The following is a 57,671-nucleotide window of genomic DNA, read 5'->3' on the forward strand; positions in this document are numbered from 1 at the left end:
GGCCACTTCGCGCACCATCTGGGCGCCCATGTTCTCGAACTTGTCGGCGAGCTCGATCTCCTTGGCGACGGTGACGCCGTCCTTGGTGATGCGCGGGGCGCCGAAGCTCTTCTCGATCACGACGTTGCGGCCCTTCGGACCCAGCGTCACCTTCACCGCGTCGGCGAGGATGTCGACGCCGCGCAGCATCTTATCGCGGGCGTCGGCGGAGAAACGAACGTCTTTCGCTGCCATGGTTTGCCTCTTGTGGTTGGGTTGAACCCCAAGGCCTCAGACGGCCTCAAAGGGCTGGAACAGAAGAACCGATCAGAGGGCGACGACGCCCATGATGTCGGATTCCTTCATGATCAGGAGGTCCTGACCGTCGATCTTGACCTCGGTGCCGGACCACTTGCCGAACAGGACGCGGTCGCCGGCCTTGACGTCGAGCGCGTTGACGCGGCCCTGCTCGTCGCGTGCGCCGGGCCCGACGGCGACGATCTCGCCCTCCTGCGGCTTCTCCTTGGCGGTATCCGGAATGATGATGCCGCCCTTGGTCTTCTCCTCGCTCTCGATGCGACGGACGACCACGCGGTCGTGCAGCGGACGGAACTTCATGAGCTGCCCTCTTGCTTCAAGTCTGCAGTTGGCGTTGATGCGGCCGGCAAGGCCGCGTCGCAGCCGGACTGTTAGCACTCTGTCTTGGCGAGTGCCAATGACGGCGGCGAGATAGCCCTCGCGCGGTTTCGAGTCAATGCTGTCGCACCCTCGCGCGACGGTCCGATGACCTGAAAACGACCTCCCTTCCCCATGGATGATGCGCTCTCATGCTGAGCCTGCACGGACCCGAGGGCGCGGTGACGCTCGACCCGGAGGGTCCGATTCCACGCAACGCCGTCTGGCTCGACCTCAACGATCCGACCTCCGAGGAGGCTGCTGCCGTCGAAGCGGCCACCGGTCTGCGCGTGCCGTCCCGGGCTGCCCTGTCGGAAGTCGAATCCTCCAGCCGGCTGCGGCGCGTCAAGGGTGGGCTTTCGCTCTCGACGCCGATGATCACCTTCGAGAGCAGCGAATCGCAGCTGAAGCCACTCGGCTTTCTTTTGTCGAAGGACCACCTCGTCACCATCCGGTTTCACAACCTGCGGGCCGTGGATTCCGCAGAGAAGCGTGTCGCTGACGGCGATGGTAGCGTGACGCCGAGCGAGATCTTTCTGGTGATCCTGGAGGAGCTCGTCGACAGCCTCGCCGACGCCCTGGAGGACATGGCCTCCGAACTTGACCAGCTCTCGACGCGGATCTTCGACTTCGACGTGCGCGGCGCCAATCGCCGGCGGCTGGAAAGCCCTCCGCCGCGCCGGCGCGACCTGGCGCTACGTCGCATCCTGCGGGGCATCAGCAACCGCGGAAAGGTGCTGGGTAAGATCCGCGCCAGCCTGCTTGGCCTGGAACGGATCGTCCCCTTCGTTTCAGCCGCCTGCGATGGGTTGGGCCTGCCCGAGGACGGCCGCTTCGAAACGATCCGGCGGGACATCGAATCGCTCGACGAATTCGAAACCCGGCTTGCGGAAAACGTGCAATTCCTCTTGGACGCAACCCTCGGCCTGATCAACATCGAGCAGAACAACGTCTTCCGCGTGCTCACCGTCGTGTCGGTGGTGGGCGTACCGCCCACGCTGATCGCCTCGATGTACGGCATGAACTTCAAGCACATGCCGGAGCTGGACTGGGCCTACGGCTATCCCTATGCCCTCGGTCTGATCCTATTCAGCGCGTTAGCACCAATTGTCTACTTCCGGATACGCGGATGGTTCTGATATTCGACCCCAAGCCGAATAGTGATCAGCCATGCCGCGACTTTTGGAAAGGCGCGTATCCATCGAATGATACGCCACGCGGAAAAAGTTCCGGTCTGTGAGCGTTCTGTTTCTGGGTTCCATTTGAAACCCCCGAAATTAGATAAAATTTAACGCAATACGGGTTACGTGCTCACCCAAGAAGCGCGAGCACTGACATGTTCAAGAAATCTGCTTACAGCGATTCACAAGCCAAGCTGGACGCTTTAAACCGGTCGCTGGCCATCATCGAATTTTCCATGGACGGCCAAGTTCTTGACGCCAATCAGAATTTTCTGAATTTGATGAATTACACTCTGGCGGACGTCCAGAACAAGCATCATCGCATGTTCGTCGATAAGGCGTATGCCGGCAGTGCAGAATATGCCGAATTCTGGACGAGGCTGAAGGATGGCCAGTACGTCACCGGAGAGTTCTTGCGCCTCGGCAAGGATGGTGCGGAGGTCTGGCTGGAGGCGACCTACAATCCCGTCCTCGACGCACGCGGCCGGCCTGTAAAGGTCGTCAAGTTCGCCGCTGATATTTCCATCAAGAAGAACCAGATCGATCGCCTGATGTCGATGATCGACAACATGCCGGTCGCCGTGATGACCGCCGATCCGCGCAATGAATTCAAGATCAACTATTTGAATGCCACATCGCGCAAGACCCTTGGGCCGCTGGAACAATACCTGCCGATCAAGGTCGACGAGATGCTCGACCATTCGTTCGACGTGTTCCACAAGAACCCGCATCATCAGCGCAACATGTTGGCGGATTCGAGCCGGTTGCCGCATCGGACCAAGATCAGGGTGGGTCCGGAAACGCTCGACCTGCAGGTCACGGCTGTCAACGACCGGAAGGGCAACTACATCGGGCCGATGCTCACTTGGGCCGTGGTCTCTGCCCAGGTCAACATGGCGACCGACGTGAGCCGTGTGGTCGATGCGGTCGGATCGGCGATCCGAGAGATGCAGCACTCGGCCGAGGGGCTGACTCAATCGGCTGATGCCGCCCGGCACAAGGCGTCGTCGGTCGCGGTGAATTCGGAGCAAATGAATAGCGCTATCCAGGAGATCTCCGGCCAGGTCGGGCGGGTCTCGGAGCGCGCCCGGCAGATCGCGATCCAGGCAGAGACCACGGATGCCACCATGCGCCGACTGGCCGAAAACGCGCGCGAGGTCGACGCGGTCGTTGGCATGATCAAGTCGATTGCCGGGCAGACCAACCTCCTCGCGCTTAATGCCACGATCGAGGCGGCCCGGGCCGGTGCCGCCGGACGAGGCTTCGCGGTCGTCGCCAGCGAGGTCAAAGCCTTGGCCGAGCAGACCGCCAAGGCGACCGGCGACATCACCCAGCAGGTCGCGGCGATCCAGAGCGCGACCGGCGAGGCGGTGGGAGCGATCGAGATGATCACCGCCGCCGTCGCCGAACTCTCGAATCTGACCCTGGCGATGGCCAGCGCCGTCGAGGAGCAGGCGGTCTCGACCCACGAGATGTCGGGCAATATCGGCGGGGTCTCACAGGCCGCCAATGCCACCGGTCAACTGGCCGAAGCCGTTCTGGGAGTCGCCGAGAGCCTGGCCGTCCACTCGTCGGATCTGTCCGAGAGCGTCACGCGGTTCATGAAGTCAGCCTGATCCGGATCAGGGGAGAACCGCAGCGTGAAACCGGCATGCGGTTTCCCCCGTATGGGGGGTTGAACCCATCCGGATGGAGCTGAACCGATCCCTTACGTCCTGAACAGAGCCTGGAAGGCTTTCCTCGTGGCGCTTGCGGGGTCGACCCCGGCTTTCGCCATCGCCGAACCAGCACGGCTAGCCCCACCGCCCGGAAGCCTGCCGATCGTGACCCTCGCCGCGCGCGGCGTACAAATCTATGCCTGCATCGCCGGGGAGGGCGGGCCAGTCTGGAGTTCGGCCAAACCCGACGCCGAACTCGTTCAGGCGGACGGGCGCACGATCGGGCGCCACTTCGAGGGTCCGACCTGGGAGGCACAGGACGGCTCGCGGGTGGTCGGAACGGTCATCGGTCAGGCGCAGGCGCCACAAGCCCACGCTGTTGCCTGGTTGCTGCTTGCCGGCCGGGCAACGGGATCCGGCCTGCTCGCCGGGACACGCTATGTGCTGCGCAGCGATACGGCCGCCGGGGAGAAGCCACCGGGCGACTGCGCGATGGGTCAAACGGTGCGCGTGCCCTACCGCGCGACCTACACCTTCTATCGCTGAACGACGTCGCGCGTCAGGCGCAACGCAGCGCCCGCGCGCAACGACGATATCCAGCCACTCGGTACGCGTCGCCGTCAGTCCCGAGCGAGCTGTGCTCGACCGATGGTAAAGACCCGTCCATCCCCGAGCAGGTGGGCCGTGAACCCGTTCGGGAACAGGCCCTCGATCGCCCGATTGCGGACGTTGAGGCCGCCCGCATAGGCGCCGAAGGCCGGCATCACCAGGCGGCTGCCGTCGGTGACGAAACAGCGCCGGCGCACCGCCCGGCCGCGCATCGCGACCTTGCCGCAGGGATGGAGATGGCCGGCGATCTCGCCGGAAACCGGTTCGGCGCTGGGCTCGTGGCGCAGGATCAGGCCGCCGAGGGTCAGCGCGTCGGCGTAGCGACCACCGACGCCCTCGCTTACCGCCGCATCGTGGTTGCCGGCGATCCAGACCCAGTCCCGGCCCTCCTGCAAGGCCGCCACCATGGCCCGATCGCCCGGCTCCATCCGCTCCGGTCCACGGGCGTCATGGAAGGAATCGCCCAGCGCGACCACTCGCGCCGGATCATGGCGGGTCACGGCCTCGTGCAGGCAGGCCAGGGTCTCGCGGGTATCATAGGGCGGCAGGAACTGGCCGGTGCGGACGGCGTAGGACGAGCCCTTCTCCAGGTGAAGATCGGAGACGATCAGCGTTCGATGCTCCGGCAGCCACACGCCGCCGCAGAGATCGAGCATCAGGGTCTCGCCTCCGAGCTGCAGGGTCGGGTGCTTGTGAGTCTTCTCGAGTCGCAGGCCGGCCGCCAAGATCGCATCCTCGGTCTCAATGGGGGAGGGCGGATCGCCGGTCAGGACAGAGCTTCCTGAAGAAGCTCGGCCTCTGCCTCGGCCAGGATTTCGTCGGCACCTTCGCCGTAGACCCGCTCGCGCCCGATTTCGAGCATGACGGATACGGAGAGCGGCGAGACCCGATCGAGAGCCTTGTGAATGATTCGCCCCTGGATCCGCTCTAGCATCATGCCAAGCCGCCTCACGTCGAGGAGTCCGGTTGCCGCATCCTGCCGCGCGGCCCTGAGCAGAAGGTGGTCCGGTTGGTGCTTGCGCAGCACGTCGTAGATCAGATCGGTCGAGATGGTGACCTGCCGGCCCGACTTCTTCAGGCCCGGATGATGCCGCTCGATCAAGCCGGCGATCACCGCGCATTGCCGGAAGGTGCGCTTCATCATCGCCGACTCATCGAGCCAGGCTTCGAGGTCGTCGCCCAGCATGTCGACGGCGAACAGGTCGCCGATGAAGTCAGGGTCCAGCGCGGCTCGCTCCGAAACGTCGCGGGTGGTCCAGATCGCGATCCCGTAATCGTTCGCCGCGAAGCCGAGGGGGCGCAGCCCGTCGCGCTCCAACCGGCGGGTGAGCAGCATGCCGAGCGTCTGGTGGGCGAGTCGACCCTCGAACGGGAAGGCCGTCAGATAGTGGCGCTTACCCCGCGGGAAGGTTTCGACAAGCAAATCGCGTTCGCCCGGCAGGACCGAGCGGCGGCGCTGCTGCTGCAGGTACTCGCCGATCTGCGTCGGCAGGCGATCCCATTCGAACGGGTCGGCGATGATCGCCCGGACCCGTTCGGCCAGAAACGTCGAGAGGGGAAATTTAGCGCCCGCATAGGAGGGGATTGCCGGATCGGTGCCGAGCGGCGCGCGTGTCACGAGGGCCTCGTCCTCGGCCAAACCCTCGAACCGAAGAGTCTCTCCGGCGAACAGGAAGGTGTCCCCGACGGTCAACGTGTCGGCGAACTCGTCCTCGATCTCGCCGAGCACCCGGCCGCCCTTCGGTAGGACTGTGCCGGGCTTGCTGCGCAGCGTCCGGCCGAGCCGCACCCGCACCCGCGCCGCCTCGACGATCGTACCGACATTCATCCGGTAGGCCTGAGCCGTGCGGGCATCGCGGACCCGCCACAACCCGTCGGGACCACGCAGAATCTTGGCGAAGCGCTCGTAGGCGCGCAGAGCGTAGCCGCCGGTCGCTACGTAATCGACGACCTGTTCGAACGACTCCCAGGTTAGCCCTGCATAAGGCGAGGCGGAAATGATCTCCTCGTAGAGGCTGAGCGGATCGAAGGCGTCGGCGCAGGCCATGCCGAGCACGTGCTGAGCCAGCACATCGAGCGCGCCGAGCCTTGCGTCGGGGGTATCCTGCGCGGCCTCCTCGACGGCGTCGAGCGCAGCTTGGCACTCCAGCATCTCGAAGCGGTTGCCGGGTACCAGATAGGCCTTCGACGGCTCGTCCATGCGGTGGTTGGCGCGGCCGATCCGCTGCATGATCCGGCTCGCGCCCTTGGGCGCCCCGACATTGACCACGAGATCGACATCGCCCCAGTCGATGCCGAGATCGAGCGTGGCGGTGCAGACGATCGCCCGCAGCTGGCCCTCCGCCATGGCGGCCTCGACCCGCCGGCGCTGCTGCGCGTCAAGCGAGCCGTGATGTATCGCGATCGGCAGCGCATCGTCGTTGAGCTGCCACAGCTCTTGGAATGTGTACTCGGCTTGCAGCCTCGTGTTGACGAAGACCAGCGTCGTGCGGTGTTCGCGGATCAGGTCGTAGATCGCCGGCATCGAGTGCCAAGCGGTGTGCCCCGAGATCGGCAGCGACCGCCCGAGATCGAGCATACGCAGATCGGCCCTGGCCCCGCCCTGAACGGTGACGAGGTCGGCCATGGCGGGAGCGGGAGCCTGCACCTGTGGCACCAGATACTTCCGTAGCTCGTCCGGCTCGCGCACGGTGGCAGACAGGCCGATCGCCGCCAGGTCCGGGCTCAGGCGGTGCAGCCGAGCGAGCGCGAGGGACAGCAGATCGCCCCGCTTCGAAGTGACGAGGGCGTGCAGTTCGTCGAGGATGACGCAGCGCAGTCCGGAGAAAAACTCGGCAGCGTCGCGATGAGCAATCAGCAGAGCCAGCTGCTCGGGCGTCGTCAGCAGGATGTCGGGCGGGCGGCTGATCTGGCGGGTGCGTTTGTGCGCGGGGGTGTCGCCTGTCCGGGTCTCGACCCGCACGGGGAGCGCCATCTGGGCGATCGGCGCATCGAGGTTGCGGGCGATATCGACCGCGAGGGCCTTCAGCGGCGAGACATAGAGGGTGTGCAGCCCCTTCGTCGTTTTTGGCGACGCCTTCGAGGCTGCCCGCTCCGACAGCGAGATCAGGCTTGGCAGGAACCCTGCCAGCGTCTTGCCGGCTCCCGTCGGTGCAACCAACAGGGCGGACTGACCGGCGTTTACGATCCGCAGCAGGTCGAGCTGGTGCGACCGGGGTGTCCAGCCACGCGCTGCGAACCATGCCTGAAAGGCCGCCGGCAGGAGTTCTGACGGTTTGCTCAGGCCAAAGCCATCAGGAAGCGGTCAATCAGTTCCAGGGCACGCTCACTCATCGGGCTCGGATAGCGGGCGAACACATGGCAGCCGCCGGGATAGATCGCCGTGTGGCCGCCATTGCCGGCCGCCGCCCAGCGCGCGGACATATAGAGCGTGTCATCCAGCAACGGATCGGCGGTGCCGATGGTGAAGAGAGCCGGTGGCAGACCCTTCAGCTCGGCATAGATCGGCGACACGTCGGGACGGCGGCGGTCGATTCCCTCGCGGACGTAGCCGTCGGCAAACTTCGTGAGGTCGCGGGTATTCACGACGAGGCGCTCGTCGCCCCAGTTGCGGACCGAGGGCGTCAAGCCCAGGTCGTAGAAGCCGGCGTTGAGGTTGGCGCCCCGAAACGCCCGCGGCTGGTTGTGCCGGTCTCGGAGGCGTAACAGCACCATCACGGCGAGGTGGGCCCCGACCGATTCACCGCCGATCGTCAGGGCGTGGATGCCGAACTCGGTCCGGCCCTGTCCGGCGAGCCAGAGTGCTGCAGCCTCGCAGTCCATGAGGGCGGCGGGGTAGGGATGCTCGGGGGCGAGCCGATACTCCACCGACAGCACCACGAAACCGCAGGCATCGGCGATGCGCTCGAGCCACGGATCCTGCTCGTCGGCCGCGCCCCAGACCCAGCCACCGCGGTGGATGTGCAGATAAGCGCCACGGAGCTTCGCGGCGGCCTTGGGGCGGACCACCCGGAGCTTCAGCGGGCCGCCGGGGCCCTCGATCGTCAGCCATTCGGCCCTAGCGCTGTGAGGCATCGCCGGCGCGGCCTTGGTCCCGGCGCGGCGGCGGGCACGCACCTCCTCGATCGGCAGCGACCAGGGATCGGGCAGAGCGGCGTGCGCCGCGACGATCTCGGCATTGAGCCGAAGCGTCTCGGGATCGATCGTCGCCGGGTCGAACAAGGCGTGGTCGATCATGCTGGGTCTCGTCCCCGTCGGCGCTGTCCCGCGGCCATTCCCGGCATCTTGGCGGGACGGGTCTCGCTTGCCATCTCGGGTCCGTGGGTGAAACCCGCTAACGTTTGATCCGGGATCCGGTTTCGGCGCGGTGTGGTGCTCCGGCCACGGTTCTGCCCGTTTCATCGCCGATCGGGACACCCTCTGGTTTCATGAGGACGCGATGCTCGTCGATCACGACCGGCGCCGGCACGGCGCCCCACCGCCGAATGGCGCCTACGGTGCGGAGGCCTACCCACCACGCGCCTCGGCGCTGCGCCGATTCTTGGGCGGCTCGCCCGCCGGCGTGTTCCTGCGTCTGCTGTTCCTGTCCGTCCTGGTCGGCGCCTTCATGTCGATGCTCGGCCTCACACCGGGCCGGCTGTTCTGGCACATCTATGATTCCGCTCGCGCACTCCTGGAGATCGGCCTCGCTTCGCTGCACGATTTCGGCGGCTGGATCGTCGCGGGTGCGGTCGTGGTCATCCCGCTCTGGCTGATCTCGCGCCTGTTCGCCGCCTCACGCTGAGCGAGGAAGGCTGCGGCATGACGCATCCGCCTGCCGCCGCCCCGGTCCTGCCGACGCATCGCCGCGTGCTGGCCTTGGCCCTCCCGATGACGTTGGCCAACGTCACGACGCCCATGCTCGGCTTCGTCGGCGCGGCGGTAATCGGCCGGCTCGGCGACGCGGCCCTGCTCGGCGCGGTGGCGCTGGGGGCTGTGATCTTCGACGCGATCTTCTGGTCCTTCGGGGCGCTCCGGATGGCAACCGCCGGCATGACCGCTCAGGCGGTCGGGGCCCGAGATGCGGCGGAGGTCGACCGCGTGCTGGCCCGGGCCCTGGCAGCGGGCGCCGTGATCGGCCTGAGCCTCGTTGCGCTGCAAGAGCCGATCGCTCAGCTCGCCTTCGCGGTGAGCGGCGCCAGCGCGGCGGTGATCGCAGGCATTGCGACCTATTTCCATATCCGTATCCTGTCCGCCCCGTTCGTGCTGGCGAGCTACGGCGTGCTCGGCTCGGTTCTGGGCCGCGGACGGACCGATCTCGGCCTGCTGCTGCAGGTGGCGATCAATCTGGTCAACATCGGCCTGACATTGGCCTTCGTGCTCGGCCTCGGCCTGGGGCTCGCCGGGGCGGCGCTGGCCGCGCTCTGCGCGGAAGCGGCCGGGCTCGGCCTCGGTTTGCTCGTGCTGGCGCGGCTCGACGCGCGTCCGTTCCGGGTGCCCCTGCGGGAGTTGCGGGATGCCGCGGCTCTGCGCCGGACGGTCAGCGTCAATGTCGACGTCGTCCTGCGCACCCTCGCCCTGATCACCGCCATCGTGCTGTTCTCCGCGCTGGGCGCCCGGCAGGGTGACGTGGTGCTGGCGGCCAATTCCATCCTGTGGAATCTGTTCCTGATCGGCGGGTTCTTCCTCGACGGCTTCGCCACAGCTGCGGAAACACTGTGCGGACAGGCGGTTGGCGCCCGCGACGCGGAGGCGTTCCGACGGGCATCGACTCTGAGTCTGCTCTGGTGCCTCGGTTTCGGGATCGGCGTCAGCCTGCTGGCCTTGGGCGGTGGAGCCGCCTTCATCGATGGCGTCACCACCAGCGCGGCGGTGCGGGAGACCGCAAGAGCCTATCTGCCGCTCGCCGCCCTCGCGCCGCTCGTTGCGGCGGCACCGTTTGCCTATGACGGGATCTATATCGGCGCCACTTGGACCCGGGCGATGCGCAACCTGATGCTGGGCGCGCTGACCATCTACGGCGTCGTCCTGGCGGTGGTGCAGAGCCTGAACCTCGGCAATACCGGGCTGTGGCTGGCCTTCGTGGCCTTCCTGGGGGCGCGGGGCCTGTTCCAGGCCTTCGCATTTCCGGGCCTGGCCCGCGCGACGTTCGGGACCTCTTCGGCGAAACCGATCCGGAAAACGGCGTCCGACTTCGCATAGCCTTCGCAGGCTGCAGGTTTGCACGGCCCCGCTGCCAATTCTTCGACGCGCGAAGACCTACATCCTAGGTTGCGCGGCGATGCGATCAGCGCGGGTCCTTCCAGGCCGTGGCGGCCGGCGGTGCGGTTCGGGCGACGGCCCCGGTGGCGCGCGGCAGATCGGCCTCGGCCCGGCGTTGTGGCGCCCGGCGGAGGCTGCTGGTATGCCGGCGCCGGCGGACATGACGGCGCCCGCGCTCCGTCGAGTTGCCGACGAACCCGCCGACAACGGCGCCCGCCACCGCCCCGATCGGGCCGGCTACCAGGGCGCCCGCCACCGCACCGGAGCCGACCCCCAGCGTCGTCCGGCTCTGGGCCCGGGCGAATTCAGGGGATCCGGCCAGGATTAGGCCGGCCAGGACGAAGACGGACGAGAATGAGCGCTTGGTATCGGATCCCGGAATCCAGGGATTGGACGTGACGGCCTTTAGCCGTTCGAAGATGACCAAAGCGGGGCCGGAGACTGCACAGCCGCGGCCGGTATCAAACGTCGCACGGACTCACCGATCTCATTCCCGCAGGTGTGGCCAGGCCGATCCCGTGCTTTAGGGTGCGGCGCAACGAAGACCGGCCGCGATGCGGCTCTGTGAGGGAGATGCCCATGGCCACGACGACCGACCTGCGCCTGCGCCGGAGCGTGCTCTACATGCCCGGCTCGAACCAGCGGGCGCTCGACAAGGCCAAGACCCTGCCGGTGGACAGCATCATCCTCGACCTGGAGGATGCGGTCGGCCCGGAAGAGAAGGAGATCGCCCGGGAGCAGGTCTGCGCCGCGGTCAAGAGCGGTGCCTATGGCAGCCGCGAGCTGGTGATCCGGGTCAACGCCCCCCAGACCCCCTGGGGCGAGGCCGATCTCCACGCCGCGATCGAGGCCAAGCCCGACGCGATCCTGATGCCCAAGGTGTCGTCCTCGGCGGTGCTGGAGAGCATCGCCGACCGGCTTGAATCCCTCGACGCCCCGGAGGGCATCGCCGTCTGGGCGATGATCGAGACCCCGGCCTCGATCCTCAACATCCAGGAGATCGCCCGGGCCAAGCGCGACCCGCGCAAACGCCTGACCTGCCTGGTGCTCGGCACCAACGACCTGGCCAAGGACACCTGGGCCAAGATCGTGCCCGGCCGGGTGCCGATGCTGCCCTGGATGATGATGGCGCTCGCCGCCGCCCGGGCCGAGGGCCTGGCGATCCTCGACGGCGTCTACAACGACATCGCCGATACGGAGGGCTGCCGCGATGAATGCCGCCAGGCGCGCGACCTGGGCTTCGACGGCAAGACCCTGATCCATCCGACCCAGCTGGAGCCGGCCAACGCCTCTTTCGCGCCCACCGAGGAGGAGGTGCGCCGGGCCAAGCTGGTGATCGAAGCGTTCGAGCGCCCGGAATACGCCAAGCGCGGCGCGATCAAGCTCGAAGGCCGCCTCTACGAGCGCCAGCACCTCGGCGTGAACCGCCGCGCCGTGACCTGGTCCGAAGCGATCAAGGCGAAGGGGTTCTGAGGGGTTCTCCAAGCACGGGGGCCGAATAAGCGAAGGCATGCCGTCGTGCCCGCAGGAAGGAGGCTTCGGCAAATCTCTCCGGAAGACGTGCGGTGCGGTCAGCCGTCCGTCTGGATTTCCCGACTTCATGCCGCGGGATGCCTGGCAATCAGGGGAGATCTCGCGCGACCGCGCTTCTTGAGCGGTCGCGCGAACCGGCGCCGATACGATCTCCAGGCCGATCGTCGTCGGGCTTTCCAGTCGTTGCGAGCGATCTGACCCAACACAAGAAATCGGCGCCGTTTACAACCAGGTGGGATAGGATTGGCTTCGCGGCAAACAGTCCACCGCGGACGCAACTTCCATCGCGCTCATGTCGACCATTTCTATGTGCCATCAAAACAGCCGGAGGAGCAGCCTTCGGCGACAGGGCAATTCTTTGTGTGCATGCTGTCGCTAGACTCTTTCAGTCTTAAAAATAATATTTCAAATGACAAAATATTTCGTTTCTATAACTACAAGCCTCACTGCAAAAACATTTCCAATGTCAAGATTTGACGAGATTATAGGAATTAGAGCTGAAAAAGAATTAAAATTTGTTGCCCCGTTATGTTGACACGAGCCAGTGGCAAAAATATGCATGGCGTAACAGCAGCAAAATCTATAGATAATGACCGATAAAAATTGCCTCACATCGGCAACTGCATTGCAGGAATTTAACAAAGATCTGATCATGAGCTTGCAGCGCTACCAAGATAGCCTGCATATCGCGAATCAGATGGCCAAAACGGCGGCTGAAGACCGTGATCGCGCCGTAAGCGACGCGTCAGCGCGTCTGGAGGCTATGCAGTCGGTGATCACCGCACTGATCATGAGCTTGCGACCCTACGGCCTTGATCGCAAAAAATTCACCGCCTCAATTCGCTCGATCGCCCAACGGACGCCGACGGAGGGTCCGAAGGCTGTCCAGCATACCGTGCTGTACTCGGAAAGCATGCGGGTCCTGAAGCCCGGCATGCGCACGTGAGGAACAGCACCAAACATTTCGGAATGCTTGAGGGCGGGGCGAAACGTGGACGCTGAGATCTTAACGGTTTTCAATTCCTTCATCCATCTGCGAGAACGTCTTCATACGCGACCGCATCTCTACGCTGAAGAACTCGAATTCATGTCGTTTGCGGCGAAAAGGTGCCCGATTTCGTGCTTACAGATCCTGCAGGACATTTGGGTCCTCTATGAATTGAACGAGAAACGCGGTGGATATTTTGTCGAATTCGGCGCGTGCGACGGGGTCACGTTAAGCAACACCTTGTTGCTGGAAAAGACTTTTGGCTGGCAGGGAGCTGTCGCCGAGCCGGCCCGCACCTGCGAAGCTGCCCTTCGCACCAATCGAAGCTGCTATATTTCGAACAAATGCGTTTATCGCACCGATGGTGCCAAGATCCAGTTCCGTGAGACCGATCTTCGTGAACTCTCAACCCTTGAGGAACTCAAGGATCTCGATTTCCATGCGCCTGCCCGCGAAGGCGGATCGCAATATGAGGTCGAAACAATTTCCCTGACAAATTTTCTGAAAGAGGCGCGCGCGCCAAAAGATATCGATTATCTCAGCATAGACGTCGAAGGCGCCGAACTCGATATTTTAAAATCTTTCGATTTTGACGATTACAACATCAAGCTGATTACAGTGGAACACAATTTCACCGAGCAGCAGCAGGAGATTTGCAACGTTTTGGGGAAATTCGGCTATCGCCGAAAATTTGCTCAGCTCTCGATGTTCGATGATTGGTACATTCGGCACGATCTCGTCCCTGGATGCAGGTGAGGTTGAACCATGTCAGCCGAGCGCGCTATCGAGATCCTCGACTCAGCCCATGTGCTGATTGGGCAGATGTCTCAAGGAAACGCATTAGGTCTCCACTTGAAGGAGATAGCGAGGTGCATGTGCCCTTGTGGTGAGCGAGTTGCCACGACCGGACAACGTGGCGGGGGTCGTCAACAAGCTGCGGTCCGCCGCCGCCTGGTACGCCGTCCGGTACGAGCGCAATCCGGTCTCGGATGCGGCGCGATCTGGCAACCAAGCCCGGTTGGATACGCTGATATCCGCATATCAAGAGCTGCGGGCGCACCTGAGTTTACAGATTGGCGTAAAACTGGTCGACGGAGCGGCACCACGTCGAGGTCGCTTTTGATGAGTGTATCGTATGAACCCGACGAATTCATCAATTCAGACATATGAAACAATCGCTCGAAGACACATTCGCGGCTATTTATCTATCTGAAAAATATGATTTCTAGAAGTACTTTTGCAGCTAGCCTACCGCTATGATTTGGTCCTGGGCTGAATTTGGGAATTTGCCTTCGAATATTGAAACAGCGCTGATCTCGAGCTGACTGGGCATTGTACGAGGCCGCGGAGCAGCGGAGGGGATTATGCTCATCGGCGGACGCTTCTGCGGTGCTGTCCGCTACGAGGCCCGGACCGAGCTATTCCGCGAGACGAATCGCCCACAAGCCGATTGTCGGCGGCACGCGAGCCGCGCGGTTCTCGGTGTCTCGGTCAGTATGCTTGCTGGTGGCCAGGACGCCCACCGCGTTCCGCTCCAACCCGGGCGGTACCGCCCTGACCTCCAAGGCCGATGCCGCCCCGGACGCAATTGACGTGACCATCGCACGCCTGGACGAACTGGGTCGGGTTTTGCCGAAGGGCCGCGCCCGCACGGGCAGCATGCTGGCAGCCTCGGAAACCGGCGCATGCAGCCAACGCGCGCCGCGCTAAATTGCTTCACAGCACTCGCGATCGCACCGTAGCACCCAGCGCTCCACGGGTGGCTTGGACACCGCGCATCCAGCGAGGAAGCCGTGCGGCCGGCGGGGGGAACGGTCGGCGATGATCACCGGCACTTCCGGATGGCTCAATCAACGCCGGCGGACGCGCAACCCAGTCCAGACTGAACTTCGCAAATCCGGCCCAACCTTCATACCAGGTCGAGACGAATGCGCCTGCATCTCCAGCAAGTCCGACGTCCGCACATCCCGCAAAACAGGCGCATATTTCAATATTCACGGCCATCTCGACCGATCGATCCTCCGATGTCACACTATTGGATCGGCGGCGCCGGTTGATTCCTAAAACCGCGGCGCAAGACCGCAATCGGGGAACGCCAGAATGAGCAGCGGAAATCCTGAGATGCCGGTTCCGGCCCCGGTGAAGGGCGGGCTCGTGGCCTACCTGACGGTGGACGGCGCCCTGAAAGCCGCCGAGTTCTACGTCCGTGCCTTCGGCGCCGAGATCGTCACAGCCATGCCGCCCGACGAACACGGGCGGACCATGCATGTGCATCTCTACGTGAACGGCTCGTCGCTGATGCTGAGCGACGCTTTCCCGGAACACGGCCATCCGCTGCTTGCGCCCCAGGGCTTCACCTTGATGCTGATGGTCGAGGGCATTGACGCCCGCTACGTCCAGGCCGTCGCGGCGGGGGCCACCGCCCTGATGGAGCCGGCCGAGATGTTCTGGGGCGACCGCTACGGCCAGCTGCGCGATCCATTCGGGATCGTCTGGGCGATGAACCAGGGCAGGCGCTAAGGGCTGCCACGCTCGCGGCGGCTTGCGATGCCGCAGATGACCGGGCCCGGACCGGGAGGGGACGTCCTCGAACGGAGCGCCGCGCCGATCAGCGCGCCGCCGCTTCGTAGCGCGTCCGCTGCGTGCGTGCATCGCGCGCGGTCACCGTGACGTGGCCCGCCTCCTCCAACGCCGAGAGCGCACGCAGTACCAGGGCGTGCTCCACCCCGAAGCTGCGGGCGAAGGCGCGGCTGTCGCCGGGCAGGCCGAGGTCAAGGGCCGCCAGCAGTCCCGCCTCCAGTGGATCGATACCGGGACGGGCCGCGGTGATACAATCGAGGGCGGCGACGAACGCCGCCTCGTTGAGCTCGCGATCCATGCGGCCTACGCCGCCGCCCGAGCTTCCAGGGTCACGAGCACCGATTTGGAGGTTGGCGTGTCGCTCTTCTCGCCGAAGGTTGAGAGCGGCACCAGCACGTTCAGCTCCGGGTAATAGCCGGCGACCGCGCCCCGGGGCATGTCGAAGGGCACCAGCCGGAAATCCTCGGCCCGCCTTGTCACGCCGTCGGCATGGAGGCCGACGATGTCGACCCGCTCACCGAGCCGGTCGCGGATCGCCACCAGGTCGTCCGGATGGGCGAACAGCACCTTCCGCTCGCCGTAGACGCCGCGGTAGCGATCGTCGAGGCCGTAGATCGTGGTGTTGTACTGGTCGTGGCTGCGGAAGGTCTGCAGCACGTAGGTGTCCCGGGATTTCGTGGCGATCTGGTGCTCGGTCTCGACCGGAAGCGGGTCCGCCGAGAAGTTGGCCAGACCGGTCGCGGTCTCGAACACGCGCTCGGCGGCGAGGTTGCGCAGCATGAAGCCGCGGGGCTTGCGCACCCGGGTGTTGTACTCGGAGAAGCCCGGGATCGTGGCGGCGATGGCGTCGCGGATCCGGTCGTAATCGGCCGAGAGCCCGGCCCAATCGATGGCGGCCGAGCCGACGGTGGCCTGGGCGATGCCGGCGATGATCGCGATCTCGGAGCGCAGTTCCTTCGAGGCCGGCTTGTTGATGCCCCCCGAGCCGTGGACCATGCTCATCGAATCCTCGACGGTCACGATCTGGGTCTTGCCGGCCGCGTTCCGGTCGATCTCGGTGCGGCCCATGCAAGGCAGCAGGTAGCCGATGGCGCCCGGCACGAGGTGGGCGTGGTTGAGCTTGGTCGCGATGTGGACCGTCAGGCGGCAGGAGGCCAGGGCCTGCGCCACCACCGGGGTATCCGGCGTCGCACGCAGGAAGTTGCCGCCCAGGCCGATGAAGGCCTTCGACGTGCCGTCGCGCATGGCCCGGATCGCCGCCAGGACGTTGTGGCCGTGCCGGCGGGGCATGGCGATGCCGAAATGTCGCTCCAGCGATTCGAGGAAGGCCACGGACGGGCGCTCGTTGATGCCGACCGTGCGGTCGCCCTGCACGTTGGAATGGCCCCGCACCGGGCACAGGCCCGCGCCCGGCCGGCCGATATGGCCGCGCAGGAACAGCAGGTTGGCGATCTCCCGCACGGTCGCCACCGAATGGCGGTGCTGGGTCACGCCCATGGCCCAGGTGGCGATCACCCGCTGGGCGCCGAGATAGACACCCGCCATGGCGGAGATGTCGTCGAAGGTCAGGCCCGACTGGTCGAGGATCGCGTCCCAGCTCGTCGCGTCAACGGCGGCCCGGTAGGCGTCGAGCCCGGCGGTGTGGTGCTCGAGGAAGGCCCGGTCGAGGAGCGAAGGCCGGCCGGAGGCGAGCGCCTCGGCATCGCGGGCGAACACGATCTTGGCGATGCCCCGGAAGGCTGCCATGTCGCCGCCGGAGCGCGGCTGGAGATAGTGGCTCGCGATGGCGCCGCTGGCGCCGCGCAGCATCTCCACGGTGTTCTGCGGGTCGGCGAAGCGCTCGAGACCGCGCTCGCGCACGGGGTTCAGCACCACGACCTTGGCGCCACGCTCGGCCGCCCGGCGCAGGTCGCCGAGCATGCGCGGATGGTTGGTGCCGGGATTCTGGCCGACGCAGAAGATCGCGTCCGCCTTCTCAAAATCCTCCAGCAGGACCGTGCCCTTGCCGATGCCGATGGCGTCGATCAGCGCGACGCCGCTGGCCTCGTGGCACATGTTCGAGCAGTCGGGGAAGTTGTTGGTCCCGTAGGCGCGGGCGAACAGCTGGTAGAGGTACGCGGCCTCGTTCGAGGCCCGGCCGGAGGTGTAGAACTCGGCCTGGTCGGGATGGTCGAGGCCGCGGAGCGTCGCGCCGATCTCGGCGAAGGCCTCGTCCCAGCTCACCGGCAGGTAGCGGTCACTCGCCGAATCGTAGCGCATCGGGTGCGTCAGGCGGCCCTCGCCCTCCAGGGCGTAGTCGCTCCAGCCCCGCAGCTCGGTGAGCGTGTGGCGGGCGAAGAAGGACGGCGGCGTGCGCTTGTCGGTGGCCTCCCAGGAGACCGCCTTCACGCCGTTCTCGCAGAACTCGAAGGACGAGCCATGCTCCGGGTCGCCCCAGGCGCAGCCCGGGCAGTCGAACCCGTCCGGCTGGTTCGCCTTCAGCAGGGCGCGGGCGCCCGACAGCGGGGCGCGCGAGCCGAGCAGGTGCTTGCCGCAACTCTTCAGAGCGCCCCAGCCGCCGGCGGCGGATGAGCGCTTGGGAGCCCCGTCAGGCTGGGCCATGGATTGTCCTAGATGTTCTCGGGAGGCGAGCCGAACTCGCCCATTCGCTACCGCGAGATAAGCGGCTTGGGACACCGCTCACAATGGCAGGCGCGCGCAGGCCCCTCATGCACGGGACACAGGCTAAGTCCCCGCTTGGCAAAGCCTTTCTAAACTGGCGGGTCGGACGCTCTGCGGCCGGTCGATCCCGCTCCGTCATGACGCGCGCAGCGAAGCAATGCAGGGCAGCGCGCGAGCCCCGGTTGGGAAACGGGATCGAACGGCGCTCACGCCGCGCGGGCCAGTTCCTCCGCGCCCCGGCCGACGACCCGACTCAGCACGGTGACGCCCTCCGCCGCCATGCGCTCCAGCAGGCCGGTCTTGATGCGATCCACCAGCCCCGGCCCGTCATAGATCAGCGCCGAATAGAGCTGGATGAGGCTCGCCCCGGCCCGAATCTTCGTCCAGGCGGCCTCGGCGGAATCGACGCCGCCGACGCCGATGAGCGGCAGCCGATCCCCGACCCGGAGCCGGGTCTGGGCCAGCATCCGGGTCGCCGGTCCGAACAGCGGGCGGCCGGAAAGGCCACCGGTCTCGCGGGCGAGGTTTTTCTCCTGAAGGCTCTCGGGCCGAGCCACCGTGGTGTTCGAGACCACCAGCGCCTGGACGCCGCGCTTCAGCGCCGTAGCGCAGATCGCGTCGAGGGCGTCCAGCGCCATGTCGGGGGCGATCTTCAGAAGCACCGCCGCCCTGGCGCCGGCCGTATCCCGGGCCTCGACCGTCCGGGCGAGCAGCTCGTCGAGGAAGGCCTCGCCCTGAAGGTCGCGCAGGCCCGGCGTGTTGGGCGACGAGACGTTGACGGTGACAAAATCGACCAGCGGGGCGAGGGTCGCGGTGCAGGCGGCGTAATCGGCCAGGCGGTCTGTGGATTCCTTGTTGGCGCCGATATTGACCCCGACGATGCCCGGACGGCCGGCCCGGGCCCGGAGCCGCCCGGCCACCACGTCCAGCCCCTCGCTGTTGAGGCCGTAGCGGTTGATCACCGCCCGGTCGGCGGGAAGGCGAAAGGCCCGCGGCTGCGGGTTGCCGGGCTGCGGCCGCGGCACCACGCCGCCGACCTCCACGAAGCCGAAGCCGAGGCCGAGCATCGCGTCCGGCACCCGGGCGCCCTTGTCGAAGCCGGCGGCGAGGCCGACCGGATTGGCGAACCGGCGCCCCAGCAGGTCCACGGCCAGCCGCGGGTCGTCCGCGGCCGGCTTCCCAGGCGGTAGCAGCGACAGGGCGCGGAGGGTCAGATCATGCGCGCGCTCGGCGTCGAGCCGGTGCAGCAGCGGGCGGATCAGCGGGAAGGCGGCGGCGATCATGCGCGCGGGATTCCCGCCGGCAGGGCATGCTGCCCGTCCTCGCCAAGCGGCAACTCCGCCACAGACACGACCGCGGAGAGCGGCAGGTCGCCGTAGAGGTGCGGGAACAAGGCTCCGCCGCGCGACGGCTCGTAGACCAGGGCCGCGCCCAGGCTCTCGGCCTCGACGGCGATCAGCAGCAGGTCGGCTTGGCCGGCGAAGTGGCGGGACGCCGTCTCGGCGGTCTGCTCGGCGGTCGAGAAATGAATGAAGCCATCCGCCTGATCGACGGGGGCACCGGTGAACCGGCCCGCCGCCTCGGCCTCGCGCCAGAGCGCGCGCGGACAAATCTTGTAGATGAGCGGCATCGGCATTCCCTGGGCGTCGGAGGGTCCATAGCTCATCACTCCGGGCATCGGAACCGTGGCCGACCGACGGGGGGGGACGGCGATCGGGCCGACGGTCTAGGTTCCCAGCAGCAGCCGGAAGCACCGATCCCCCCGTCATCCTCAGGTGGCGGAGCAAGCGCCCTCCTCGACGACGCTATCGCCGCATCGCTGAGGTTTCCGGAGTTCGCCTCTTGAGCGGCTTCGCAATACCTCAGGATGAAAGAACTGGGTGGAGGGGCCTCGATCTGAGCGACGCCCAATGAGCAAGGCCGTCGATCGGCAACGTCGGGAAACCAAATCGATTCCCAGGGCGATTGCATTCTGCAGGTTGTAGTTCTACTTTCCTATGACTAGGCTGAGCGTCACAGACCCGCGCCTGAAACGGGAGACGCGGGCCGGCTCGTGACGGTCTTCAGTATTCCGCGCATCTCCGGCGGGTTCGGTCCGCATCCTCCGGGGAAACTGCCGCCGTGCCCCCGAGGCAGCCGGGTGCCGGCTGGCGAGACGGGGGCGCCGACCCGCCGAGCTTGAGCCGCCGAGCCCGACATGCTGTCTCACGAGCAGATCTGGAACGCCATCGACCGCCTGGCGGAGCGTCACGGCTATTCCGCGTCCGGGCTCGCCCGGCGTGCGGGCCTCGATGCGACCAGCTTCAACCGTTCCAAACGCATCGGCGCCGACGGTCGCAAGCGCTGGCCCTCGACGGAATCCGTCTCGAAGGTCCTGGCCGCCACCGGCGCCAGCCTGGACGAGTTCCTGCGGCTGATCGAGGCCCGGGAGATCCCCGCCCGCACCATGGTCCCGCTGATCGGCCTCACCCAGGCCGGGGCCGGGCGCCTGTTCACCGACGAGGGCATGCCCACCGGCGGCGCCGGCTGGGAGGAGATCGAGTTCCCCGATCTCGGCGAGGAGCGCGCCTTCGCGCTGGAGATCCAGGGCGATTCCATGCAGCCGCTGTTCCGCGACGGCGATGTGCTGATCGTCTCGCCGACCGCCAGCGTCCGCAAGGGCGACCGCGTCGTGGTGCGCCTCCACGGCGGCGAGGTCCTCGCCAAGGAATTGAAGCGGCGCACCGCCCGGACCGTGGAGCTGGTCTCGCTCAACCCGGAACACGAGGACCGCGTCCTCAATATCGGCGAGGTTGCCTGGATGGCCCGGGTAATGTGGGTCCGGCAATAGCCCGCGCGCTCCGAGATCAAACCCCGCCCACCTGGACCGCCCACTCGGGCCGCCCACTTGGCCCGGCCACTATTCGTCGCTATCGCGGGCCTTCTCGCGGGTTTCCCGCACCCGCTTAGCTCGGACGCAGCATGACGCAGCCCGGGATGGATCACGGCGTGGAGGGCGGTCCGCTGACGGGGCAGGCCCGCGCGCTCCTCGACGCGCTGCCGACGCCGAGCTTTTTGATCGATGCGCAGGGTCGCATCCGGCAGGCCAACCCGGCCTTCGAGCGCCTGACCGGTCATCCGGCCTCAGCCCTGGCGGAGCGCGGCCTTGACCTGATCCTGGCGAGCCGCGGTTCGCCCCCCGACCTGTCCGCCGACGGGCCGCTGGAATTCCTCGCCGTGCGGTCGGACGGGACCAGCTTCTGGGCGAGTCTGGCCGCCGGGCCGCTTCCCGGCGCCGACGAGAAGATCTGTCAGATCCTGGATGTCACGGCACGGCGGGAGGCCGAAGGCGCATTGGCGCTGTCGCGGCAGCGCGAGGCCCTGGGGCTGCTGACCAACAGCGTCGCCCACGAGTTCAACAACTTCCTGCAAATCCTGATCGGCTACATCGATGGCCTGAAGCGACGGCTGGGCGACCGGCCGGAGCCGTTCATCCAGCGGGCGCTCGTCCGCTCGGCCGACGCCACCGAGCGGGCCGCGATCCTGACCCGCCAGCTCCTGGCCTATTCGCGCCGGATCGCCCCGGACGTGCGACCCATCGATCTCGACGCGATCGTGGCGGAGGTGGCCGAGCGTCTGGCGCCGGATTTCCCCCCCGGGATCCGTCTGGTCGTGAACCCGACGCCAGGCCTGCCGCGGGCGATCAGCAACCCGACCCAGATCGAGTTCGCCTTGCGGCATCTGGTCGCCAATGCCTGCGAGGCGATGCCGTCGGGGGGCACAGTGACACTCTCGACCTTTCGGGTCGATCCCAACGATCGCGCCATGCACCAGCCCGGGCCGGGCACGGTGGGCATCCAGGTGGGCGATACCGGGACGGGCCTATCGCCCGAAATGCTGGCCCGGGCTCTGGCGCCGTTCCAGACCAGCCGCGAGGCGGGACGGGGCGCGGGGCTCGCGATCGTCCATGGGCTGATGAAGCGGCAGAACGGAACGATCACCCTGGACAGCCGGGCCGGGGAGGGGACGCAGGTCCGCCTGGCCTTCCCGGCTGCTCCGGACCGGACGCTGCACTGAGGCTACGGCCGGCGACAAACGTCATCACGTCGTCGAGAGCCGCGGACTAAAACCCGCGCTAAGCCGTCACCATATAGTCGTCGGCGGCTTCCGCCACTCGGTTCTCGTCCTCAGAGGCGCGTACATGCTCACCCAATTCTCGCGTCGTCGGCGCACGGCCGCCTACCTGGCGCTGGCCGCTGCCCTGACCGTCGCGGCCCCCATCGCCGAAGCCCGTCCGGGCGGCGGCGGATCCTTCGGTTCGCGCGGCTCGCGCACCTACACGGCGCCATCGGCCACGCCGACGGCGCCGGGCGGCGGCATGACCATGCAGCGGTCCCAGACCGCACCGTCCCCCGGCATGTCCAATCCGGGGATGCAGGCGCCAGCCGCCCAGGGTCGTCGCTTCGGCGGCGGTTTCTTCGCGGGTCTGCTCGGCGCCGGCCTGCTCGGCGCCCTGCTTGGCGGCGGTTTCTTCGGCGGCCTCGGCGGCCTCGCCTCGATGATCGGCCTGCTGTTCCAAGTCGGCCTCGTCGTGCTGGTGGTGATGCTGGCGGTGCGGTTCTTCCGTCGCCGCAGCCAGCCCGCCGGCGCCGGCGCGCCCTACGCCCGCTCGACGCTGGATGGCGGCCCGAACCCGGGTGGCCCGATGGGCGGCTCGGCCCCGCCGGCCGGCGGCTCCTTCGGCGGCGCGCGCCCGGTGCAGACCCGCAAGGTCGAGATCGGCCCGGCCGATTACCAGGCGTTCGAGCGGCTGCTGGGCGACATCCAGGACGCCTACACCCGCGAGGACCGGGTGACGCTCGGCAATCTGGCGACGCCCGAGATGGCCGGCTACTTCGACGAGGAGCTGCGCAACAACGCTGCTCAGGGCGTGGTCAACAAGATCACCGACGTGAAGCTGCTGCAGGGTGACCTCGCGGAAGCTTGGGGCGAGGATCGCACCGACTACGCCACCGTGGCGATGCGCTACGCCCTCAAGGACGTCATGGTCGACCGCGCCAGCGGCCGGGTCGTGAAGACCGAGCCGGCCCCGGAGGCCACGGAGCTCTGGACCTTCCAGCGCCAGCCCGGCCGCGGCTGGGTGCTCTCGGCGATCCAGCAGACCCGCTAATTTTGGGATTTGGCGTCCCGGCCGCTCAGGCCGGGGCGCTCCTTCAAGCCGGTGCCGTTTCTGCGGCGCCGGCTTTTTTGTGCGCGTCCCACAGGTTCGCCAGGGTGACGAACCCGGCCACCGGCACCTCCTCGGCCCGGGCCGTCTCCAGGATACCAGCTGCCGCCAACAGGGCGCCGGGCTCGGGCGTCAGCGCCTTCAGGCTCTGGCGCAGCATCTTGCGGCGCTGGCCGAACGCCGCACGGGTGACGGCCTCAAGTGCGCCGGCCCGGCAGGGCAGGGGCTGCGCCCGGGGCACAAGCCGGACGACGCTGGATGTGACCTTGGGCGGCGGCACGAAAGCCGAGGGGCTGACGTCGAACAGGATGTCGGCTTCCGTGCGCCAGCCGCACAGCACGCCGAGACGGCCGTAATCGGCCCGGGTCTCCGGCCCGGCGACGATGCGCTCAGCGACCTCGCGCTGGAACATCAGCACCGCCTGATCCCACCAGGGCGGCCAGGCCTCGCAGTCGAGCCATCCGGTCAGCAGCGCCGTGCCGACATTGTAGGGCAGGTTCGCCACGATCCGGACCGGGCCGTCTCCGATCAGCGGCCGGGGATCGAAGGCCAGCGCATCGGCGTCCACCACCTCCAGCCGGCCGGGATAATGCGCGGCGATCTCGGCCAAAGCCGGCAGGGCGCGGGGATCGCGCTCGATCGCCACGACCCGGGCCGCGCCCTCGGCGAGCAGCGCCCGGGTCAGCCCCCCGGGGCCCGGCCCGACCTCCACGACGGTGACACCCTCCAGCGGTCCCGCCGCCCGGGCGATCCGGCCAGTGAGATTGAGATCGTACAGAAAGTTCTGGCCGAGAGCTTTTTTCGGTTCCAACCCGTGCCGGGCGACGACCTCGCGCAGGGGCGGCAGCCCGTCTCCGTCGCTCACAGCTCGTCCTCGGCGTCGAAATGCTGGGCGCCGGATGCGCGCGGCCGTCCGGCATAGATGCTGAACGGGATGATGTCGGCGCCGGCAAGCCCCGGTCCGGCGCGCGCCGCCTCGGTGTCGGCGAGCCGCCGCGCCAGCCGCAGGGCGGCGATCAGGCTGTCGGGCCGCGCGACGCCGGTCCCGGCGATGTCGAAGGCCGTGCCATGGTCGGGGGAGGTCCGCACGAAGGGCAGCCCGAGGGTGACGTTGACGCCGTCGTCGAACGCGATGGTCTTGATCGGGATCAGCGCCTGATCGTGGGTCGGCGCGAGGGCCACGTCGTAGGTCGCCCGGGCGCGGGCGTGGAACAGGGTGTCGGCGGGGAGCGGCCCGCGGATGTCGATGCCGGCGGCGCGCAGCCGCGCCACCGCGGGGGCGAGCACGTCGCGATCCTCGTGGCCGATGGTCCCGGCCTCGCCCGCATGCGGATTGAGCCCGGCGAGCACCAGGCGGGGCTCCGGCAGGCCGAACCGGTCGCGCAGGTCCCGGGCGACGATCCGGGCGGTCTCCTCCACCAGCTCCTGGGTGAGCAGGCCGGGCACGTCCTTGAGCGGCACATGGATCGTCACCGGCACGACCGCGAGGTCGTCGCTCCAGATCATCATCACCGGGCGGGGCGGCGTGCGACCCGGCGCGACCGAGAGGGCGGCCAGGAACTCGGTATGGCCGGGATGGGCGAAGCCGGCCCGGGTCAGCACGAACTTGGCGATCGGGTTGGTCACCACCGCGCTGGCGCGCTTGGCCGCCACGAAGGCGACGGCAGCCGTGATCGACTCGATCACCGCGCCGGCATTGGCGGAATCCGGTGCGCCAGGCTCTGCGGAGATTGTCGCGCCGCTCGGCAGCGGCACGACCGGCAGCGCCCGGGGAAACACCTCGACGGCGGTCTCGGGATCGACCTCGGCGACCGGCACCAGCCGGTGCAGGCGGTTGGCCAGGCGCTCGATGAAGTCTGGATCGGCCACCAGGAAGAACGGCGGCAGCGGGTCCGGGCCGCCGCGGGCGAGCCAGGCGCTGAGCGCCAGCTCCGGGCCGATCCCGGCCGGGTCTCCGAGGGTGAGGGCGAGCGGCAGCATCGGGGGTCTATAGCGCCGGTGGGGCGTGGGCGCATCTCTTTGGGGTGACGCGATGGTGCTTTACCGCGTCCCGACCATCACCGCACGGTGGCGATGCCGTCCGCGGTGGTGGCGGTGCCGACGTTCTGGCGGAGATCGGCCTCGCCCAGGGTCTTCAGCTCGAGGCGGAGCAGCACGGTCTGGTTGCGCTCGCGCACGCCGGTCGCGGTGGCGATCGGCGAGTTGATGTAGTTGAGCGAGATGGTCGTGCACTCGTCCTGGTAGCCGCCGCCGAAGCTGGCGCCGGAGAGGTAGAACCGGCCCGGGTTCTGGTAGGTCGGCACCGTGCCGATCGGGTTGGACAGGTAGGCCGACAGGGCGTCCGTGTAGGTGTTGCGCACGTCGAGGTAGTGGGTGAGATCCACCAGCAGCGAGCCCGAGACGAACCAGTTCGGGGTGATGTTGTAGGTGGCCGAGGCGGTCACGCCCTCGCGGTAATGGCTGTAGCCGAGCAGCGGCTGCGCCTCGTAATACGAGTAGAAGGCCGAGACCGTGAGCGGCAGGAACGGCGCGAACCGTGCCGTGGCGCCGGTCTCGAGCCGGGCGACGTGGAAATCCGCCTGGTTGAAGCGCGCCCGGGTGATGAAGGTGATGTTCTGGTTCGGCGAGACCTGGAACCGACCCACGAAGTCGGAGCGCTGCGTCTCCAGCCCGGAATCCAGCCCGACATTGGCGATGTCGCCCCGGCGGAACGAGTTGACGCCCGCGAGCTGGATGGACTCGCCGAACATGACGTTGGTGTACCAGCCGGATGGCGTGACCACGGAATACTGGCCGCCGAGATTGGTGCGGACGCCGCCCTCCACCCGGTCGTAGCCCGAGAACTTGTCCCATTCGAACAGCGACGTGTCGTCGAACACTAGGCTCTGGGCATCCTCGTTCGGCAGGCGGCCGATCCGGGTCTCGGACGGGCGCGCGATGACCTGGCCGATCGGTTCCAGGGTGTGGACGCCCAGCGCGCCGAAATTGGCGACGAAGGGGTAGCGGTAATCGAGCCCGATCGCCGGCATCACCCGGCCGGCGAAGCCGTCGTCGATCTTGGCGACCTGGGGGGCGAGGTCGTTCTGGTAGCCGGAGAAGCTCGGATTGGTGAAGAACGCGTCGGTGCGCAGATACGCGAACGGCGTGAACTTCTGGCCCCAATCGTCGATGAAGCTCCGGCGCCAGGACAGTTCGGCCGAGGCGCGCGTGTTGGTGCCGGCGAGCCCGTCGATCGCGCACAGGCCACGCTGGAAGTAGGTGCAGGTCTGGTAGAGCGGGAAGCTGATCCCGTTCACGCTCGGCGAGAACAGATAGCTCGACGTACGGGGCAGGCCCTGGAACTGCGTCGTCTCGCGGGTCAGGCTGGTGATGTTGGCCTGGAACCGGACTTCGCCGCCGATCTCCGACGGGCCGTTCACCCGCTTGTCGTAGTCGATCACCGGGGCGACGATGGGCTGCTGCTTCTGCCAGTCGAAGCTCGACAGGCCCTTGAAATAGTAACCCCGCGCCTCGAACCACGACCGGTCGCCCTGGCCGACGAGGTAGGCGGTCGAGGTCGCTTCACGGAAATAATCCGTGGTGATGTTCTGGTTGCGGATCCGGTAATTGTCGAGGAACCACTTGTCGGTAACGCCGACGAGGTCCCAGCCGGTCCGCCAGCGGTCGTTGATGTAGAACCGCCCCTGCGATTCCACCGAGCCGCGGAAGTCGCGCTCGCCCGCCCCGAGCGGGCTCGGCAGGAAGGCGGACGGCGTCGTCTGCGAGATGCCTGACAGGCGGATGTTGTAGAAGCCGTTGTCGATGCGCTGGCGGAACTCGGCCTGGCCGAGCAGGCCCTGGCGGCTGAGCAGCGTCGGCGTGATCGTCAGATCATAGGTCGGCGCGAGGTTGATGAAGTACGGCAGCGACACGCCCCGGCCCAGCGCCGTGGTCGAGATGAAGCGCGGCGTCAGGAAGCCGGTCTTGCGCTTCACCGTCGGGTCCGCGGCCTCGAAATAGGGCAGGTAGGCGACCGGGATCCCGGCGATCTCCAGAGTGGAATCGTCGAAGTAGATCGTGTGGGTCTCGTTGTCGTGGATGATCTTCTTGGCGCGGATCTGCCAGAGCGGCGGCGTCTCCGGATTGTCCTTGCACGGCTCGCAGGCGGTGTAGCTGCCGGCCTCGAAGCTGGTCTGCTCGCCGTTCAGGCGCTCGGCCCGGGGCGCGGAGAAGCGCGTCCGCACCGTCTCGGTGCGCCGCTCCACCGTCTGCTGGCCGCGGAACGCGTCGATGAAGCCGGTCTTGAAGTCGTCGCTCAGCTCCATGCGTTCGCCGGTCACGACGCCGCCATCGGCCTCGGTGAGGCGGACGTTGCCCTGGGCGAAGACGCGGCCGGTCGCCCGGTCGTAGCGCACGCTGTCGGCCTGGAGCGTCCGGGGGCCGAAATGCAGCTCGGCGTTGCCCCGGGCGGTCACCGTGTTGTGGTCATTGTCGTAGATCAGCTCGCCGGCCTCGACGAGCAGCTTGTCGCCCGGCTTGCCGACCTTGGGCGCGGCCATCCCCTGGGCATGCGCCGAGACGCCCCCGGCCAGCGGCGCGGCGAGCGCCAGCGCAGCCAGAAGGGCCGTCTTCCGCAGGATGTGGGCAACCTTACGCAACGCGCGACCCAACCCCTGTGACGTGATCCGCCACGAACCTCACACACCCGTCTCCCGTCCCGCGATGGATCGCGGGCGTCAGCCGTCTTCCTGGTACAGAAGCGTAAGCGTACCGAGAAGACTGCCTACCACGGCCGGGAACCAGGCCGCCACCGGTGCGGCGACGAGTCCGGACGCGCCGAGCCCCTCCATGACCTGTCGGACCACGTAGAGGGCGAAGCCTGCCGCCACGCCTCCGAGGACGAGTTTACCGACCCCACCAAAGCGGAAGAACCGTAAGGAAACGGTTGCAGCGACGATCACCATTGCCAGGAACAGAACCGGCCGCGCCCACAGGACATCGTACTGAAGACGGTACCGCGTGGCGTCGAGACCGGCCCGCTCGGTCCGCGCGATGGTTGTGGGAAGTTGCCAGAAAGGCACAGATTCCGGGGGGGTGAAACGCTGCCGGACCTGCCCCGGGTCGAGGTTCGAGGCGATCAGGTAGGTGTTGAACGACTCAGGCGGCGCGTCGGGCGCCAAGAGGCGCGTGTCCGAGAGCTCCCAGTAGCCGTCATGAAGCGTCGCACGGGCGGCCATGATCTGCTCGGCGAACTTGCCGGCCGCGTCGAAGGTGAAGACCGAGACGCCGGCCAGCGTGGTGGTACCCTCGATGGCGGTCTCGGCCCGGATGATCGCCTCACCGTCCAGCCCGCGCTGGCGGATCCACAGGTCCTTGCCGGAGGACGCCTTCGTCGATTTCGCGAAGATCTTCGCCTCGATCTCGGTCGAGCGCTGCTTCAGCAGGGCCGAGACCGGGTTGTAGATCCCGACCGCCACCGCCCCCAGCCCGAGGGCCACGAAGAAGCCGGGCTGCAGGAACTGCCAGGCCGAGATCCCGGCGGCCCGGGCCACCACCAGCTCCAGCTTGCGCGAGAGCTGGAGCAGGGCGGCCATCGAGCCGAACAGGACCGCGAAGGGCAGCACGCCCTCGGCCACCGCCGGGGTGCGGTAGAGCGAGAGCAGCGCCATCAGCCCGGTGGAGGCTGCCTCGGCTTCGCCGGCGCGGCGCAGCAGCTCGACGAAGTCGAGGGTGTAGACCAACGCGAACACGGTGACGAAGACACCGAGCACCGTGCGGGCGAACCGGGCGGCGAAATAGCGCCCAAGGGTCGGACCGATCAGCATCCGAGGCTCAGCGGGCTGGCGCGAGACGCGGAGCGCGGAACAGGGCACGCACGGCCCCCGCCAGCGCGGCGTTGAAGGCGCGCACGCGCGGCCCGAAGAAGATCAGCAGGCAGGAGAGGGCGATCGCCAGGATCGGCACGCCGTAGATCGCTGCCACCGCCCCGGCGCTGCGCGCGGCGGCGCTCACCGCAGCGAAGCCTGCGATCCGCAGGGCCACCACCGCCAGGATCGCGCCGGCGACCGCGAGCCCCCGACCCTGTCGGGTGGTGCGGGGATCGCCAAGCGCCGCGAAGGCGATGAAGACCAGCGCCAGCGGGTACAGGCAGGCCGAGAGCCGGTCATGCAGCTCGGCCCGGAATCGACCCTTCTGCAGCTTGTAGTAGCCCTCGGTCTGGTCGGGGAACAGCAGCTGCGACGTCGAGCGCTCGCGCGGCTTGTAGATCGTATCGGAATCCGGGGGCGCGAAGGCCGCGAGGTCGATCGTGTAGCGCTCGAAGGTCAGGATCGAGGAATCGCGGGAGTCCTTCTGCTGCTGGTGGACGCTGCCGTTTTCCAGGATCAGGAAGCTCTGTCCGTCGATGTCGGCCGCGGTACCGCGATCCGCCAGGTAGACCTTGGTCTTGCCGGCTTCCCGCCGGTCCTGGATGAACAGGCCCTTGAGGACGCCGCCGGGCCCGCGCTCGCGGAAATGGAAGGTGATGCCGTTGTCGAGCTGGGTGAATTGCCCCTCCTTGACGACGTTCGCGATGAAGTCGCCCCGGACCCGGGTGATCACGTCGCGCAGTTCCTGGAAGCTTGCCGGCATCACCACCAGCACCAGGAAGCCCACCAGAAAGCTCACGAAGAGCGCAAGCGTCAGGAACGGCCGCAGCAGCGCGCGCGGCGGCATGCCGGCCGCCGACATCACGATCAGCTCGGAATCGCCGTTGAGCTTGTTCAGCGCATAGACGGTGCCGATGAACAGCGCGACGGGCGCGATCACCACCACCAACGTCGGCAGCGACAGGCCGGTGACGAACAGGAACACCAGGAGCGTCTGCCCCTTGGCGGTCACGAGATCGAGCTCGCGCAAGGCCTGCGTCAGCCAGATCGTGCCGGTGAGGCCGATCAGGCAGGCGAGGCTCGCGCCCAGGGCGATCCGGAAGATGTAGCGCTCGATCTGCCTCATTGGCCCGGCAGTTCCGCCCGTGCTCTCGCGCCCTCGACGGCCAGGGACCCGACAAAAGGGGCGATTCCAGGGCTGCTGCGCCGCGTTGCGTTTGCCGCCTCAGCGGCTACACAGAGCGGATTGCGCTCAGCGTGACCGCGCGGGTGCGTCGAAAACTGCGGAACGACGGGCAGGGCGACGGGTATGGCGGACGGTATCGAGATCGGTTTCGGCCCCCTCGAGCAGAGCGGCCAGGGCCCGGGGGGATCGGGCGATCTCGTGGTGTTCGTCGGCGACGACCTCGCCCTCGGATCTGCGGCCCGGGCCGCGCTCGGCGCCGCGGGCGCAGACCTCGTGGCGAAGGCGGCGGCCTCGGAGAAGTTCAAGGGCCGCTCGCTCAGCGCCCTGACCCTGCCGGCGCCGGCGGGCGTCAATGCCGACCGGCTGGTGGTCATCGGGCTGGGTTCGGAGAAGGACCGGGCCAAAACCGATTGGCCGGCGCTCGGCGGCTTCACCGCCGGCAAAGTCTCGGGCCGCGCGGCCCGGGTCGTGCTCGATTGGCCGGGCACGACGGTGAGCGCTGCGCAGGCCGGCGAGTTCGCGCTCGGCGCACGCCTGCGGACCTACACGTTCGACCGCTACAAGACCAAGAAGAAGCCGGATGCCGAGGACAAGAGCGGCACCACGCTCACCCTCCTGCTCGCCGAGCATGGCACAGCCTCTCGCGAGGGTGAGGGCGCCCGGACCCTGTCCGAGGGTGTCATCCTGGCGCGCGATCTCGTAAACGAGCCGCCGAACGTTCTCTTCCCCGAAGAATTCGCCCGGCGCGCTGCGGACTTGTCGAAGCTCGGCGTCGAGATCGAGGTTCTGGAGCCGGCGCGAATGCGCGAACTCGGCATGGGCGCGCTGCTCGCCGTGGCGCAGGGCTCGGTCCGCGAACCGCGGGTCGTGATCATGCGCTGGAACGGCGGCCCGGCCGGCGAGGCGCCCATCGCCTTCATCGGCAAGGGCGTGGTGTTCGATTCCGGCGGCATCTCGATCAAGCCGGGCGGCGGCATGGAAGACATGAAGGGCGACATGGGCGGCGCGGCCGCGGTCGTCGGCGCACTCCACGCGCTCGCCAGCCGCAAGGCCCGTTGCAACGTCATCGGGGCCATCGGCATCGTCGAGAACATGCCGGACGGCGGCTCCTACCGCCCGTCCGACATCATCACGTCGATGTCGGGCCAGACCATCGAGGTGATCAACACCGACGCGGAGGGCCGGCTCGTGCTCGCCGACGTGATCACCCACGTGGTCCGCAGTGCCAAGCCGAAGGCCATGGTCGATCTCGCGACCCTGACCGGCGCGATCATCGTGGCGTTGGGCCAGGACATCGCCGGGATGTTCTCCAACGACGACGCGCTCGCCACCAACATCAACGCCGCCGGCGAGGCCACGGGCGAGAAGGTCTGGCGGATGCCGCTGATCCCGGCCTACGACAAGGCGATCGACTCGAAGTTCGCCGACATGAAGAACACCGGCGGCCGCCACGGTGGCGCCGCCACCGCGGCCTCGTTCATCAAGCGCTACGTCGAGGAGGTGCCGTGGGCGCATCTCGACATCGCGGGCGTGGCGATGTCGTCGAACGCCAGCGAGATCAACCGCTCCTGGGGCGCCGGCTGGGGCGTGCGCCTGCTCGACCGGCTGGTGCGGGACCATTACGAGGCGCGGTGAGGCGGATCATCTGTCCAAGCCGCGCAGCGTCGGAGATGTCGTCGATTGTTCTATGGACGGCAGAAAGACAGATCCCTTTTGTCATTCCGGGGCGCCGCAGGCGAACCCGGAACCCATAACCGCCGACGATGCCAGGTTTTGATCTGTCGGCGGCTATGGATCCCGGGCTCCGCTGCGCGGCCCCGGGATGACAGGAGGGTGCTCAGGCGGCAGCGTGATCCGGGAGCTGGCAACGGAACACTCTCTTGATAGATGCGCGCCCTATGCCGTCCGTTGCGCGTGACCAGACCCATGCGTCTGTGGCCGATCTGAAAAAGATCCTCGCGGCGATCCCGATCCTGGCCATGCTCGCGGCGCTGGTGCTGGTGGCCGTCACAGGCCTCAGCCAGCGCTCGAGCGTGCCCGAGGCGGTCGAGCCCTGGATCTACGGCTACTTCATCACTCGCTATCCGCTTTTTGCCTTCGCACTCATCTACGGCATCGCGCATCTCGCGGTGGTTGCGGCCGGGCCGGGCCCGGCCTCCGCACTCCGTCGAATCCTGTTCGCCACCATCGGCACCGCCGCCCTCGTGCTGGCCGGGCTCTACCCGACCGTCGGCGGCCTGATCCTGCGCGGCGGCTTCGCCACCGGCGGAATGGCGTTCCTGACCCATCAGCCCCTGTGGCTGGCCTACGGGCTCGGCGCCGGGGTCGCGGCGGCGATCTTCGGCGGGATCCTCGGCGTGTTCGCGATCACGGCCAACCGGCCGCTGCGCCCGAGCCTCCGGCGAATCGGCGCTGGCCTGCTGGCCTTCCTAGCCCTCTGGTTCGGCGCCTGCGTGATCGGGCTTGCCGGCGACTTCGGCCTCGGACCCTGGCCGCGCCGGGCCTTCAGCCCCTCCGAGGCGGTCGTTGCCGCGCTGCTGCTCGTCATTGCCGCCCTGCCGCACGCAGCACTCACGACATTGAGCTGGCTCCGTCGGAGAGCCTGAGGTCGCCGCCTTGCTAGTGGCCGCCCGTTCGCCCACAGTCGGGCCGTTCTGCGTAGGGACGGGATGCGGCCGTCGAGAGCCGTGCCCGTGGGAGACGACGCGATGCGCGAGGCCAGCTTAATCGAGCAGGGCACGACGGCACGCCGGCCCGGATCCGAGCCGGCCCCCGCCTTCGCCGATCTGTCACCGCGCCCGTGGCTCTCCTCCTATCCGCCCGGCGTCCCGGCCGAGATCGACGTCGAGTCTCTCGGCACCCTGGCCGACCTCTTCGAGACCAGCGTGGCCGCCTTTGCCGACCGCCCGGCGATCCTGTGCTTCGGCTCGACCATGACCTATGCGAGCCTCGGCAAACAGGCGCGGGCGCTCGCAGCCTGGCTGCGGGCGCAGGGATTGGCCAAGGGCGACCGCGTCGCGATCATGCTGCCGAATGTGCCGGCCTACGCGGTGGCCCTATTCGGCGTGCTCTCGGCCGGTGGGACCGTGGTCAACGTCAACCCGCTCTACACGCCCCGGGAATTCGGGCAGCAGATCAGCGACTCGGGCGCCCGGTTCCTGATCGTGCTGGAGAATTTCGGCCCGACCGTCGCGGGGGCGCTCGCGGATGTCGCGCTGGAGCGCGTCCTCCTGGTCGGCCCGGGCGACGGGCTCGGGCTGAAAGGCCATGTCATCAACCTCGCCAGCCGGCACGTGCGCAAGGCCGTACCGCCGTTCCAGTTACCCGATGGGCTGGCGCTGCCGTTCACGACGGCTCTGCGCCGGGGCAGCGGCATGCCGCACGCCTCCGTACCGGTCGATCCCGAGGATCTGGCCTTCCTGCAATATACCGGCGGCACCACGGGCATCGCCAAGGCGGCGATGCTGACCCACCGCAACGTCATGGCCAATGTCGAGCAGTCGCAGCTGTTCTTCAATTCGAAGGATCCGAGCATCCTCCGCTGCGCCGTGACGGCCCTGCCGCTCTACCACATCTTCGCGCTGACGGCCTGCTTCTTCCAATTCATGCGCAACGGCGGATCGTGCCTGCTGATCCCCAATCCGCGCGACTGCGATGGCATGGTGAGGACCTTGAGCCGCAACCGCTTCACGCACCTGATGGGCGTGAACACGCTGTTCAACGTGCTGATCAACCACCCGAAGATCCACACGGTCGACTTCTCCCATCTCGACTTCGTCGTCGGCGGCGGGACGGCGGTGCAGCGGCCGGTCGCGGAGCGCTGGAAGGCGCTCACCGGCAACACGATCCTCGAAGGCTACGGCCTGTCGGAAACCTCGCCGGTGGTGAGCGCCAACCCGCCCGGGATCAAGGCGTTTTCGGGAACGATCGGCTACCCGTTCCCCTCCACCGAAGTCTCGATCCGCGACGCCGCCGGCAAGCCGGTGCCCGGGGGCCAGCCGGGCGAGATCTGCGTGCGCGGCCCGCAGGTGATGCGCGGGTACTGGAACCGCCCCGAGGAAACTGAGCGGGCCATGACGCCGGACGGTTTCTTCCGCACCGGGGACGTCGCCGTGATGGAGCCAGACGGCCAGATCAAGATCGTGGACCGGATGAAGGACATGATCCTGGTCTCTGGATTCAACGTCTACCCGAACGAGGTCGAGGAGGTGCTGGCCGCCCATCCCGGCGTGCTGGAATGCGCGGTGGTCGGCGCCCCCAGCGAGGAGACCGGCGAGATGGTCGTCGCCCACGTGGTGATGAAGGACCCGGCCGTCTCGACCGACGCCCTGCGGGCCCACGCCCGCACCCAGCTCACCGGCTACAAGGTACCCCGCCGGGTGATCCTGCACGATGCGCTGCCCAAGACCAACGTCGGCAAGGTGCTGCGCCGGGTCCTGCGCGACGAGACCCCACCGGGCTGATACCCCGTTTTGCCCGCGGCGGATCGCCGTCGCCTCCGCACGTAACCGCCTGTCCGTGATCGCCGAATGGTGAGGCTGCGGCGCTTGCACCCCTGTCGGCCCACGCCGATCTGTGGGTTGTACGTGCCGGACAGGTGAGGAGATGGCGATGGTGATCCGGAGCAGGCGCGGGTGGGAGATCCCGGAGAATCAGGCCACGCCCGAGGCGGTCTTCCTCAATCGGCGTGCGCTGCTCGGCGCCGCGGCGGGGCTCGCGGCAGGCTCCGCGCTCGGCGGTCGGAGCGCCTTCGCGGCTGCCGGTGACGCAGCGCTCTATCCGGCCCCGCGCAACCCTGCCTACACCCTGGACCGGGCGATCACGGCGGAACGCTTCAGCGGCGCCTACAACAACTTCTACGAGTTCGGCACGTCCAAGACCGTGCTGCCGGCCGCAAACGCGCTCAAGACGCAGCCCTGGACCCTGAAGATCGACGGCTTGGTTGAAAAGCCCTTCGAGATCGGCGTCGACGACCTGATCCGGAAGATCGGCCTGGAGGAGCGGCTCTATCGCCATCGCTGCGTCGAGGCCTGGTCCATGTCGGTGCCATGGACCGGCTTCCCTCTGTCGAAGCTCGTGGCCCTCGCCAAGCCGACCTCGGGCGCGAAGTACATCCGCTTCGAGACGTTCATGGACAAGGCGATGGCGCCCGGCCAGCGCGCCTTCTACTACCCCTGGCCCTACACCGAAGGATTGACTCTGGCCGAGGCCGGCAACGATCTCGCCTTCGTAATCACGGGCGTCTACGGCAAGCCGCTGCCGAACCAGTTCGGCGCGCCGATCCGCATCGCGGTGCCGTGGAAATACGGGTTCAAGTCGGCGAAGTCGCTGGTGAAGGTGTCGTTCACCGCCGACCGCCCCAAGACCTTCTGGGAAGGGCTGCAAGCGTCCGAGTACGGCTTCTGGGCCAATGTGAACCCGGCCGTACCCCACCCACGCTGGAGTCAAGCGTCGGAGCGAGTGCTGGGCACCGACGAGCGGGTGCCGACCCTGATCTACAACGGCTACGGCGACCAGGTCGCCGACTTGTACAAGGGACTGGAGGGCGAGCGGCTGTTCGTGTGACGGCCGCCGCGACGCCAAACCAGGAGATCCCCCAAGGGCATCCCGCCCTTGGGTGGGGCTCGGGGGCGGAGCGAACGGGCGATCTGCCGGGCTTCGCCCTGCACACGCAGAGAGGCGGGGAGCCTCTCAACCCGACCGTTCGGGGGCAGCGATCGGTCAGTAAGTCCAGCGCTGCGCCTTCGACACCAGAAAGTCGCGAAACGCCTGGACTCGAGCGACCGAGCGCATCTCCTCGGCATAGACGAGATAGCTCTCGAGGCTCGGCATTTCGGTGTCGCGCAGGACCTGGGTGAGCTGCTGGTCACCATCCACCGCGTAGTCCGGCAGGATGCCGATGCCGGCGCCCGCCTCCATGGCCTTCTGCAGCGCGCCGATATTGTTCACCGTCAGGTGGACGCTGCGGCGGTCGCGGCCCTCGCGCCCGGCATCGGCCAGCCAATGGGCCGCCAGCAGGTAGGACGGCTCGTTTCCGCCGAACGAGACGAGGCGGTGATTGTCGAGTTCCTCGATGGTCTTGGGCTCGCCGAAGCGCTTGACGTAATCGACGCTCGCGAAGGCGTGGTAGTGAACGGTGAACAACCGGCGTTGGATCAGGTCCGGCTGGGCCGGACGGCGCATGCGGATGGCCACATCGGCCTCGCGCATCGCGAGATCGAGTTCTTCGTTGGTCAGGATCAGCTCGATGCGGACGTCGGGATACAGATCGAGGAACTCACCGACTCGCTGCGCCAGCCACGATGTGCCCAGACCCACGGTGGTGGTAACCTTGAGATCGCCGGTTGGCCGCTCAGAGGTTTCGACGAGACGGGCTCGGGTGTTCTCCAGGCGCAGCTTCATGTCCCGGGCGGCGCGGAACAGCAGGTCGCCCTGTTCGGTGAGGATCAGGCCGCGGGCATGACGGTGGAACAGCGGTGCCTTCAGTTCGCGCTCCAGGGCGCTGATCTGGCGGCTCACCGCGGACTGGCTGAGGCCGATATCGTCGCCCGCCTTGGTGAAGCTGCCCGCCTCTGCGACGTTCAGGAAGATCCGGATCTTGTCCCAATCCAAGGCGAGAACCCCCACCGACGCCAATCCGCACCCGATGCCCGGCTCGGACCGAGCCGCACCTGCGTCGGGCGATTGACCGGGCGAAGCGCGTATCGCCGACGCCAAGCGGGCGCGGCCGGCGCTGCAGGGGCATGCATCGATTGCAGCCCTGCCCGGTCAGAACCCCTATGCGCCCGGCGCATGGTCGGACGCAAGGGTTCAGATCGCGATCTTGTTGACAGGACTTTGGTCCAACAGCGCGGTGCTGCCCGCACTGCGTGGTCTCACTCGGCCGCGGCGGCCTGAACCGGCGTCTCGCCGATCTCGAGGTTCGCCAGGAATTTCTCCGCTTCGAGCGCAGCCATGCAGCCCATGCCAGCGGCGGTGATCGCCTGCCGGTAGACGTCGTCGGTGACGTCGCCCGCAGCGAACACACCCGGAATCTCCGTTTCGGTGGTGCCGGGCTTCACCGACAGGTAGCCGCCGTGGCGCATCGGCAGCTGGCCCTCGAAGATCGCGGTGGCCGGCTGGTGGCCGATCGCCACGAAGATGCCGTCGGCCGGCACTTCGCTGATTTCCCCCGAGCGCGGATCCTTGAGCCGGATATAGGTAACCCCCGGCGCCGGCTTCTGGACGCCGCAGATCTCCGCAACCTCCCGGTGCCACAGCACCTCGACATTCGGGTGCTTGAACAGCCGCTCCTGCAGAATCCGCTCGGCACGGAAGCTATCGCGGCGATGGACGACCGTGACCTTCTTGGCGATATTGGCGAGGTACAACGCCTCCTCGACGGCGGTGTTGCCGCCGCCGACCACCACGACGTCCTTACCGCGGAAGAAAAAGCCGTCGCAGGTGGCGCAGGCCGAGACGCCGCCGCCCTGGAACGCCGCCTCGGAGGGCAGACCGAGCCACTTCGCCTGGGCGCCGGTGGCGATGATGAGTGCGTCGCAGGAATAGGTCTCGCCCGAATCCGCTTCCAGCCGGAACGGCCGCTGCTTGAGATCGACCGCCGTGATGTATTCCGAGACGATCTTCGTCCCGACATGCTCGGCCTGCAGGCGCATCTGTTCCATGAGCCATGGCCCCTGGATCGCCTCGGCGAATCCCGGATAATTCTCGACATCGGTGGTGATCATGAGCTGACCGCCGGGCTGGAAGCCGGAGATCAGCAACGGCTCCACCATGGCGCGGGCCGCGTAGATCGCTGCCGTGTAGCCGGCGGGACCGGAGCCGACGATCACGAGCTTGGCGTGGGTGTGGGCCATCTCTCGGTTCCTTCAGGTCGGTCAGGCCGCGCGATGCGCGGCGTAAGCCTTGGCCAGCGCCTCGGCTATCACCGGGGTCGCGTCGATCGGCTTGTACGGCAGATCGATCAAACGACCCGTGAACGGCCGCAGCGCACCGGCGATCGCCAGACCGGCGAACATCCGCCGATGCCGGATATAGGTGCGGGGCAGGTCGAACAGCAGGACGGGGGCGCCGGTCGCCACAGCCTCGCTGACCATGTTGGCGGAATCCGAGGTCACCACGATCGCCTCGGCCAGCGCCAGCATGGCGACGTAGGGGTTGCCGCCGGTGCCATCCCAGAGGAAGCCACCGGTCTCGGCGGTCAGCGTCTTGACCGCATCGCGCAGCGGGTTGGGGGTGCGGCGGGAGATCGTCACCATCAGGCGGCAGCCCTGGTCGATCAGACCGCGCAGTTCCCCCACGAGGCGTTGCATATCGGTTTTGCGGTAGCTCAGGTGCCGGCTGTCGCCGCCGACCAGCACGGCCACCCGCGGGCCATCGAGGCTGGCGAGCCGCGGATCCGGATGGGCCCGCGCCTCAGCCAGCCGGGCGGCTGTGACGAGGTGCGGCGCCGTCAGGGTAGTGAACACGTTGGGGCCGCGCAAATCGTCGTAATCCGGCACCCAGATGAAATCAGCGCTGTCCGCACCGGTGCGCGGATCCTTGAGAAAGGCCGTGAAGGGCCGGCCGCCGGTCGCGTTCCGCAATTTTCGAAGATATGGCACTGCCCGGCGGCCCGAGGCGATCAGCAGATCCGGATAGGGTCCCGACAGGGCGCCGTTGCGGCGGCGCGGGCTCTCACGCGGATCGATCGGTCCCCAGGGGGCGATCCAGCCGAACGGGCCGGCAGCCGGGACCTGGCGGATCTCGAACGCAACACCGAGCGTCTCGGCGATGCCGACGCACTGGTTCTCGTCGCCGGCCTTGCCGTCGGTGATGATCCAGGCACGGGCCCGAGACAGGTCGGGAAGGGGCTCGCGCCGCACGGATGTCTGGGCCGCGATGGCGGGCTTCGCCTCCGGCACGTCGATGCTTCTCATCGGAAACGCCTTACACCGCAGGCCGAGCTTGGGCTAATCCCGCGGCAGGTCGCGGGCGAGCCACTGGGCGTAGATGTCGGCGATGGCCGCCAGACGGCGCGCCTCGAAGTCCGGGGCGTACCAGGCGCCCCCATAGCTCGACGGCGTCGCGGTCATCTGCGGATGACGGCCGAGCACCTGCCCGGTGCGCCCCACGAGCAACGCCTCGCCCTCCAGGTAGTCGGTCTCGAAATTGCCGCCCCGGCCGCGAAGCGCGCCGCCGCCGACATAGGGCCGCAGCGACAGCGCGGTCACGACCACCACCAGCCGCGGCCCGGCACCGCCGATCCGTCCGGCGAAAGTCCTGCGCAGGGCCGCATTCAGGTCGGCGGCGAGCGCATCGGCCTGGAGGCCGGCGCCCTTGTCCCGGAGCGGCCGCACGTCGACGCGGATGTCGGAGAAGATCGCCGTCGGCGGAAAATCGCCTGCCGCCATCGCGGATGAGAGCCTGCACAGCAGGAAAAGGCCGGCGAGCCAGCCGCGGCTCAGCGCGATCATCGCGCTCAACCGCCGTACTGGACGCCGACGACCTCGTAGGACTTGCCGCCGCCGGGCGTCGTCACCTCGACGGTGTCGCCGACACCCTTGCCGATGAGCGCGCGGGCGATCGGCGACGTGATCGAGACGCGCCCGGCATGCACGTCCGCCTCGGGCTCGCCGACGATCTGGTAAGTCTTCTCTTCCTCGGTGTCCTCGTCCACGAGCTTCACGGTGGCGCCGAACTTGATCTTGTTGCCCGAGAGCTTCGACACGTCGATGATCTCGGCGCGCGCGATCATGCTCTCGAGCTCCATCACGCGTCCCTCGTTGTGGGACTGCGCCTCCTTGGCGGCGTGATACTCGGCGTTCTCGGACAGGTCTCCGTGCGCGCGGGCCTCAGCGATCGCCGCGACGATGCGCTGACGCTCGACCTGCTGGCGGTGCTTCAGCTCCTCCTCGAGAGCCGCAAAACCGCGTACCGTGATCGGAACCTTGTCTATCGTCATCGTCTCGCGCCACAATGAAGAGGCCCGGCCGAGAGTGTAGCACTCTCCCCGGGCCACGAAGTTAAGTCAGCGGGACCCTGAGGCTCAGGCCGCGAAGTATTCTTGCAAGGCACGAACCTGGAGATCGCCTTCTAGATAGGCCTTGATCCCTTCGGCCGCCGCCATCGCGCCGGCTAGAGTGGTGTAATACGGCACCTTATGCAAGAGGGCCGCACGCCGGAGCGAGCGCGAGTCCGAGAGTGCGCCAGCCCCCTCCGTGGTGTTCAGCACGAGCTGGATGTCGCCGTTCTTGATCGAGTCGACCACATGCGGCCGGCCCTCGAGAACCTTGTTCACACGCTCGGCCGGCACGCTGTTCTCGACCAGAAATTTCTGGGTCCCGCCGGTGGCGAGGATCGAGAAGCCGAGATCGGACAGAAGTTTCACGCTCGGCAGGATCCGCGCCTTATCGGCGTCGCGCACCGAGACGAACACGGTGCCGGAACGCGGGACCTGCGTACCCGAGCCGAGCTGGCTCTTGGCGAAGGCCACGCCGAAGCTGGCATCGAGCCCGATCACCTCGCCGGTGGAGCGCATCTCCGGCCCGAGCAGGACGTCGACGCCGGGGAAGCGGGCGAACGGGAACACCGCCTCCTTGACGGCGATATGGGCCAGCTCCTTGCGCTTCAGGCCGAAGGTCGCGAGCTTCTCGCCGGCCATGACCCGGGCGGCGATCTTGGCGATCGGCTCACCGATCACCTTGGCGACGAACGGCACGGTCCGGGAGGCGCGCGGGTTCACCTCCAGCACGTAGATGTCGCCGTCCTTGATCGCGTACTGGACGTTCATCAGGCCGCCGACCTTGAGCGCCAGCGCCATCGCGGTGGTCTGCCGCTCCAGCTCGGCAATGGTCTCAGGTGAGAGTGAACGCGGCGGCAGGGAGCAGGCGGAATCACCGGAATGGATCCCGGCCTCCTCGATGTGCTCCATGATGCCGGCGATGAACACGTCCTGCCCGTCGCAGACCGCATCTACGTCGATCTCCACCGCGTCCGACAGGTAACGGTCGAACAGCAGCGGGTTCTTGCCCAGCACCGTGTTGATCTGCCCGGTCTTGTCGTTCGGGTAGCGGGCCACGACGTCGGACGGGATCAGGCTCGGGAGCGTGCCGAGCAGGTAGTCGGCGAACTGGCTCTCGTCGCGGATGATCGCCATCGCTCGACCGCCCAGCACGTAGCTCGGGCGCACCACGAAGGGCAGGCCGAGCTCGGAGGCGATGAGCCGGCTCTGCTCGACCGAATAGGCGATGCCGTTCTTCGGCTGCTTCATCCCGAGCTTGTCGAGGAGCCGCTTGAACTGGTCGCGGTCCTCGGCGAGGTCGATCGCGTCCGGGGAGGTGCCCAGGATCGGCACGCCGGCCGCTTCGAGGGCGCGGGCGAGCTTCAGCGGGGTCTGGCCGCCGAACTGAACGATCACCCCGTGCAGGGTGCCGTCCTGCCGCTCGGTCTCGATGATCTCCAGCACGTCCTCGGCGGTCAGCGGCTCGAAATAAAGGCGGTCCGAGGTGTCATAGTCGGTCGAGACCGTCTCCGGATTGCAGTTGACCATGATGGTCTCGTAGCCGGCAGCCGACAATGCGTAGCAGGCGTGGCAGCAGCAATAGTCGAACTCGATGCCCTGGCCGATCCGATTCGGGCCGCCGCCCAGGATGATGATTTTTTTGGCGTCCGTGGGCTGTGCCTCGTCGACGACAGTGCCGGCGAACGGGGCCACGTACGTCGAGTACATGTAGGCGGTCGGTGCCTTGAACTCGGCCGCGCAGGTGTCGATGCGCTTGAACACGGGGCGCACGCCGAGCGAGCGGCGCAGGGCACGCACGTCCGCCTCCTCGGTCTTCGCCAACACGGCCAGGCGCGCATCGGAAAAACCGGCGGCCTTGAGCTGGCGGAACGCCCCGGTGGTGCCGGGCAGGCCGTGCGCCTTCACCCGGTTCTCCAGGTCCACGATCGCCTGGATCTGCTCCAGGAACCACGGATCGACCTTGCAGGAGGCGTGGACCTCCGCGTGGCTGACGCCCAGCCGCAGGGCCTGGGCGATCTTGAGGAGCCGGTCCGGCGTCGGCACGCCAAGCGCCGCCTTGATGGCGTTGTGGTCGTCGCCGCGGCCCAGGCCCTCGATCTCGATCTCGTCGAGGCCGGTCAGCCCGGTCTCCAGCGAGCGCAGGGCCTTCTGCAGCGATTCCGCGAAGCAGCGGCCGATCGCCATCGCCTCGCCCACCGACTTCATCGCGGTGGTCAGCGTCGGCTCGGCGCCGGGGAACTTCTCGAAGGCAAAGCGCGGAATCTTGGTGACGACGTAGTCGATCGTCGGCTCGAACGAGGCGGGAGTCGCGCCGCCGGTGATGTCGTTGGCGATCTCGTCCAGGGTGTAGCCCACTGCGAGCTTCGCCGCGACCTTGGCGATCGGGAAACCGGTGGCCTTGGAGGCCAACGCCGAGGAGCGCGAGACGCGCGGGTTCATCTCGATCACGATCATCCGCCCGTTCTCGGGGTTGATCGCGAATTGCACGTTGGAGCCGCCGGTCTCGACGCCGATCTCGCGCAGCACCGCCAGGGATGCGTCGCGCATCACCTGGTATTCCTTGTCGGTGAGCGTCAGGGCCGGCGCGACGGTGATCGAGTCGCCGGTATGCACGCCCATCGGATCGATGTTCTCGATGGAGCAGACGATGATGCAATTGTCCGCCTTATCACGGACGACCTCCATCTCGTATTCCTTCCAGCCGAGGACGCTCTCCTCGATCAGGACCTCGTTGGTCGGAGAGGCGTCGATGCCACGCTCGACGATGTCGAGGAATTCCTCGCGGTTGTAGGCGATGCCGCCGCCGGTGCCGCCCATGGTGAAGGACGGGCGGATGATCGCCGGCAGGCCGACCTCGGCCAGCGCGATCAGGGCCTGCCCGAGGGCGTGCTCGCCGTAGCGCTTGCGCCGCTCGGACTCCCCGGACTGCCACTTGCGCTCGAAGGCGGCGACCGCCGCGGCGCGCGCCTGCGGGTCGGGGTTGGCGACCTCGATCTTGGCGATCTCGGCGAGGTACTTCTCCCGATCGGCCTTCTTGGCCGCGGAGGCGTTGGCGAGGGCCGATTTCGGGGTGTCGAGCCCGATCTTGGTCATGGCGTCCCGGAACAGGCTCCGGTCCTCGGCCTTGTCGATCGCCTCGGCGGTAGCGCCGATCATCTGCACGCCGTACTTGGCGAGCACGCCCATCTTCTGCAGCGACAGGGCACAGTTCAGCGCCGTCTGGCCGCCCATCGTCGGCAGGATCGCGTCCGGGCGCTCCTTCTCGATGATCTTGGCGACGATCTCCGGGGTGATCGGCTCGACATAGGTCGCGTCCGCCATGTCCGGGTCGGTCATGATCGTCGCCGGGTTCGAGTTCACCAGGACGATCCGGTAGCCCTCCTCGCGAAGCGCCTTGCAGGCCTGCGTCCCGGAATAATCGAACTCGCAGGCTTGCCCGATAATGATCGGCCCCGCACCGACGATGAGGATCGAGGAGATATCGGTGCGCTTGGGCATCTGCGGCCTTTTCAGGCCAAGCGCGCCCGGTCGGGCACGGCTCGGATCGGCCCTGCTCCCGGACGCGCGTGGCGGGATTGTCGTTGAACGCCGCGTTTACACGGGGGATCGGCGCATTGGAAGGCCGTGCCCGACCGCCGGTTGCGCCGGGCATCGCGGACGCGCCAGCCGGCCCGGCCCAAGTTTCAAATAATTCTCAAGTATTGACCCGAGCCCGAATGGCATTGCCGAGTCTCGGCCGGAACCATAAAGCTCGTCCGATCGACGGGTCCGTCGATTATAACGATACCAATTCGAGATAGACGATGATCAGGGAAACGTTCGGCGCGGCAATGCTTCTGTTCGGCGCAACCGCAGGGGCGCAGGCCACGGAAGTCTCCATCAAGACGCTCAACAGCGGCCCAGGCGGCATGATGGTCTTTGATCCGGCTTTCGTGAAGATCCAGCCCGGGGATACAGTCCGGTTCGTGCCGACGGACAAAGGCCACAACGCCGAGCTCATCAAGGGCATGGCGCCGGAGGGCGCACCGACCTTCAAGACCGTGGTCAGCAGGGAGGAGACCGTGACCTTCGACAAGCCCGGCCTGTACGGCTTCAAGTGCTCGCCGCACTACATCATGGGGATGGTCGGCCTGATCGAGGTCGGCGATAAGCCGGAGAATCTGGAAGCCGCCAAGGCGGTCCAGCACGGCAAGCTGGCCGCCAAGCGCTTCGAGCCGCTGTTCGCAAACGTGCAGTAGGGTCGGCGGGGGCGGCCCGCCGCCCCCGCTCAGAAGCTGGCGTGGAGCGCGGCGAGCGCCCGGTCGATGGACAGATAAAAAATCCCGAAGGCGACGACGGCCGCCGCGGCGAATTCCAGCGCGACGTTCGAGAGCGTCTGCGCCCGGCGCAGCATCTCGCGGCCAAAATACAGGGACACCCAGGCGAGCACGAGTACCGCCGGCATGGCGAACAGGTAGGAGACCGTGCTCTCGACCCGGTCGAGGCCCGCCGCCGGATCGATCAGTGCCCGGATGTTGCGCACCCACGGCGCGTAGACCGCAGCGTAGAGGGCCGTGGCCCAGGCGAGGCCGGACGCGATACCAAGATGGACCATGAAGGTGCGGTGCAGGCGGGAGAAGTCGTCGCGTGCCTCGTCGATGGTCATCCGGCAATCCCCTCGGACGGAACCGCCATGCGCGGTCCGTCGATGGGCCGATAAGGCCGCCGGAATTCGCGGATTTTGTGACCTCGGCGCGGCCTGAATGGGACCGCGCCGATCGTTGCCCGTCAGGCGTCGGCGGCCTTCTCCGGCTCGCCGGAGCGCATCAGCGTGACGAAGCGTTCGAACAGGTAGTGGCTGTCGCGCGGGCCCGGGGAGGCCTCCGGGTGGTGCTGCACCGAGAAGGCCGGACGGTCGGTGAGGGTGAGGCCGCAATTTGAGCCGTCGAACAGGGAGACGTGGGTCTCCACCGCGCTCGCCGGCAGGCTCGCGGGATCCACCGCGAAGCCGTGGTTCATCGACACGATCTCGACCTTGCCGGTGGTCTTGTCCTTCACCGGGTGATTCGCCCCGTGATGGCCCTGGCCCATCTTCACGGTCCGGCCGCCGAGCGCGAGGCCCATGAGCTGGTGCCCAAGGCAGATGCCGAAGGTCGGCATTTTCTCGTCGAGCAGCTTGCGGATCACAGGCACGGCATAGGCGCCGGTCGCGGCCGGGTCGCCGGGGCCATTGGACAGGAACACGCCGTCGGGCTTCAGCGCCAGGATGTCCTCCGCGCTGGTGGTGGCCGGCACCACGGTGACGTCGCAGCCGGCCTGGGCCAGCAGCCGCAGGATGTTGCGCTTCACGCCATAATCGATCGCCACGACCTTCAAGCCCTGGCCGGGCGCACGCGCGCCGTAGCCTTCGCCGAGCGCCCAGATGGTCTCCGACCAATCCGAGTTCGCGCGGCTGGTCACCGGCGGCACGAGGTCAAGGCCCTCCATGGGGGCCAGGGCCGCGGCACGCGCCTTCAGAGCCTCGCGGTCGAAACGGCCCTCGGGATCGTTGGCGATCACGGCGTTGGGCATGCCGTGGTCGCGGATACGGGCGGTCAGCGCCCGGGTGTCGATTCCGGTGATGCCGACGATCCCGCGGGCGTCGAGCCAACCGTCGAGATGCGACGAGGAGCGCCAGCTCGACGGCTTGGTGACCGCCGAGGCGATCACGGTCCCGCGCACGCCGGAGGCCGGCGCCGCCTCAAGGCTCTCCAGATCCTCGTCGTTGGTGCCGACATTGCCGATATGCGGGAAAGTGAAGGTGACGATCTGCCCGGCATAGGACGGGTCGGTCAGGATCTCCTGGTAGCCGGTCATCGCCGTGTTGAAGCAGACCTCGCCGTCGGCGATGCCGGTCCGGCCGATGCCGAAGCCCTCCAGGATGGTCCCGTCCGCCAGCACCAGCAGGGCCGTCGCCACGGGTTCGGCCCAGGGCTCCGGGGCAGCGGGTTTGGAGGCCTGCGCGGCGGCGTCTTGCAGCATCGGGTCGGTCTCGCTTATGTCCGGCCGAAGGCAGGCACCGCGTTGCGGCGCGCTCGGCTGGCGGCATGATCGTGTGCGGCGCTCTTAACGAGCGGCCCGCGATGGGGTCAATGTGGCCCTGTAGCTGAAGCCGCTCAACACCCGCAAAGTGCAGGCCAGCCCCCCGTTTCTCCCGTCGGAAGGTTTATCGAGATGCTGCGCGCCCGCCTCACCACCGAGATGAAGGAGGCCATGAAGGCCGGCGACAAGGACAAGCTCGCCACCGTGCGGATGATCCAGGCCGCCCTCAAGGACAAGGATATCGAGGCGCGCGGCCTCGGCAAGGAGCCGGCCTCCGACGAGGAGATCCTGTCGCTGCTCCAGAAGATGATCAAGCAGCGGACCGAATCCGCGTCCGTCTACGACCAGGGCGGCCGCCCGGAACTCGCCGCCAACGAGCGCGCCGAGATCGCGATCATCGAGGCGTTCCTGCCCAAGCAGATGGACGAGGCGGAGATGCGGGCGGCGGTCGACGCCGCGATTCTCGAGACCGGCGCTGCGGGCCAGAAGGACATGGGCCGGGTCATCGCCGCCCTGAAGGGCACCTTCGCGGGGCGGATGGATTTCGGCAAGGCGAGCGGGTTGGTGAAGGCTGCGCTGGCAGCGAAGGGCTGAGGTTCGGCCCCCCAACGCTCCCCGCAATCCCCCGCCTGATCGAAGCTTCGATCGACCGGGCGGGACTCGACCCGCCCCGGCGCGCTATATCCGGCGGTCAGGCAGTCGATCCGCAGGCCCCGTGCGCTATCCGCCCCACATCCTTGAAGAGATCCGAGCCCGGCTGCCGGCCTCCTCCGTGGTCGGGCGGCGGGTGCAATTGAAGAAGGCCGGGCGCGAATGGCGCGGCCTGTCGCCGTTCAACGCCGAGAAGACACCGTCCTTCTACGTGAACGACCAGAAGCAGTTCTATCACTGCTTCTCCTCCTCCAAGCACGGCGACATCTTCACCTTCCTCATGGAGACGGAGGGCCTGAGCTTCCCCGAGGCGGTGGAGCGGCTCGCGAGCGAGGCCGGCGTCAGCCTGCCGGCGCCGACGGAAGACACCCGCGTCGCCGAGAAGCAGCGCGCCGGGGCGATCGAGGTCATGGAGATGACCGCCCGGTGGTTCGAGGAGCGGCTGCGCGCGGGGCAGGGGAGCGAGGCCCGGGCCTATCTCGAGCGCCGGGCCCTCAGGGAGGAGACGCAGCGCGCCTTCCGGCTCGGCTACGCGCCGAACGAACGCTACGCCCTGCGCGACCACCTCGCCGGGCAGGGGGTCGACAAGGGTCTGATGGTCGAGCTCGGCCTCCTCGCCGGCGGCGAGGATGTCTCAGTCCCGTACGATTATTTCCGCGACCGCGTGATGTTTCCGATCACCGACACCCGCGGCCGGGTCGTCGCCTTCGGGGGGCGGGCGCTCTCCAAGGAGGTGCGCGCCAAGTATCTGAACTCGCCGGAGACGCCGCTCTTCCACAAGGGCCGGACGCTCTACAACCTCCACGGCGCCCGCAAGGCGGCGCACGAGCGCAGCTCGATCATCGCGGTCGAGGGCTATGTCGACGTCATTGCGATGACGCTGGCAGGCCATCCCGAGACGGTGGCGCCGCTGGGCACTGCGCTCACCGAGGAGCAACTGGCCCTGCTGTGGCGCCACGCCGACGAGCCGATCCTGTGCTTCGACGGCGACAAGGCCGGCCAGCGGGCGGCCTTCCGGGCCCTCGACATCGCCCTGCCGGCCCTGGAGCCCGGCCGTTCGCTGCGGATTGCCCTGCTGCCGGGCGGTCAGGATCCGGACGATCTGCTGCGTTCGGGTGGTCCGGGCGCCATCGACCAAGTGCTGCAGGCCGCTCTGCCCCTGTCCGAACTGCTCTGGCGCCGGGCGCTCGAATCCGGGCCGGCCGACACGCCCGAGCGGCGGGCGGGCCTCACCCAGACGTTGCGCGCCACCGTCGCCACCATCCGTGACGAGACGGTCAAGCGCTACTACCGGGACGACATCGAGGAGCGGCTGCGCAGCCTGTCGCCGCGCAGCGCGCGTTCCGCCGGACCTGGGCCCGGGCCGAGAGGGCAGGGGCAAGGCCGGCGGTTCGTTCGTCCGGGCGAGCCGGTCTCACCGCGCATCACCGGCAGCCCCAGCGCCTCGATGACCGCTTCGGCGGGCTTCTCCGGCGCGGCGCCCGTGCGCGAGGCGGTGATCGCAGGCACGCTGCTGGTCCACCCGGAAATGCTCACCGAATTCGGCGACGAGGTCTCGGAACTCGACTTCGAGGATCCCGACTCCCGGGCTCTTCTGTCGGTCCTGGTCGCATCTGCCGCAGAGGACGGGCAAACGAATGCCGACCTGTTGCAAAGCCGCATCACACGGGCAGGTCTCGCAGAGGCGGCGGAGCGGATTCTCGCGCTCGCCCGCTCCCGCGACCGGATTACATTGTCTCCGCACGCCGATCCGCAGCAGCGCGGGGACGCTCTACGACAGGCGATGATCTTGCACCGGCAGGCAGGAGCGCTACATAGCGAACTTCGCGAAGCACGGCAGGCGTTTGAGGACGATCCGACCGATGCCGGGTGGGCATGGCTCTGCGAAGTCAAGGCGAGGCTTGAGACCGTCCTCGCCGCCGAGGCTGAAGCCGACAAGCCGGTGTCGAACGACTCGACCGCCGCATGACGGCCGTGCGATGGCGGTGGCGGCGGGCACAACCCTGCCATAGTTAACAATCGGTCAAGCCTCGGGCTTGCATACGGAACCCGACGACTCAAGGCCTCCGGAGCAATCCGGGGCCACTCGCAAGTATCGCGGCGCCGACGGCGTGGAGCGGCCTTCTTCAGGCCTCCGCAGCGCACCGCACCCGAAACAATAGGCTGATCATGGCGACGAAGGCAACGGAACGGGACGAGACGGACGCTGCCCCCGAGCAGCAGACCGACGGGCCGCTCCTCGACCTGACGGATGCTTCGGTCAAGCGGATGGTCAAGCTCGCCAAGAAGCGCGGCTACGTGACCTACGAAGAGGTCAACGAGGTTCTCCCCGAGGGCCAGTCCGATCCCGACCAGCTCGAGGACGTGCTGTCGCAGCTGTCCGAGATGGGCATCAACGTGGTCGAGGCCGAGGAGACCGACGAGGCGGCCGCCACCGAGAAGACCGCGAACGGGGCCGACAGCGAAGAAGAAGAATCCGAGGGCGGTGAGGTTGCCGAGGTCGCGCCGACTCGCGCCGTGGCCGTCACCACGACCACCAAGGAGCCGACCGACCGCACCGACGATCCGGTGCGGATGTACCTGCGCGAGATGGGTTCGGTCGAGCTGCTGTCCCGCGAAGGCGAGATCGCGATCGCCAAGCGCATCGAGGCCGGCCGCGAGGCGATGATTGCGGGCCTCTGCGAGAGCCCGCTGACCTTCCAGGCGATCATCATCTGGCGCGACGAGCTCGTCGAGGGCAAGGTCCTCCTGCGCGACATCATCGATCTCGAAGCGACCTATGCCGGTCCCGACGGGAAGAACGCGCCACAGATCGCCGAGGGCGAAGGCGAGGACGGTGCCGACGAGGCCGAGCCGCCGGCACCCCCGGAGGGTGGCGACGACGAGGACGATCTCGAGAACAACGTGTCCCTCGCTGCGATGGAAGCGGAGATCAAGCCGCGGGTCCTCGAGACCTTCGACGCGATCGCCGCGAACTACCGCAAGTTGCGCAAGTTCCAGACCGAGGGCGCCGAGCGCAAGGCCGCGGGCGAGAAGAACAGCCCGGCCCAGAATCAGAAGCAGATCGAGCTGAAGGACAGCGTCGTCGCCGACGTGAAGTCGCTGTCGCTCAACAACAACCGCATCGAAGCGCTGGTCGGCCAGCTCTACTCGATCAACAAGCAGCTGATCGGCCACGAGGGCCGGCTGATGCGCTATGCCGAGAGCCACGGCGTGGCCCGGGACGAGTTCCTGCGCCACTACCAGGGCTACGAGCTCGACCCGAACTGGATGGAGCGTGTCGGCACCCTGGGCGGCAAGGGCTGGAAGAATCTGGTCGAGCGCGGCTCGAAGCAGGTGACCGAGCTGCGCGCCCAGATCCTCGATCTCGCCTCCGAAACCGGCCTTGAGATCGGCGAGTACCGCCGCATCGTCAACATGGTCCAGAAGGGCGAGCGCGAGGCCCGGCAGGCCAAGAAGGAGATGATCGAGGCCAACCTGCGCCTCGTGATCTCGATCGCCAAGAAGTACACGAATCGTGGTCTTCAGTTCCTGGACCTGATCCAGGAGGGCAACATCGGCCTGATGAAGGCGGTGGACAAGTTCGAGTACCGCCGCGGCTACAAGTTCTCGACCTACGCCACCTGGTGGATCCGGCAGGCGATCACCCGATCGATCGCCGACCAGGCCCGGACCATCCGCATCCCGGTGCACATGATCGAGACGATCAACAAGATCGTCCGGACCTCGCGCCAGATGCTGCACGAGATCGGCCGCGAGCCGACCCCTGAGGAGCTGGCCGAGAAGCTGGCCATGCCCCTGGAGAAGGTGCGGAAGGTCCTGAAGATCGCCAAGGAGCCGATCTCCCTCGAGACGCCGATCGGCGACGAGGAAGACAGCCACCTGGGCGACTTCATCGAGGACAAGAACGTCGTCCTGCCGATCGACGCGGCGATCCAGTCGAACCTCCGCGAGACCACGACCCGGGTCCTGGCGTCGTTGACCCCGCGCGAGGAACGCGTGCTGCGCATGCGCTTCGGCATCGGCATGAACACCGACCACACTCTCGAAGAGGTCGGCCAGCAATTCTCGGTCACCCGCGAGCGCATCCGGCAGATCGAGGCCAAGGCCCTGCGCAAGCTGAAGCACCCCTCGCGCAGCCGGAAGCTCCGGAGCTTCCTGGACAACTGAGCCCCCGTCGCGGCCTACCGCGGCGCCTCTCCTCCGACCGCGTTGCCAGGCGGCTGCGCGGTCCCCACCTTGGCGCCATGCTCGAACGCCGCCCGCCAACGCCCGGATTGCCGACGGCCTTCGCGGACGGGTCGGAAGCCGATGACGTGCCCTTCGGCGCGCTCCAGCCGTCGGTGGGCATCCGTGATTGGTTGCTCGGTGAGGGTGCCCGGCTGCAGAAGGCCGAGGACATGCTCTCCGGCCTCGCGGAGCGCCTGATCGCGGTCGGCGTGCCAGTGGATCGGGCCTCCACGGCGATCGACACCCTGCACTCGGAATATGCCGGCGTCGGGCGGGTCTGGACCCGGGACGGCGGCACCAGCGTGCGCCTGTTCCCGCACGGGGGCCGATCGCGGGAGGCCTATCTCAACAGTCCGTTCCACACGGTCCACGAGACCGGCGAATGGCTGATCCTCGACATCTCCGAGACCCCGGACGATGCCTACGCGATCATCCCCGACCTGAAGGCCGGCGGCTACACCCACTACGTCGTTGCGCCGCTGTTCTTCACCAACGGCACCAAGAACGGCATCACCTTCGCCACCCGGGCCCCGGAGGGCTTTCGCGATGAGGACATCGCAATCCTGCGCTTTGTCATGCCCGCGCTCGCCGCCGTCGTGGAGATGCGCGTCCTCAACAAGCAGCTCGATCACGTGCTGAGGCTCTATGTCGGCGACGAGCCGCACCGGGCGATCCTGGCGGGCGACATCCGTCGCGGGCAGGTGACGCGGATCCGGTCGGCGATCCTGTTCGCAGACATGCGCGACTACACCCGCACCTCCGCCGACATGACCCCCGAGGAGGCGGTCGGGCTGCTCAACGTCTTCTTCGATTGCCTGGTGCCACCGATCGAGCGCGAAGGTGGCGAAGTCCTGAAATATCTGGGCGATGGCTTGCTGGCGATCTTTCGAGAATCCGGTGACGATCTCGGGGGGGCAGCCAAGGGCGCACTTACCGCCGCCCAGCACGCGCTCGCGGCCCTCGACGAGGCCAATGCCCTGCATCAGTTCTCCGTACCGGTTGCGGCCGGAATCGCGCTCCATCACGGCGAAGCCGCCTACGGCAATGTCGGCTCGGGCTCCCGGCTGGATTTCACAGTCATCGGCCGAGACGTGAACCTCGCCAGTCGGCTCGCCCGACTGAACCGCCTGCTCGGCGAGCCGCTGCTGATGTCGAAGCCCTTCGTTGATTTTCTCTGGGGGGATCCGATTCCGCTCGGCGAGCATGTTCTCGACGGTTTCCGCGAGCCCATGGCGGTGTTCCGGCCGAAATTTCTGCGCCCGCGCAAACCGAGTTGACCGTCTCGCGCAAAATGCTCCCGCTACCTTGGCGCCGTCATCAACACGCAGATGCCCGGCGGGCATCAGGCCTATAGTCCTCAGGTACTGTGATTGGCGGCGCTGATAATCGTTCGCGCTTATACTCCGAAGCTATTTCTGCTGGAATGGTGACGAACATCGTGAGAATTACGCCATACGTTAGGCGGGTTCGGCTATTTTAACGAGGGCCAAGCGAGCCAAATCAGCAGTTCGTGAAAGAACCTCATTGGGAACGCCCGACAGATCAAGTATCTTCAGGCACGCAGCCCCGCAGTCGCGATACTGCCCTGTATGATAGGCGTCAATCGAGAATTCCTCCAGCAACCCGAATTCGTAGATCCACGGCATTATCGCAATACCCTCTTTTGGCGCCGCCAGGGAGAGCCCTGCTTCTGCGTAGCGATAGCCTGCCGTGAAATTTTTCATCCGGCGGCAGTATTGACTGGCACTGTGGCGTGCTTCCGCTCGGCCCGGACAGATTGGGATTACGCGGTCGTACAGCTTCAGGACCTCGTGTTCGGGGCTGCCAAATTTTTCCATTAGCCAAGCTGCATTCAATAGACTGATATATATTTCTTCTTTCCAATACCCGAGATCGCCTCTCTTAAGGTAATACTCCAGCGCCTTCAAATCGTCGCCGACATCGCGATAAGATCGCGCGATGTAGAACGTGTATCGTGCGACCATGAAGGGGTCTTTCTCGATGGCCAGTGCCTTTTCCAGCACGGCCAAATCGCGTCGCTCCGAAAGCTCATCGCGATGACGCGCGCCATCATTGCCGCGATGCATTGCGAGCGGAAGCGTGGGCGTCGGCGGATCCTTTCGACACTCCAGAAATTCGTGTAGAACACCGCGATATCGCCAGTCTTTGTTATTTTTTACCAATTGAATACGCCAATATTTAGTATGCTCATCGAGGATGGTAAACATATACCCGGCCGCACTTAGCTTGGGCAGAATAAATCCTTCCGGGATGATTAATCGATCGTCGGCATCGATGATCAAGGAATACTGCGCATGTGGACGCGAGAGCCGCAAGGCCTCGGTTCGGTTGAACGCGAAGTCGACCCAGGGGCGCTCGACGAGCGTACCCGGCACATCTGCCATCACCGCGCGAACGACATCCTGGGTGCCATCTGTCGAACCGGTGTCGACAATGATCCAGTGATCAATAATTGGCCTCACAGAATCAAGACATCGACGAATGACATGCGCCTCGTTCTTCACAATCATTGAGAGACATATTTTCTTCCCGAAACTATTCATGTTCTCAAATCCAAATCGATGCCTTCCCGCGGCTTGAATGAGCCTGCATTGCAACCCGATATCCTAACGTTCGTTGAAACAAGTTCGCTATCGTCATTTCTCGCGAGGAATTTCTGCCGATATTACACGGCAAATTTGTAAAATTTTAGCCTTGTAATTACAATATATCGGCCTATGAGACTTTCATATTCCCATAAATACCAATAATATCAATAATTAAGATCGGGAAGACACAATGATCTAACGAGATTTCTAATTTGCTTGCAGGGTTGGGAAGGAAAGCGCTCCGCGGCCGAGCTTGCCGCATGGAGACCTCGATATGACGAGACTCGTTCAAGCGGGTTCGTCCCGATTGGAATGCGATCCATGGCTGCGACGCAGGCAAACTCTCCGGTGCCGGCTGGACCGGCGACGTCGGGGTTGACCGAGGCCGCGCCAGGTACCAAATCGGATGCTGTTCCAGGGAGATCCCCGGCAAGGGGCTGAGAAACCGCTGGCACGTCCTCACGGACCTGCGGCGCGGAAATCCTTCGAACCTGATCCGGCTCATACCGGCGTAGGGATTGGACCGCGGCCATCCGAAAGGTAGGCTACAGCTTCTTATCGAAGCCGACGGCCCGATCTCCGCAACGGAATCCCGCGGAGATGATTTTGGCCTTTGACCGCCCCGCTTCACCGATCGGACACCGCCGCAATCCGGTCGGCCTCTCTGCGCAAGCAGCCCTGCCTCCGCGGGCTGACGTGGCCATCGTCGGCGGCGGGCTGATCGGGCTGTCGATCGCGTGGCGTCTGGCCCGGGCTGGCCGCTCGGTCGTGGTTGTCGAGCGCGACACGATCGGGGCCGGAGCGAGCTTGGCCGCCACCGGCATGCTAGCCCCGGCCGCCGAGCACGAGCCCGGTTCGGATCCACTTCTCCCCCTCGCCCTGGAATCTCTCCGGCTCTGGCCGGCCTTTCGTGACGCACTCGAGGCCGAGACCGGTCTTCCGATCGATTACCGGCCGGACGGCACCGTCGTGGTGGCCATCGGCCGCGATGAGGTCGAGCGCCTGCGGTTCCGCTTCGACCTCCAGCGCCGCTCCGGCCTCGACGCCACATGGCTGGCAGGTACAGAGGTGCGGCGCCTGGAGCCGGGCTTACGCCCTTCCGTCACCGCGGGGGTCCATTGCCCGCTGGATCATCAGGTGGATCCGCGCCTGGTTATGGCAGCGCTGGCCGACGCCTGCCGGCGTGCCGGTGTGATCCTGATGGAGCACACAGCCGTCACGGCCCTCGACTGGTCCGGCGGAACGGTCACCGGTATTCGCGTCGGCGATCAGGGCGTGACGGCCGGCACCGTCGTTCTGGCCTCGGGCGCCTGGAGCGGGGAGGGCGGTCTGTTGCCCGAGACCCTGGCCCTTCCGGTGCGGCCGCTCAAAGGCCAATCGCTGGCCCTGCGCACCACCGCCCGCACCGGCACCCTCGGCCGGATGATCTGGACCGAGCAGGTCCACATGGCGCCGAAGAGCGACGGCCAACTGATCGTCGGTGCCACCGTGGAGGATTGCGGCTTCCGCCCCGGTGTCACCGCCGGCGGCCTGTACGCGCTGTTGGAGGGCGCCCGCCGGGTGCTGCCCGGCATTGAGGAGATGGAAGTCGAAGCCGTGTGGAGCGGCTACCGCCCGACCTCGGACGACGACGCACCGATCATCGACACCCTGGCGCCGGGCCTCGTCGCCGCAACTGGCCATCACCGCAACGGCTATCTACTCGCCCCGATCACGGCCGACGCGGTCGCTGCGCTGGTGACGAATGGCGCGCTACCCGAGATCGCCAAGCCGTTCACCCGGGCGCGCTTCGATCAACCCGAACCCCGGAGGGCCTCGGCATGAGGCTCCTCGTGAACGGCGAAGCGCGCGAGCACGCTGTCGAGACCATCGCGGCCCTGTTCCGGATCGAGGCTGAGGAAACCGGTATCGAAAGCCCGCAGGGCGTCGCCATCGCGTTGAACGGGCGCGTGCTGCGCCGTCGGGATTGGGACACGACCCCGGTCGCCGAGGGCGACCGCGTCGAGATCGTCCGCGCCATGCAGGGAGGTTGACCATGGACCAGACTGTCACGCCGCTGCGCCCCGACGCCGAGGCGGATCGCTTCACCCTTGCCGGTGTGGAGCTGTCCTCACGGCTGTTCATCGGAACCGCTGGCTACCCGACCCAGGCGATCATGCGCGACGCCGTCGCGGTCTCAGGAGCCGAGGTGGTGACCGCTTCGATCCGTCGGGTGTCGCTCCAGGGTCATGGCTCCGACACGGTGCGGATCCTCAAGGGCAAACGCTTCCTGCCCAACACGGCCGGCTGCGAGACCGCCCGCGACGCGATCATGACTGCGGAACTCGCCCGCGAGGCGTTGGAGACAAACTGGATCAAGGTCGAGGTGATCGGCGACCGCGAGACCCTCTACCCGGATGTGGCCGAGCTGATCGAGGCCTGCCGCCACCTGGTGGACGCGGGCTTCGTGGTCCTGCCCTATTGCAACGACGACCCGGTGGTCTGCCAGCGGCTGGAGGATCTCGGTTGCGCCGCGATCATGCCGATGGGGTCGCTGATCGGCTCTGGCATGGGCGTCGCCAACCCGGCGAATATCGAGCTGATCTGCCGCCGCGCGCAGGTGCCGGTGATCGTGGATGCCGGCATCGGCACGGCCTCCGACGCGGTGATCGCCATGGAACTCGGCGCCGCCGCCTGCCTGATCAACACCGCCATCGCCAAGGCCGACGATCCGGTGCGGATGGCCCGGGCCATGGGCCGCGCCGTCGAGGCCGGGCGCGACGCCTTTTGCGCCGGCCGGATCCCGCGCCGCGGCCGGGCCGATCCGTCGAGCCCGCAACTCGGTCTCGTCGGCTCGTGAGAACGCTGCCGTCGCCGCTCCTGGCGGTAACGGATCGACACGGGCTGTCCCGTCCGCTGGCCGACAGTGTCCAGGCGGTTCTCGACGGCGGCGCACGCTGGATCTGGTTCCGCGATCGCGACCTGGAGCCAGAAGTACGGCAGCAACTCGGCGCGGACATCGCCGCACGGACGCGCGCGGCCGGCGCCTTCCTGACGGTCGGCGGCGATGTCGCGTTGGCTCGGGCGCTCGGCGCAGACGGCGTGCATCTCGGTGGCGGGAGCGAACTGGAGACAATTGCGGCGGCGCGCGCGATTCTGGGACCCGGCGCGCTGATCGGCGTCTCGACCCACACCTCCGCCGAGGTACAGAAGGTCGCCACCGCCGGCGCCGACTACGTCACGCTGAGCCCGATCTATCCCACCGCCAGCAAACCCGGCTACGGCCCTGCGCTCGGCCCGGAGGGCATCGCCGCTTCCCTGCGCGCCGGCCTGCCGGTGGTAGCCTTGGGCGGTGTCACGATCGACCGCATACCCGAGTGCCGGGACGCGGGGGCCGCCTGCATCGCCGTGATGGGTGGCCTGATGCGCGCGGCCGACCCCGCCACCGCCGCCCGTGCTTTCCTGACCGCTTGCGCCGCGTGATCGAGGCCGGTCTCGGCCTGGCCGAACGGCCAAGACTCGATCGATCTCGGTGAGCCCCGAACCCGCCTTGGAGCGGGTCGTCAGGGCCGAGAATGTATGCCTCAATCCGCCCCCGATTCGGGGGGGTGACGTTGCGGACAGACCGATCGTCCTTTGGCTGGCGCTGGCTCGGCCGTTCCCTCGCGTTGCGCCGGCGACAGGTCGTCCGGCTGCTGCTCGCCGTCGCGGCCAGCTACGGCGTCGGGCTGGTCTTCCCGGTGGCGACCCAGCGGATCGTCGACGCGATCGTGGCCGGGAGGGCCGACCTCCCCCTG

General features: G+C 67.2%; 51 protein-coding genes and 1 riboswitch (1 of these 52 running past the window's edge). Of the genes, 27 read left to right on the forward strand and 24 right to left on the reverse strand.

All coding sequences use genetic code 11. The features are described 5' to 3' along the window. Together MKK65_RS18820 and groES are read right to left on the reverse strand one after the other, a co-directional pair. The coding region (locus MKK65_RS18820; protein WP_279596841.1) for a TCP-1/cpn60 chaperonin family protein at positions 1 to 234 on the reverse strand (234 nt) is incomplete at its 3' end. A 72-nt stretch (positions 235 to 306) separates the two neighbouring features. Continuing rightward, positions 307 to 597, reverse strand: a complete 291-nt coding sequence (groES, locus tag MKK65_RS18825; protein ID WP_007567860.1) for a co-chaperone GroES — start codon at positions 595 to 597, stop codon at positions 307 to 309. A 209-nt stretch (positions 598 to 806) separates the two neighbouring features. On the opposite strand from groES, the gene MKK65_RS18830 reads away from it, so the two are divergent. The 3 genes from MKK65_RS18830 to MKK65_RS18840 all read left to right on the forward strand — a co-directional run bounded on the left by MKK65_RS18830 (position 807) and on the right by MKK65_RS18840 (position 4,039). After that, a complete protein-coding gene (locus tag MKK65_RS18830) occupies positions 807 to 1,793 on the forward strand; it encodes a CorA family divalent cation transporter (RefSeq protein ID WP_243959659.1) in 987 nt (328 codons plus the stop codon). Between the two features lie 197 nt (positions 1,794 to 1,990). Then, positions 1,991 to 3,451, forward strand: coding sequence for a methyl-accepting chemotaxis protein (locus MKK65_RS18835; protein WP_058190402.1), 1,461 nt, complete (start codon positions 1,991 to 1,993; stop codon positions 3,449 to 3,451). A gap of 207 nt (positions 3,452 to 3,658) precedes the next feature. After that, positions 3,659 to 4,039, forward strand: coding sequence for a DUF3455 domain-containing protein (locus tag MKK65_RS18840; RefSeq protein WP_243959661.1), 381 nt, complete (start codon positions 3,659 to 3,661; stop codon positions 4,037 to 4,039). Positions 4,040 to 4,113: 74 nt separating this feature from the next. Here MKK65_RS18840 and pdeM read toward each other — a convergent pair whose 3' ends face one another. The 3 genes from pdeM to MKK65_RS18855 are packed head-to-tail and all read right to left on the reverse strand — an operon-like array spanning position 4,114 to position 8,338. Further along, positions 4,114 to 4,827: a ligase-associated DNA damage response endonuclease PdeM gene (pdeM, locus tag MKK65_RS18845; protein WP_243959663.1), complete on the reverse strand. Its 714-nt coding sequence runs from the start codon at positions 4,825 to 4,827 to the stop codon at positions 4,114 to 4,116. Positions 4,828 to 4,868: 41 nt separating this feature from the next. Beyond that, positions 4,869 to 7,385 (reverse strand): ligase-associated DNA damage response DEXH box helicase, encoded by a 2,517-nt coding sequence (locus MKK65_RS18850; RefSeq protein WP_243959830.1) that lies wholly within the window; start codon positions 7,383 to 7,385, stop codon positions 4,869 to 4,871. After that, on the reverse strand, positions 7,382 to 8,338 hold the full coding sequence (locus tag MKK65_RS18855; protein ID WP_243959665.1) for an alpha/beta hydrolase: 957 nt from the start codon (positions 8,336 to 8,338) through the stop codon (positions 7,382 to 7,384). Before MKK65_RS18855 ends, MKK65_RS18850 begins: the two co-directional genes overlap by 4 nt. Before the next feature lie 202 nt (positions 8,339 to 8,540). Between MKK65_RS18855 and MKK65_RS18860 the strand changes: the two genes are divergently transcribed. After that, positions 8,541 to 8,885, forward strand: a complete 345-nt coding sequence (locus tag MKK65_RS18860; RefSeq protein WP_243959667.1) for a DUF6460 domain-containing protein — start codon at positions 8,541 to 8,543, stop codon at positions 8,883 to 8,885. Positions 8,886 to 8,902: 17 nt separating this feature from the next. Then, positions 8,903 to 10,282, forward strand: a complete 1,380-nt coding sequence (locus MKK65_RS18865; protein ID WP_243959669.1) for an MATE family efflux transporter — start codon at positions 8,903 to 8,905, stop codon at positions 10,280 to 10,282. Positions 10,283 to 10,367: 85 nt separating this feature from the next. Here the strand turns inward: MKK65_RS18865 and MKK65_RS18870 are convergent, their stop codons facing one another. Then, positions 10,368 to 10,769, reverse strand: coding sequence for a hypothetical protein (locus tag MKK65_RS18870; protein ID WP_243959671.1), 402 nt, complete (start codon positions 10,767 to 10,769; stop codon positions 10,368 to 10,370). Between the two features lie 152 nt (positions 10,770 to 10,921). Here MKK65_RS18870 and MKK65_RS18875 point away from each other — a divergent pair, with 152 nt between their 5' ends. The 5 genes from MKK65_RS18875 to MKK65_RS18895 all read left to right on the forward strand — a co-directional run bounded on the left by MKK65_RS18875 (position 10,922) and on the right by MKK65_RS18895 (position 15,383). Continuing rightward, positions 10,922 to 11,815 (forward strand): HpcH/HpaI aldolase/citrate lyase family protein, encoded by an 894-nt coding sequence (locus tag MKK65_RS18875; RefSeq protein ID WP_058190408.1) that lies wholly within the window; start codon positions 10,922 to 10,924, stop codon positions 11,813 to 11,815. 649 nt (positions 11,816 to 12,464) lie between these two features. Then, positions 12,465 to 12,821 (forward strand): hypothetical protein, encoded by a 357-nt coding sequence (locus MKK65_RS18880; RefSeq protein WP_243959673.1) that lies wholly within the window; start codon positions 12,465 to 12,467, stop codon positions 12,819 to 12,821. 45 nt (positions 12,822 to 12,866) lie between these two features. Then, positions 12,867 to 13,619 carry an FkbM family methyltransferase gene (locus MKK65_RS18885; protein ID WP_243959675.1) on the forward strand — a complete coding sequence of 251 codons (753 nt, stop codon included), beginning with the start codon at positions 12,867 to 12,869 and terminating at the stop codon, positions 13,617 to 13,619. A gap of 744 nt (positions 13,620 to 14,363) precedes the next feature. Next, complete coding sequence (locus MKK65_RS18890; protein WP_243959677.1) at positions 14,364 to 14,573, forward strand: hypothetical protein; 210 nt, start codon at positions 14,364 to 14,366, stop codon at positions 14,571 to 14,573. A 411-nt stretch (positions 14,574 to 14,984) separates the two neighbouring features. Beyond that, a complete protein-coding gene (locus tag MKK65_RS18895) occupies positions 14,985 to 15,383 on the forward strand; it encodes a VOC family protein (protein ID WP_243959678.1) in 399 nt (132 codons plus the stop codon). 88 nt (positions 15,384 to 15,471) lie between these two features. On the opposite strand, the gene MKK65_RS18900 is transcribed toward MKK65_RS18895, so the two are convergent. The 4 genes from MKK65_RS18900 to MKK65_RS18915 form a co-directional block, all read right to left on the reverse strand. Further along, a complete protein-coding gene (locus MKK65_RS18900) occupies positions 15,472 to 15,741 on the reverse strand; it encodes a hypothetical protein (protein ID WP_243959680.1) in 270 nt (89 codons plus the stop codon). Between the two features lie 5 nt (positions 15,742 to 15,746). Continuing rightward, entirely contained in the window at positions 15,747 to 18,044 is a 2,298-nt protein-coding gene (locus MKK65_RS18905) for an FdhF/YdeP family oxidoreductase (RefSeq protein ID WP_243959682.1), read from the reverse strand. A gap of 266 nt (positions 18,045 to 18,310) precedes the next feature. Next, a complete protein-coding gene (locus MKK65_RS18910; protein WP_243959684.1) occupies positions 18,311 to 19,387 on the reverse strand; it encodes a quinone-dependent dihydroorotate dehydrogenase in 1,077 nt (358 codons plus the stop codon). After that, complete coding sequence (locus MKK65_RS18915; RefSeq protein ID WP_243959831.1) at positions 19,384 to 19,734, reverse strand: DUF952 domain-containing protein; 351 nt, start codon at positions 19,732 to 19,734, stop codon at positions 19,384 to 19,386. The genes MKK65_RS18910 and MKK65_RS18915 overlap by 4 nt, the downstream gene beginning before the upstream one ends. Positions 19,735 to 20,301: 567 nt before the next feature. On the opposite strand from MKK65_RS18915, the gene MKK65_RS18920 reads away from it, so the two are divergent. From MKK65_RS18920 to MKK65_RS18930, 3 genes are all read left to right on the forward strand, one after another. Further along, the gene (locus MKK65_RS18920) at positions 20,302 to 20,934 is read left to right on the forward strand and encodes a helix-turn-helix transcriptional regulator (RefSeq protein ID WP_007567824.1); all 633 of its coding nucleotides are present in this window, start codon (positions 20,302 to 20,304) and stop codon (positions 20,932 to 20,934) included. A 131-nt stretch (positions 20,935 to 21,065) separates the two neighbouring features. Beyond that, positions 21,066 to 22,160, forward strand: coding sequence for a two-component system sensor histidine kinase NtrB (locus MKK65_RS18925; protein ID WP_243959686.1), 1,095 nt, complete (start codon positions 21,066 to 21,068; stop codon positions 22,158 to 22,160). Positions 22,161 to 22,284: 124 nt separating this feature from the next. Then, the gene (locus MKK65_RS18930; RefSeq protein WP_243959688.1) at positions 22,285 to 23,253 is read left to right on the forward strand and encodes a TIM44-like domain-containing protein; all 969 of its coding nucleotides are present in this window, start codon (positions 22,285 to 22,287) and stop codon (positions 23,251 to 23,253) included. A 43-nt stretch (positions 23,254 to 23,296) separates the two neighbouring features. On the opposite strand, the gene rsmA is transcribed toward MKK65_RS18930, so the two are convergent. The 5 genes from rsmA to lptF all read right to left on the reverse strand — a co-directional run bounded on the left by rsmA (position 23,297) and on the right by lptF (position 30,282). Next, a complete protein-coding gene (gene rsmA / locus MKK65_RS18935) occupies positions 23,297 to 24,175 on the reverse strand; it encodes a 16S rRNA (adenine(1518)-N(6)/adenine(1519)-N(6))-dimethyltransferase RsmA (RefSeq protein ID WP_243959690.1) in 879 nt (292 codons plus the stop codon). Further along, the gene (pdxA, locus tag MKK65_RS18940) at positions 24,172 to 25,290 is read right to left on the reverse strand and encodes a 4-hydroxythreonine-4-phosphate dehydrogenase PdxA (protein WP_243959692.1); all 1,119 of its coding nucleotides are present in this window, start codon (positions 25,288 to 25,290) and stop codon (positions 24,172 to 24,174) included. The genes rsmA and pdxA overlap by 4 nt, the downstream gene beginning before the upstream one ends. Before the next feature lie 77 nt (positions 25,291 to 25,367). Then, entirely contained in the window at positions 25,368 to 27,947 is a 2,580-nt protein-coding gene (locus MKK65_RS18945; RefSeq protein ID WP_058190420.1) for an LPS-assembly protein LptD, read from the reverse strand. 78 nt (positions 27,948 to 28,025) lie between these two features. After that, positions 28,026 to 29,114 (reverse strand): LPS export ABC transporter permease LptG, encoded by a 1,089-nt coding sequence (gene lptG, locus MKK65_RS18950; RefSeq protein WP_243959694.1) that lies wholly within the window; start codon positions 29,112 to 29,114, stop codon positions 28,026 to 28,028. A 7-nt stretch (positions 29,115 to 29,121) separates the two neighbouring features. Beyond that, positions 29,122 to 30,282 carry an LPS export ABC transporter permease LptF gene (gene lptF, locus MKK65_RS18955; RefSeq protein WP_243959696.1) on the reverse strand — a complete coding sequence of 387 codons (1,161 nt, stop codon included), beginning with the start codon at positions 30,280 to 30,282 and terminating at the stop codon, positions 29,122 to 29,124. 183 nt (positions 30,283 to 30,465) lie between these two features. Between lptF and MKK65_RS18960 the strand changes: the two genes are divergently transcribed. The 4 genes from MKK65_RS18960 (at position 30,466) to msrP (ending at position 35,907) form a co-directional block, all read left to right on the forward strand. Then, a complete protein-coding gene (locus MKK65_RS18960) occupies positions 30,466 to 31,977 on the forward strand; it encodes a leucyl aminopeptidase (protein WP_243959698.1) in 1,512 nt (503 codons plus the stop codon). 299 nt (positions 31,978 to 32,276) lie between these two features. Next, a complete protein-coding gene (locus tag MKK65_RS18965) occupies positions 32,277 to 32,948 on the forward strand; it encodes a hypothetical protein (protein WP_243959700.1) in 672 nt (223 codons plus the stop codon). Positions 32,949 to 33,050: 102 nt separating this feature from the next. Further along, complete coding sequence (locus MKK65_RS18970; RefSeq protein WP_243959702.1) at positions 33,051 to 34,805, forward strand: AMP-binding protein; 1,755 nt, start codon at positions 33,051 to 33,053, stop codon at positions 34,803 to 34,805. A gap of 148 nt (positions 34,806 to 34,953) precedes the next feature. Next, the gene (msrP, locus tag MKK65_RS18975; RefSeq protein WP_243959704.1) at positions 34,954 to 35,907 is read left to right on the forward strand and encodes a protein-methionine-sulfoxide reductase catalytic subunit MsrP; all 954 of its coding nucleotides are present in this window, start codon (positions 34,954 to 34,956) and stop codon (positions 35,905 to 35,907) included. 156 nt (positions 35,908 to 36,063) lie between these two features. On the opposite strand, the gene MKK65_RS18980 is transcribed toward msrP, so the two are convergent. The 6 genes from MKK65_RS18980 to carB all read right to left on the reverse strand — a co-directional run bounded on the left by MKK65_RS18980 (position 36,064) and on the right by carB (position 43,843). Further along, positions 36,064 to 36,954 (reverse strand): LysR family transcriptional regulator, encoded by an 891-nt coding sequence (locus MKK65_RS18980; protein WP_058190603.1) that lies wholly within the window; start codon positions 36,952 to 36,954, stop codon positions 36,064 to 36,066. 263 nt (positions 36,955 to 37,217) lie between these two features. Next, positions 37,218 to 38,198 carry a thioredoxin-disulfide reductase gene (gene trxB / locus MKK65_RS18985; protein WP_243959706.1) on the reverse strand — a complete coding sequence of 327 codons (981 nt, stop codon included), beginning with the start codon at positions 38,196 to 38,198 and terminating at the stop codon, positions 37,218 to 37,220. Between the two features lie 21 nt (positions 38,199 to 38,219). Beyond that, entirely contained in the window at positions 38,220 to 39,260 is a 1,041-nt protein-coding gene (locus MKK65_RS18990; protein ID WP_243959708.1) for a mitochondrial fission ELM1 family protein, read from the reverse strand. 33 nt (positions 39,261 to 39,293) lie between these two features. Then, on the reverse strand, positions 39,294 to 39,797 hold the full coding sequence (locus MKK65_RS18995) for a hypothetical protein (protein WP_243959710.1): 504 nt from the start codon (positions 39,795 to 39,797) through the stop codon (positions 39,294 to 39,296). A gap of 5 nt (positions 39,798 to 39,802) precedes the next feature. Beyond that, positions 39,803 to 40,279 (reverse strand): transcription elongation factor GreA, encoded by a 477-nt coding sequence (gene greA / locus MKK65_RS19000; RefSeq protein WP_201025701.1) that lies wholly within the window; start codon positions 40,277 to 40,279, stop codon positions 39,803 to 39,805. A 90-nt stretch (positions 40,280 to 40,369) separates the two neighbouring features. Further along, positions 40,370 to 43,843, reverse strand: a complete 3,474-nt coding sequence (carB, locus tag MKK65_RS19005; protein WP_243959712.1) for a carbamoyl-phosphate synthase large subunit — start codon at positions 43,841 to 43,843, stop codon at positions 40,370 to 40,372. A gap of 305 nt (positions 43,844 to 44,148) precedes the next feature. On the opposite strand from carB, the gene MKK65_RS19010 reads away from it, so the two are divergent. Further along, entirely contained in the window at positions 44,149 to 44,583 is a 435-nt protein-coding gene (locus tag MKK65_RS19010) for a pseudoazurin (RefSeq protein WP_058190430.1), read from the forward strand. Positions 44,584 to 44,612: 29 nt separating this feature from the next. Here the strand turns inward: MKK65_RS19010 and MKK65_RS19015 are convergent, their stop codons facing one another. Then, a complete protein-coding gene (locus MKK65_RS19015; RefSeq protein ID WP_243959714.1) occupies positions 44,613 to 44,990 on the reverse strand; it encodes a hypothetical protein in 378 nt (125 codons plus the stop codon). A gap of 122 nt (positions 44,991 to 45,112) precedes the next feature. After that, positions 45,113 to 46,345, reverse strand: coding sequence for a glutamine-hydrolyzing carbamoyl-phosphate synthase small subunit (carA, locus tag MKK65_RS19020; RefSeq protein ID WP_243959716.1), 1,233 nt, complete (start codon positions 46,343 to 46,345; stop codon positions 45,113 to 45,115). Positions 46,346 to 46,537: 192 nt separating this feature from the next. Between carA and MKK65_RS19025 the strand changes: the two genes are divergently transcribed. From MKK65_RS19025 to MKK65_RS19040, 4 genes are all read left to right on the forward strand, one after another. Continuing rightward, on the forward strand, positions 46,538 to 46,999 hold the full coding sequence (locus MKK65_RS19025) for a GatB/YqeY domain-containing protein (protein WP_243959718.1): 462 nt from the start codon (positions 46,538 to 46,540) through the stop codon (positions 46,997 to 46,999). Positions 47,000 to 47,120: 121 nt separating this feature from the next. Beyond that, positions 47,121 to 49,025, forward strand: a complete 1,905-nt coding sequence (dnaG, locus tag MKK65_RS19030) for a DNA primase (RefSeq protein ID WP_243959720.1) — start codon at positions 47,121 to 47,123, stop codon at positions 49,023 to 49,025. 200 nt (positions 49,026 to 49,225) lie between these two features. Beyond that, entirely contained in the window at positions 49,226 to 51,226 is a 2,001-nt protein-coding gene (rpoD, locus tag MKK65_RS19035; RefSeq protein WP_058190435.1) for an RNA polymerase sigma factor RpoD, read from the forward strand. Between the two features lie 77 nt (positions 51,227 to 51,303). Next, positions 51,304 to 52,563, forward strand: coding sequence for an adenylate/guanylate cyclase domain-containing protein (locus MKK65_RS19040; protein ID WP_243959722.1), 1,260 nt, complete (start codon positions 51,304 to 51,306; stop codon positions 52,561 to 52,563). 180 nt (positions 52,564 to 52,743) lie between these two features. Here MKK65_RS19040 and MKK65_RS19045 read toward each other — a convergent pair whose 3' ends face one another. Next, positions 52,744 to 53,850, reverse strand: coding sequence for a glycosyltransferase (locus MKK65_RS19045; protein WP_243959724.1), 1,107 nt, complete (start codon positions 53,848 to 53,850; stop codon positions 52,744 to 52,746). Between the two features lie 452 nt (positions 53,851 to 54,302). Then, positions 54,303 to 54,431, forward strand: a riboswitch (TPP riboswitch). A gap of 64 nt (positions 54,432 to 54,495) precedes the next feature. Here MKK65_RS19045 and thiO point away from each other — a divergent pair. The 5 genes from thiO to MKK65_RS19070 all read left to right on the forward strand — a co-directional run. Then, the gene (gene thiO, locus MKK65_RS19050) at positions 54,496 to 55,719 is read left to right on the forward strand and encodes a glycine oxidase ThiO (protein WP_243959726.1); all 1,224 of its coding nucleotides are present in this window, start codon (positions 54,496 to 54,498) and stop codon (positions 55,717 to 55,719) included. Beyond that, entirely contained in the window at positions 55,716 to 55,928 is a 213-nt protein-coding gene (gene thiS, locus MKK65_RS19055; protein ID WP_243959728.1) for a sulfur carrier protein ThiS, read from the forward strand. The genes thiO and thiS overlap by 4 nt, the downstream gene beginning before the upstream one ends. A 2-nt stretch (positions 55,929 to 55,930) precedes the next feature. Next, positions 55,931 to 56,734, forward strand: coding sequence for a thiazole synthase (locus MKK65_RS19060; RefSeq protein WP_243959730.1), 804 nt, complete (start codon positions 55,931 to 55,933; stop codon positions 56,732 to 56,734). After that, positions 56,731 to 57,357, forward strand: a complete 627-nt coding sequence (locus MKK65_RS19065; protein WP_243959731.1) for a thiamine phosphate synthase — start codon at positions 56,731 to 56,733, stop codon at positions 57,355 to 57,357. Before MKK65_RS19060 ends, MKK65_RS19065 begins: the two co-directional genes overlap by 4 nt. Before the next feature lie 125 nt (positions 57,358 to 57,482). Continuing rightward, on the forward strand, positions 57,483 to 57,671 hold the start of the coding sequence (locus MKK65_RS19070) for a peptidase domain-containing ABC transporter (RefSeq protein ID WP_243959733.1). The gene runs 1,584 nt beyond the window's last position; 189 of the gene's 1,773 nt are visible here — the first part of the coding sequence; the start codon lies at positions 57,483 to 57,485; its stop codon lies beyond the right edge, outside the window.

The sequence above is a fragment of the Methylobacterium sp. J-001 genome, assembly GCF_022829565.1.
Lineage (GTDB): Bacteria > Pseudomonadota > Alphaproteobacteria > Rhizobiales > Beijerinckiaceae > Methylobacterium.

Coding starts and splice junctions, on each gene's coding strand:
- thiS (WP_243959728.1), top strand. CDS start 55,716: ATGAGGCTCCTCGTGAACGGCGAAGCGCGCGAGCACGCTGTCGAGACC.
- MKK65_RS18865 (WP_243959669.1), top strand. CDS start 8,903: ATGACGCATCCGCCTGCCGCCGCCCCGGTCCTGCCGACGCATCGCCGC.
- carB (WP_243959712.1), bottom strand. CDS start 43,843: ATGCCCAAGCGCACCGATATCTCCTCGATCCTCATCGTCGGTGCGGGG.
- MKK65_RS18920 (WP_007567824.1), top strand. CDS start 20,302: ATGCTGTCTCACGAGCAGATCTGGAACGCCATCGACCGCCTGGCGGAG.
- lptG (WP_243959694.1), bottom strand. CDS start 29,114: ATGCTGATCGGTCCGACCCTTGGGCGCTATTTCGCCGCCCGGTTCGCC.
- MKK65_RS18995 (WP_243959710.1), bottom strand. CDS start 39,797: ATGATCGCGCTGAGCCGCGGCTGGCTCGCCGGCCTTTTCCTGCTGTGC.
- MKK65_RS18910 (WP_243959684.1), bottom strand. CDS start 19,387: ATGATCGCCGCCGCCTTCCCGCTGATCCGCCCGCTGCTGCACCGGCTC.
- groES (WP_007567860.1), bottom strand. CDS start 597: ATGAAGTTCCGTCCGCTGCACGACCGCGTGGTCGTCCGTCGCATCGAG.
- rpoD (WP_058190435.1), top strand. CDS start 49,226: ATGGCGACGAAGGCAACGGAACGGGACGAGACGGACGCTGCCCCCGAG.
- MKK65_RS18875 (WP_058190408.1), top strand. CDS start 10,922: ATGGCCACGACGACCGACCTGCGCCTGCGCCGGAGCGTGCTCTACATG.
- thiO (WP_243959726.1), top strand. CDS start 54,496: ATGATTTTGGCCTTTGACCGCCCCGCTTCACCGATCGGACACCGCCGC.
- MKK65_RS18930 (WP_243959688.1), top strand. CDS start 22,285: ATGCTCACCCAATTCTCGCGTCGTCGGCGCACGGCCGCCTACCTGGCG.
- MKK65_RS18990 (WP_243959708.1), bottom strand. CDS start 39,260: ATGAGAAGCATCGACGTGCCGGAGGCGAAGCCCGCCATCGCGGCCCAG.
- MKK65_RS19015 (WP_243959714.1), bottom strand. CDS start 44,990: ATGACCATCGACGAGGCACGCGACGACTTCTCCCGCCTGCACCGCACC.
- MKK65_RS18970 (WP_243959702.1), top strand. CDS start 33,051: ATGCGCGAGGCCAGCTTAATCGAGCAGGGCACGACGGCACGCCGGCCC.
- msrP (WP_243959704.1), top strand. CDS start 34,954: ATGGTGATCCGGAGCAGGCGCGGGTGGGAGATCCCGGAGAATCAGGCC.
- MKK65_RS19025 (WP_243959718.1), top strand. CDS start 46,538: ATGCTGCGCGCCCGCCTCACCACCGAGATGAAGGAGGCCATGAAGGCC.
- MKK65_RS18905 (WP_243959682.1), bottom strand. CDS start 18,044: ATGGCCCAGCCTGACGGGGCTCCCAAGCGCTCATCCGCCGCCGGCGGC.
- MKK65_RS18900 (WP_243959680.1), bottom strand. CDS start 15,741: ATGGATCGCGAGCTCAACGAGGCGGCGTTCGTCGCCGCCCTCGATTGT.
- MKK65_RS18895 (WP_243959678.1), top strand. CDS start 14,985: ATGCCGGTTCCGGCCCCGGTGAAGGGCGGGCTCGTGGCCTACCTGACG.
- MKK65_RS18915 (WP_243959831.1), bottom strand. CDS start 19,734: ATGCCGCTCATCTACAAGATTTGTCCGCGCGCGCTCTGGCGCGAGGCC.
- MKK65_RS18830 (WP_243959659.1), top strand. CDS start 807: ATGCTGAGCCTGCACGGACCCGAGGGCGCGGTGACGCTCGACCCGGAG.
- MKK65_RS18925 (WP_243959686.1), top strand. CDS start 21,066: ATGACGCAGCCCGGGATGGATCACGGCGTGGAGGGCGGTCCGCTGACG.
- MKK65_RS19010 (WP_058190430.1), top strand. CDS start 44,149: ATGATCAGGGAAACGTTCGGCGCGGCAATGCTTCTGTTCGGCGCAACC.
- MKK65_RS18855 (WP_243959665.1), bottom strand. CDS start 8,338: ATGATCGACCACGCCTTGTTCGACCCGGCGACGATCGATCCCGAGACG.
- MKK65_RS18880 (WP_243959673.1), top strand. CDS start 12,465: ATGACCGATAAAAATTGCCTCACATCGGCAACTGCATTGCAGGAATTT.
- MKK65_RS18960 (WP_243959698.1), top strand. CDS start 30,466: ATGGCGGACGGTATCGAGATCGGTTTCGGCCCCCTCGAGCAGAGCGGC.
- MKK65_RS19040 (WP_243959722.1), top strand. CDS start 51,304: ATGCTCGAACGCCGCCCGCCAACGCCCGGATTGCCGACGGCCTTCGCG.
- MKK65_RS18835 (WP_058190402.1), top strand. CDS start 1,991: ATGTTCAAGAAATCTGCTTACAGCGATTCACAAGCCAAGCTGGACGCT.
- MKK65_RS19060 (WP_243959730.1), top strand. CDS start 55,931: ATGGACCAGACTGTCACGCCGCTGCGCCCCGACGCCGAGGCGGATCGC.
- pdxA (WP_243959692.1), bottom strand. CDS start 25,290: ATGCTGCCGCTCGCCCTCACCCTCGGAGACCCGGCCGGGATCGGCCCG.
- MKK65_RS18860 (WP_243959667.1), top strand. CDS start 8,541: ATGCTCGTCGATCACGACCGGCGCCGGCACGGCGCCCCACCGCCGAAT.
- MKK65_RS19045 (WP_243959724.1), bottom strand. CDS start 53,850: ATGAATAGTTTCGGGAAGAAAATATGTCTCTCAATGATTGTGAAGAAC.
- carA (WP_243959716.1), bottom strand. CDS start 46,345: ATGCTGCAAGACGCCGCCGCGCAGGCCTCCAAACCCGCTGCCCCGGAG.
- lptF (WP_243959696.1), bottom strand. CDS start 30,282: ATGAGGCAGATCGAGCGCTACATCTTCCGGATCGCCCTGGGCGCGAGC.
- trxB (WP_243959706.1), bottom strand. CDS start 38,198: ATGGCCCACACCCACGCCAAGCTCGTGATCGTCGGCTCCGGTCCCGCC.